At 64.7% G+C, this 47,536-nt stretch carries 32 protein-coding genes and 1 pseudogene; 26 read left to right on the top strand and 7 right to left on the bottom strand.

The window, feature by feature from the left end:
• Positions 1-228: pseudogene (locus tag BUB04_RS04585) on the bottom strand (IS1380 family transposase); the annotation flags it as partial.
• 79 nt (positions 229-307) lie between these two features.
• Between BUB04_RS04585 and BUB04_RS04580 the strand changes: the two are divergent.
• The 25 genes from BUB04_RS04580 (at position 308) to BUB04_RS04465 (ending at position 37,567) form a co-directional block, all read left to right on the top strand.
• Positions 308-574: a DUF4145 domain-containing protein gene (locus tag BUB04_RS04580; RefSeq protein WP_084076178.1), complete on the top strand. Its 267-nt coding sequence runs from the start codon at positions 308-310 to the stop codon at positions 572-574.
• 491 nt (positions 575-1,065) lie between these two features.
• Complete coding sequence (locus BUB04_RS04575; RefSeq protein ID WP_073037381.1) at positions 1,066-1,674, top strand: Pvc16 family protein; 609 nt, start codon at positions 1,066-1,068, stop codon at positions 1,672-1,674.
• Positions 1,661-2,470, top strand: coding sequence for a hypothetical protein (locus BUB04_RS04570; protein ID WP_143156350.1), 810 nt, complete (start codon positions 1,661-1,663; stop codon positions 2,468-2,470). The genes BUB04_RS04575 and BUB04_RS04570 overlap by 14 nt, the downstream gene beginning before the upstream one ends.
• 27 nt (positions 2,471-2,497) lie before the next feature.
• A complete protein-coding gene (locus BUB04_RS04565; RefSeq protein WP_073037372.1) occupies positions 2,498-4,894 on the top strand; it encodes a phage tail sheath subtilisin-like domain-containing protein in 2,397 nt (798 codons plus the stop codon).
• 60 nt (positions 4,895-4,954) lie between these two features.
• Positions 4,955-5,395: a phage tail protein gene (locus BUB04_RS04560; RefSeq protein WP_073037370.1), complete on the top strand. Its 441-nt coding sequence runs from the start codon at positions 4,955-4,957 to the stop codon at positions 5,393-5,395.
• A 10-nt stretch (positions 5,396-5,405) separates the two neighbouring features.
• Positions 5,406-6,932, top strand: a complete 1,527-nt coding sequence (locus BUB04_RS04555) for a hypothetical protein (RefSeq protein WP_073037368.1) — start codon at positions 5,406-5,408, stop codon at positions 6,930-6,932.
• A gap of 13 nt (positions 6,933-6,945) precedes the next feature.
• Positions 6,946-7,440 carry a phage tail protein gene (locus tag BUB04_RS04550; RefSeq protein WP_073037367.1) on the top strand — a complete coding sequence of 165 codons (495 nt, stop codon included), beginning with the start codon at positions 6,946-6,948 and terminating at the stop codon, positions 7,438-7,440.
• Positions 7,441-7,442: 2 nt separating this feature from the next.
• Entirely contained in the window at positions 7,443-8,282 is an 840-nt protein-coding gene (locus BUB04_RS04545; protein WP_073037365.1) for a CIS tube protein, read from the top strand.
• Positions 8,283-8,285: 3 nt separating this feature from the next.
• Complete coding sequence (locus BUB04_RS19250) at positions 8,286-8,456, top strand: hypothetical protein (protein ID WP_178371902.1); 171 nt, start codon at positions 8,286-8,288, stop codon at positions 8,454-8,456.
• Positions 8,457-8,609: 153 nt separating this feature from the next.
• Positions 8,610-9,710 carry a phage late control D family protein gene (locus BUB04_RS04540; protein ID WP_073037426.1) on the top strand — a complete coding sequence of 367 codons (1,101 nt, stop codon included), beginning with the start codon at positions 8,610-8,612 and terminating at the stop codon, positions 9,708-9,710.
• Positions 9,711-9,712: 2 nt separating this feature from the next.
• Complete coding sequence (locus BUB04_RS04535) at positions 9,713-10,402, top strand: phage baseplate assembly protein V (RefSeq protein ID WP_073037363.1); 690 nt, start codon at positions 9,713-9,715, stop codon at positions 10,400-10,402.
• Complete coding sequence (locus tag BUB04_RS04530) at positions 10,396-11,886, top strand: hypothetical protein (protein ID WP_073037361.1); 1,491 nt, start codon at positions 10,396-10,398, stop codon at positions 11,884-11,886. Before BUB04_RS04535 ends, BUB04_RS04530 begins: the two co-directional genes overlap by 7 nt.
• A 21-nt stretch (positions 11,887-11,907) precedes the next feature.
• Positions 11,908-12,312, top strand: coding sequence for a GPW/gp25 family protein (locus BUB04_RS04525; protein WP_073037359.1), 405 nt, complete (start codon positions 11,908-11,910; stop codon positions 12,310-12,312).
• A gap of 3 nt (positions 12,313-12,315) precedes the next feature.
• Positions 12,316-14,526, top strand: coding sequence for a putative baseplate assembly protein (locus BUB04_RS04520; RefSeq protein WP_073037357.1), 2,211 nt, complete (start codon positions 12,316-12,318; stop codon positions 14,524-14,526).
• Positions 14,526-16,889 (top strand): phage tail protein, encoded by a 2,364-nt coding sequence (locus BUB04_RS04515; RefSeq protein WP_073037355.1) that lies wholly within the window; start codon positions 14,526-14,528, stop codon positions 16,887-16,889. The genes BUB04_RS04520 and BUB04_RS04515 overlap by 1 nt, the downstream gene beginning before the upstream one ends.
• An 11-nt stretch (positions 16,890-16,900) precedes the next feature.
• The gene (locus BUB04_RS04510) at positions 16,901-17,788 is read left to right on the top strand and encodes a hypothetical protein (RefSeq protein WP_073037353.1); all 888 of its coding nucleotides are present in this window, start codon (positions 16,901-16,903) and stop codon (positions 17,786-17,788) included.
• Positions 17,789-17,794: 6 nt separating this feature from the next.
• The gene (locus tag BUB04_RS04505) at positions 17,795-19,687 is read left to right on the top strand and encodes a hypothetical protein (protein ID WP_073037351.1); all 1,893 of its coding nucleotides are present in this window, start codon (positions 17,795-17,797) and stop codon (positions 19,685-19,687) included.
• The gene (locus BUB04_RS04500; protein ID WP_073037349.1) at positions 19,684-21,846 is read left to right on the top strand and encodes a hypothetical protein; all 2,163 of its coding nucleotides are present in this window, start codon (positions 19,684-19,686) and stop codon (positions 21,844-21,846) included. The genes BUB04_RS04505 and BUB04_RS04500 overlap by 4 nt, the downstream gene beginning before the upstream one ends.
• Positions 21,847-21,879: 33 nt before the next feature.
• Entirely contained in the window at positions 21,880-23,409 is a 1,530-nt protein-coding gene (locus BUB04_RS04495; protein ID WP_073037347.1) for a hypothetical protein, read from the top strand.
• 385 nt (positions 23,410-23,794) lie between these two features.
• On the top strand, positions 23,795-26,179 hold the full coding sequence (locus BUB04_RS04490) for a hypothetical protein (RefSeq protein WP_073037345.1): 2,385 nt from the start codon (positions 23,795-23,797) through the stop codon (positions 26,177-26,179).
• Positions 26,180-26,254: 75 nt separating this feature from the next.
• Positions 26,255-28,303 carry an ATP-binding protein gene (locus BUB04_RS04485; RefSeq protein WP_073037344.1) on the top strand — a complete coding sequence of 683 codons (2,049 nt, stop codon included), beginning with the start codon at positions 26,255-26,257 and terminating at the stop codon, positions 28,301-28,303.
• Between the two features lie 59 nt (positions 28,304-28,362).
• Positions 28,363-28,980 carry a hypothetical protein gene (locus tag BUB04_RS04480; RefSeq protein ID WP_143156349.1) on the top strand — a complete coding sequence of 206 codons (618 nt, stop codon included), beginning with the start codon at positions 28,363-28,365 and terminating at the stop codon, positions 28,978-28,980.
• A 14-nt stretch (positions 28,981-28,994) separates the two neighbouring features.
• On the top strand, positions 28,995-30,362 hold the full coding sequence (locus tag BUB04_RS04475) for a phage exclusion protein Lit family protein (protein ID WP_073037340.1): 1,368 nt from the start codon (positions 28,995-28,997) through the stop codon (positions 30,360-30,362).
• 52 nt (positions 30,363-30,414) lie between these two features.
• The gene (locus BUB04_RS04470; RefSeq protein ID WP_073037338.1) at positions 30,415-33,354 is read left to right on the top strand and encodes a patatin-like protein; all 2,940 of its coding nucleotides are present in this window, start codon (positions 30,415-30,417) and stop codon (positions 33,352-33,354) included.
• A gap of 97 nt (positions 33,355-33,451) precedes the next feature.
• A complete protein-coding gene (locus BUB04_RS04465) occupies positions 33,452-37,567 on the top strand; it encodes an eCIS core domain-containing protein (RefSeq protein ID WP_178371901.1) in 4,116 nt (1,371 codons plus the stop codon).
• A gap of 50 nt (positions 37,568-37,617) precedes the next feature.
• On the opposite strand, the gene BUB04_RS04460 is transcribed toward BUB04_RS04465, so the two are convergent.
• The 5 genes from BUB04_RS04460 to lepA form a co-directional block, all read right to left on the bottom strand.
• Positions 37,618-39,153: a hybrid sensor histidine kinase/response regulator gene (locus BUB04_RS04460; protein ID WP_073037335.1), complete on the bottom strand. Its 1,536-nt coding sequence runs from the start codon at positions 39,151-39,153 to the stop codon at positions 37,618-37,620.
• The gene (locus BUB04_RS18950; protein WP_073037333.1) at positions 39,128-41,101 is read right to left on the bottom strand and encodes a sensor histidine kinase; all 1,974 of its coding nucleotides are present in this window, start codon (positions 41,099-41,101) and stop codon (positions 39,128-39,130) included. Before BUB04_RS18950 ends, BUB04_RS04460 begins: the two co-directional genes overlap by 26 nt.
• 206 nt (positions 41,102-41,307) lie before the next feature.
• The gene (locus BUB04_RS04450; RefSeq protein WP_073037330.1) at positions 41,308-41,712 is read right to left on the bottom strand and encodes a response regulator transcription factor; all 405 of its coding nucleotides are present in this window, start codon (positions 41,710-41,712) and stop codon (positions 41,308-41,310) included.
• Between the two features lie 138 nt (positions 41,713-41,850).
• Positions 41,851-42,963, bottom strand: coding sequence for a radical SAM family heme chaperone HemW (hemW, locus tag BUB04_RS04445; RefSeq protein WP_245795124.1), 1,113 nt, complete (start codon positions 42,961-42,963; stop codon positions 41,851-41,853).
• A gap of 5 nt (positions 42,964-42,968) precedes the next feature.
• Positions 42,969-44,765 carry a translation elongation factor 4 gene (gene lepA, locus BUB04_RS04440; protein ID WP_073037329.1) on the bottom strand — a complete coding sequence of 599 codons (1,797 nt, stop codon included), beginning with the start codon at positions 44,763-44,765 and terminating at the stop codon, positions 42,969-42,971.
• Positions 44,766-44,928: 163 nt separating this feature from the next.
• Here lepA and BUB04_RS04435 point away from each other — a divergent pair, with 163 nt between their 5' ends.
• Positions 44,929-45,558, top strand: a complete 630-nt coding sequence (locus BUB04_RS04435) for a class I SAM-dependent DNA methyltransferase (RefSeq protein WP_073037423.1) — start codon at positions 44,929-44,931, stop codon at positions 45,556-45,558.
• Positions 45,559-45,619: 61 nt separating this feature from the next.
• On the opposite strand, the gene typA is transcribed toward BUB04_RS04435, so the two are convergent.
• Positions 45,620-47,440 carry a translational GTPase TypA gene (gene typA / locus BUB04_RS04430; RefSeq protein WP_073037422.1) on the bottom strand — a complete coding sequence of 607 codons (1,821 nt, stop codon included), beginning with the start codon at positions 47,438-47,440 and terminating at the stop codon, positions 45,620-45,622.
• Positions 47,441-47,536: the final 96 nt, after the last annotated feature.

The following is a 47,536-nucleotide window of genomic DNA, read 5'->3' as shown; positions in this document are numbered from 1 at the left end:
ATCGTCCGCGACTCCCTGCGCGGCTTCAAAATCACTTTTGCCCAGGCACAGGAGACCGAGATAGGTCTTCACCACATCCCCGTGCGAAACCCTCGGCTGCCCGGGAACTTCCTTTTCCAACCGTTCGCACAGGCTTGTATAGCCGTTGATCAGGTTCCCTACCAGAGCCAAACCCGAGTGGCTGCTGTAGAAGGCTTTCGAAGACTGTTCGATCACAATTTTCTTCATGCGAGCACCTGCCAGGTGAAAGGTTGACAGGAGACCCTATAGCACAAAACACGTGTAAATTCAAAATCCTAGATAAGATCTGATATTTGTTTGGTTAAAAACATACTCACGGATTAAGGTTGATGACCTAGCGGCAAAAGGATTGTTACCGCCTATTATGAAGGACTGGTCTGATCATGTTCGTGAATTAGGGAATGAATCTGCTCATCCAGTACCAACGCAAGCTCCTACAAATCCGCAAGATGCCCAAGATATTGTCAGATTTCTAGACTTTTTACTGGAATATCTTTATTCTCTTCCACACCGTATCCGGCAATATAGGGAAAGAGAAAATAAAGAAGAATGAATATAACCGACTCATAACAAGGCGCTGCACCGGACCGCCATTTCGCTGGCGCTTCGTGGCGGCCGGTGAGCTTTGTCGTTCATGGGACGCTACGCGTCCCACGAACGGGCGCCGCGGAATGGCGTCCACTATGCGATCTCTCGCGTCAGATACTGCCGAACCAGATCCCTCCGGCCTTCCCAACCCCGCGTGACCAAACGACCTCCCAACAAATGGTGCTCAGGAAGAAGGGAAAAGCTTAAAGACGCTTAAGTCAACAGCATTGTCCCCGGCGCCCATCCTCACGTTGGATGCCTCCCCGGTGGGCACCCCGGCTCTCGGCTGCTGGCAGGCATTGGGAAAATTCCCGGTTTGTGATGCCGCCGTGAGCGGACGGTGATCCGGCTCGTGCATCATTTTTTTGGTTCCAGACTCGCGCGCATGGCCGTTGGGGCTTCTTTTCCCGGAAAATCGATACGACTCAGTCGCCCAAGTGTCTGCTGGAGGCTTTCGTGGCCAACATCAGCGGCATCCATTCGGTGGGATCTTCCATCGCCACCTTTCTGGATCGGGCCTTTCGGGCCCTTCCCCCCGAAGTTCGCGAACCCCACGCGTGCCGCTTCCACGTCTTTTCCAGCAACGAACTGGCGAGACTTCAGGAAGGGGACGTGGAAACCACCGTGGGCCTCTACCTCTACCGGGTCACCTGGAACGAGCACCGCCGAAACCGCCCCCCCTCCAAAAGATCGGCCGGCGGAAGGCCGCCGATCCTCCTGGACTTGCACTACCTGGTGACCTTCTGGGCGGACAGCCCGCTCACCGAGCACGTCCTGGCCGCCTGGGTCGTCCACACCCTGGAGACCCATCCCGTGCTGGACACCTCCATCCTGTCCCCGGAGGCGGGATGGAACACCGGTGATCTTCTCCAGGTGGCCCCCGAGGATCTTTCCGCGGAGGACATGATGCGCATCTGGGACGCCCTGGCTCCTTCCTATCGGCTTTCCCTGGCCTACGTGGTCCGACCGGTTCCCCTCGACGTGGACATGGAGGCGGCGGGGCGCCCCGTGGCCGCCGTCGCCTTCGGCCTTGGAGACAAGGAGGCATCCCGTGCCGACGGCTAGCGTGGAACCCCGTCTTCTTGCGACCCTGAGGTCCGTGGAATGGCGAACCCGGCGGGTTCTCGGGGCCGTCCGGTTCGAGGACCGGGCGACCCGCGATCCCGTGTCCGCGAGGCTGCAGGTGCGGATCCCCGGGGTGGAGGTTTCCTGGAACCTTTCCGGACTGGCCGTGCTGGTCCGAGCCCGGGGCTTGGAGCCGCACACGGAAGCCTTCCGAGTCGCTCCCGGGGATCCTCCGCCGGAATCCCTTGCCTTTACGGGAACGGTGGAGGATCCAGCGGGAGGTTATCTCCCCCGTTCCTTTTCCGTCCGGCTGCCGCGGGATCCCGACCCGAACCGCCATGAAGATCCCCGTTCGCTCTTCCAGCCCGTTTCCGTCGCCCTTTTTCCCGCTCCGTCCGCCGGAACCGCCCATCCCTTGTGGAGCCGGATCCGCGTCTCCCTTGCCCGATCCGTCGATGGAGAAGAAGAGCCCCTTTCGGGGGCGCTGGTCCGGATCACCGACGCCGCGGGAGACGTGCTGCTGGGAAGCGGCCTCACGGACGCACGCGGAGAAGGCATCGTCTTCCTTCCCGGTATCCCTCCGGCCCGGTCCTCGGAAGGGGGGAACGGGGACGAGGAGGAACCCGTGGTGGTTTACGAACTTCCCGCCCGGATCCAGGTGGTGTGGGAGCCGCCGGGAGAGGCGCCGCCGGACCCGGATCACCTGGAAGCGGCGCGCGAAGACCTGGTCCGCAGCGACGATCCCCTAAGCCTCAAGGCCGGACGGACGGAAAGGTTTCGAAAGACCCTGACCTAACCCATCACCAAAGCAGGAGGCGGAGCCATGCCGGAATACCTTGCCCCCGGAGTGTATGTGGAAGAAGTGAGCTTTCGTCCCAAATCCATCGAAGGGGTCGGGACGAGCACTACGGCCTTCGTCGGTCCCACCCGAAAGGGCCCGCTTGCCGAAACCCCCGTGTTGGTGACCAGTTTTGGGGAATTCGAGCGGATCTACGGAGGTCTGGAAAACCTCTCCTTTTCCGCCTCCACGGACACGGATCCCGCCACCACCAACCACATGGCCCATGCCGTGCGCGCCTTTTTCGACAACGGCGGATCCCGACTCTACATCGCGCGCACCTTCGTGCCGCGAACGGACGGGGGCGGTGCGGTGTCGTCCGACGGCAAGGCCCGGTCCGACCTGGTGGTGGACTCGGGCGGGGTGCAGGTCCGCTTCACGGCCCGCATGCCCGGTTCCGGCCTGAACGGGCGCATCACGGTGACGGAAAAGACGGTTCCCGTGACCCTGGCCACCCTGCCCAAGGCGCCCCTGGGATCTTTGCTGCGCATCCGAAGCACTCAGCCCCAGGCGGCCGTTCTCATGGGAGGCGCGCCGCCCTTTCGGCTGGAGGACGGGGATCAGCTCTCGCTCACCACCTCCGCCGGACCGGGAGACATCACCTTCGACGGCAACGCCGCCGAGGTCCAAAGCGACTCCCTCGCCGATCCCGTCGCGATCCCTGCAGACACCGTGCTCCGGGTCACCATCGGCGGGACGGCCCAAAGCATCCCCATTCCGGAGGGCAACATCACCCTTTCGGATCTCGCCGCTCACATCAACACGCGCATCCGAAGGGGATACGCCCGCATCGAGGGAGGCGACCGGCTGGTCCTCGGAACGGACGCCCGGGGAACGGCCGCATCCCTCAACGTGGCCGCCTCGCCAGCCCTGGGCTTTCCGGACGAACGGTCCGCTTCCGGCACGGGAAACGTGCCCAGCCTGGATGCTGTCACCCCCGAGGAGATCGACGGGCTGCTCCAGGCGGCGGGAATCCCGGTGCGCGCCACCACGGATCCCGCCACGGGCCGACTGGTGCTGAGCACCACCGAGACGGGGGAAAGCGCCCGACTCCAGGCGGCGGACACTTCCGTCCGAACCGCCCTGGGGCTCCCCGCCGAAGAGGCCCGGGGCCGCGCCGCCCAGGGAACCCTCTACTACGTCAAGCGGAGCCGCCAGTCGGACGGCTGGGTGGGCGGCGCCGACCGGGCGACCCCGCTCAACACGGCCACGCCCCTCCCGGCGGGCTCGGTGCTGGTGCTTCTGAACCTGGAAGCGCGGGATGCGGACAACAATGTGCGCCTCTACGAGGACGTGGGCTTGTCGCCGCTGCACCCCCGATGGCTGGGAGCGGTCCTCGCCCCCGCGCCCACGCGGCGATCCGAGGCGCTTCAGAACCCCTACGCCGTGGACATCCAGGGAGACGTCCATCCCTTCGACCTGCGCCAAGGGCTGCTGGGATCCGCCTCCACCCGCACAATCGCCCTCACGGGGGGAAACGACGGCGCGGAGCCTCCCGAAAGTACCACGGTGGAAGGCGCCGTGGCCTACGCGGACGCCCTGAGACTCCTGGAAGACGTGGAGGACGTGGCCATCGTGGCCGCTCCCGGTTACTCGGCCTTGTCCCGCTACGCCGGCATCCAGCAGGCCCTCATCACCCACGCGGAAAACATGAAGTACCGGATCGCCGTCCTGGACAGCCCGCCGGGCGTGGACCCCCAGGAGGTCCGGGAGATCCGGGGCGCCATCGACTCCAGTTACGCCGCCTACTACTACCCGTGGGTGATGGTCTCCAATCCTTTGGCCCGCCCCGGAAACGACCGCATCCCCCAGGAGATCGCCCTGCCGCCCAGCGGCTTCGTTACCGGCATCTACGCCCGAAGCGACGTGCAGCGCGGCGTCTGGAAGGCTCCCGCCAACGAGGTGGTCCGGGGCGCCGTCCGGCTGGAGCGGGATATCAACCAGGCCCAGCAGCAGGTCCTGAACCCTTTGGGCATCAATTGCCTGCGATTCTTCCCCGGGCGGGGATACCGGGTCTGGGGCGCGCGAACGGCCTCGTCCGATCCCGAGTGGAAGTACGTGAACGTGCGCCGCTACTTCATCTTCCTGGAACATTCCATCGACCGGTCCACCCAGTGGGTGGTCTTCGAACCCAACGGCGAACGGCTGTGGAGCAACGTGCGGGCCACCGTGTCCGCCTTTCTTTACAACCAGTGGGTCAGCGGGGCCCTGCTGGGATCCAGCCCCGAGGAAGCCTACTTCGTCCGCTGCGACCGGTCCACCATGACCCAGGACGACCTGGACAACGGGCGCCTCATCTGCCTGGTGGGGGTGGCCGTTTTGAAACCGGCGGAGTTCGTCATCTTCCGCATCGGCCAGAAGACGGCCGACGCCCGGGAATAAGATGTGAAGCGCGCCTCCGGGTCGCGCCGGACAAACCATGCCAGACAGGGGAGGCGAAAGATGGCTGCAGACAGGACGGTGCCTTACGGCGCTTTCAACTTCATCGTGGAAATAGACGGCATTTCCGTGGCCGGCTTTTCCGACGTGTCGGGGCTCAACACCGAAATCACCGTGGCGGAATACCGGGAAGGGACCTACCCCATGAACCATGTGCAGAAGGTTCCCGGCATCTTCAAGGTGGGCGATGTGACCCTGAAACGGGGCATCATCGATTCCAAGGAGTTCTGGGATTGGATCCAGCAGGTCCGTCGGGAGGGGGTGGGAGCCCAGCGCAACATGTCGGTCGTTCTGCTGGACGAAAGCCACAACGAGGTGCAGCGGTGGAACCTTCGGGGAGTCATTCCCCTCAAGTGGACCGGCCCCACCTTGGCCGCCAAGGGAGGCGGCGACGTGGCCATGGAGGAGCTGGTGCTTTCGGCGGAATACCTGGAACTGGGTTGAGGCGCTCGCCATGCCGGCCATCTGGTTTGAAGAGAAGACCCCGGAGCCTTCCGCGGATCCGTACCGCATGGACGTGGCCCTTTTTGTGGGCCTGGCCCCCCTGAGGCCCCTGGATCGCCCGCCCGAGGCCCTGGAGCGGTGGCTCCAGGAAGGGGGCTGGCTGGACCGGGTGGTGTCTGCCGCGTGCCTCCGCGACGTGCCCGTTCCGGTGGATTCCTGGGAGGCCTTTCAAGGTTTCTTCGGCCGGCCGGAAGAGTCGGCCGGCGAGGCCGCCGGCCTTTGTCCCCTGGCAAGGGCGGTCCGATCTTTTTTCGCCCAAGGGGGCCGGAAGGCCTACGTGGTCTCCATGGGAAATCCCCTGCCCGAAGGGGCGGAAGCGGCCCGGCGGGTAAAAGCCCTGGAGCGGCTGCTCTACGGCGAGGAAGGCCCCCTGGACGGCCAGGAGACCCTGGAGCGCCTGGCCTCCTTTTCCTTTCCGCCCCTGGGGTCCCCCGAGGCGGATACGGGCACATGGCACGGCATCCATCACGGAATCGCCCTTCGGGACGTGGCTTTCGCCGCCTGCCCGGACCTGCCGTACCTGGTGGCCTCGCCTTCCGATCCCGTGTCGGTGGAAATCCCTCCCCGAAGGGATCCGGAGATCTTCGTGGAATGCTCCGAAACGGAACCTCCCGTCGCCGCCCGCCGCGTGTGGATCCCCACGGCACCCCGGTGTGACCCAACCGGCCTTCAGGTGTGGAGGAAGGCGGTTCAGGCCATCCTTCTGTGGATCCGCCGGCACGCCCGGGAATGGATCCTGGCGGCCGCCCTGCCCGAGCCCGAACGGGAGGCTTCCTGGTGGACCGAGGACGTGCAGAAGATCCTGGCGGCGGAACCGGAAGAGGGTGGCTGCGGAAGCGCCTTTTTCCAGTGCGCCTTCCCGTGGCTCACGGACCCGCTGGAACCCGGCCGCCTCCTCGCCCCCGACGGCCCGCTCCTGGGAATCCTGGCCGCCAACGCCCTGGAACGGGGAACCTTCCGGAGCGCCGCCGGGCGTCCCGCCCAGGGGGTTTCGGGAACCGTTCCCGTCCTTTCATCGGCGGAGCGGGAACGGACCCCGGACGCTTCCCGCGCCATGATCCGGCGTCTGTGTCTCTTTAACGGTGGCCCTACCGGCGTCGTTCTGGCGTCGGACCGAACCACGAGTCTCGATCCTTCCCACGGGCCCGGCCCGGTGAGCCGCCTCATGGGATTCATCCTCAAGGCCGCCCGCCGCCTCGGGGACACCCTGGTGTTCGAAGACTCGTCCCCGCGCACCTGGAGCCGTCTCCAGCGCGCCCTCAGCGGCCTGCTGGAGTCCGTCTATCTGGCCGGAGGCCTGGAGGGTTCAAGCAGCCGGGAGGCGTTCCATGTGATGTGCGGGCCCCAGACCATGACCCTCCAGGACATGGATTCCGGGCGCCTGGTGGCCCGCATCCTGGTGCAGCCGGCGGTCCCGGTGGAAGCCCTCCAGGTGGTGCTGGCCATGGAACCCGACGGAAACATCCGCATGGCATGAAGGAAAAAGGTCCATGAGTCCGAGCTCCGATCATCCGCTTCCCGTTTTCCGGTTTCGCGTGGATTTCTTTGCCAGCCCGTCGGCTTCCGACGGCGGCGGCGATCCGGTACCCCTTTGCAGCGGCCGCTTTGCTGAATGCTCCGGTCTGGAGGCGTCCATGGAACCCAAGGCCATCAAGGAGGGCGGGCGCAATTACGGGCCGGTTCAGCGGGCAGGCCGGGTTTCCTTCGGCACGGTGGTTCTTCGCCGCGGCGTGACCACCACCCGCGATCTGTGGCGATGGTTCGAACTGGTGGCCAAGGGCGGATACGCCTACCGGCTGGACGTGGTGGTGAGCGTGCTGGACATGGGCGCCGATCCCCGCTCCGACGACGTGGCCCTGCGGTGGCGGATGCGCCGGGCTCTGCCGGTCAAGTTCAAGACCGCGGACCTCAACGCCAGGACCTCCGACGTGGGCATCGAGGAGGTCCACTTCGTCCACGAAGGCCTGGAACTGGAAGGGAGTTGACGGTGCCCGAGCCGACCAAAGCGTTTCTCACGCCGCTCACGGACGAGGACGGCCGAAACCTGTCCGAACAGGACCGGGAATCCAGGCGCGTGGAAGTGCATTTCAACCCCGAATCCCTCCAGATCACCCTGACCAACCGGGTGCAACAGGGACGGGGGGCCCAGGCGGCCCAACACGTGACGGACGCCACGGCCCAGCTGACCGTGGATCTGGTCTTCGACACCACCCTGGTGGGAACGGACGTGCGGGAAGACACCCAGAGGATCGGCCGGATGATGGATCCGGTATTGAACCGGGGCGCCCGCAGGGCCCGGGACCGGAACCGCAAGATCCCCGCCGTGGTGGTCTTTGAGTGGGGCACGGTGAAGTTCACGGGTTACATCTCCAGCTACAAGGAAACCCTGGATTTCTTCTCTCCGGAAGGCATCCCGCTCCGGTCCGCCGTGAACCTCACGATCCACCAGCAGGAGCGGGTCTTCGAGGAAGGCGAGGTGAGCGCAGAGGAGCGGGACGCCCTCCGGGAACGCACCCAGGCAACGCTCATGGACTTGGGACCGGAAGAGAGCCTGACCCAGAGCGCCGCCCGGGCCGGGGACCCCCGGGCGGCCAAAGAGCTGGCCCAGGCCAACAACCTGGACAGCCTGCGGCGCCCCGGCGTGGGAACCGTGGCCGTCTCGGCCGGAATGCGCCTTCAGGTCGGGTTTTCCGCGGGCACCCGGGCGGGCGCCGAAGCGGGTTTCGGCATGGGAGGCAAGGTGCGGGCCACGGCCGGGGCGGGCTTTCGAGCCGACGTGGGAGCCGGTGCCAGCCTGAAGGACCGTATCCGATTCGAGGAGGAATGAGCCGTGCCCATCGTCTTTGAGGAAGTGATCGCGGAAACGGGCGAGGAGCCCCGAACCGTTGACCGTCCGGAAGCTCCGCGGGTTGCAGAGGGAAGCCCCGAAGAGGATCTGCGGATCTTCAGGCGCCTGCAGGCACGAGCCGATTACAGGGCCTCGCGGCTCTCGGCGGACTGACGATCACGGAGGGAGCATGCCAACCGCCCCCGGAGGTCCGTGGGGGCGAATCCTCATGCGCCCCTGCGGTACCGGGCCGGATGGGCGCGAATGGACGCAAACGGGGTCGGCCTCTGGGAAGCCATGAGCGCCGACCGGCAACGAGGAGAACCCATGAGCACGGAACGGGCCCTGAGCCGGGCCGCCCTGTACGCCGCCCGCCCCACCCTCCTGCTGGACGGGCGGCGCTCGCCCTTGGCCGACGAGCTGCTTCTTTCCGCGCAGGCCAACGAGCAGCGGGAGGGTCCGGCCTGGGCGGAACTCCGGTTCGCCAACGTTTCGCGTTCCTCGGAGCGGGGCATCGGCTGGGCGTTCGAGACCGAAGAGGAAAGCCCCATCGGCCTGGGGATGGCCCTTGTCCTTTCCATGGGGGACGAATCCGACCCCCGGGAGATCTTTCGGGGCACGGTGAGCGGCCTGGAGGCGGTCTTCGGACCGGAACACCCGCCGGAGCTCATCGTCCTGGCGGAAGATCCCCTGCAGAAGGCCCGCATGAAGAGAAGAACCCGCACCCATTCCGAAACCACCCTGGGCGATTTGGTGGAAAGCCTGGCCGCCGAGATGGGCCTGAGGGCGCGGGTGAGCCATCTGGACCATCCGGTGGGAACCCAGGTGCAGATCAACGAGACGGACCTGGGCTTCCTGCGGCGTCTCTTGGAACGCCACGACGCCTGGATGCGGGTGTCCGGCGGGGAGCTGCACGCGGCGCCCTGGGGAGAGGGGGAGGGTTCCGGGGAAGAGATCACCCTGGAGCTCCACAGCCAGCTCAAAAGGGTGCGACTTCTGGCGGATCTGGCCCACCAGGTGTCCACCATCTCCTACAGCGGGTGGGACGCCGCCCAGGGGGAAGCCATCCGGGTGGAGAGCGACGGATCCCTGCCTCTGGGCCCGGGCTCGGGCCGAACGGGCAGGCAAATACTGGAAGAGGCGTTCGGACCCAGGACGGAACACGCGGGCGCTTTCCTTGCCCGCGACGAGCGGGAAGCCCGGGCCTTGGTGCAGGCGGTCCATCTGGATCGGGCCCGGCGGTTCGTTCTGGTGGAGGGGTGCACCCAGGGTCATCCCGACCTGCGGGTGGGAAGCCGGGTGCGCATCGTGGGCGTGGGGCCGCGCTTCGAAAACACCTACACGGTGACGCGCACCTGCCACCGGTTCGATCCCCAAAACGGCTACGAGACGGATTTTGAGGCGGAAGGGGCCTATTTCGGAGGTTGACCATGGAAGGATCCTTGGGCTGGCGGCCTTCCGTCTGGCTCCAGTCGCACCTGGCTCAGGTGGTTTCGGTGAATGATCCCGACGGACGCCATCGGGTCCAGGTGCGGCTGCTGTCCTTCGACGGATTCGACCAGCAGAACGGACCGGTCTGGGCCCGGGTGGCCGTGCCTTTCGCCGGTCCGCAGCGCGGAGCCTTCTTCCTCCCCGACGTGGGTGACGAGGTGGTGGTGACCTTTGTGGGCGGCGATCCCCGCTTCCCGGTGGTGGTGGGGTCCCTGTGGAACGGTTCGGCGCCCGCTCCGGAAACCCTGGGAGGAAGCGGCGAGGAGGTGGACCGCTGGACCCTGGTGGGCAAAGCGGGAACGCGCATCGCCATCGAGGAACCCACGTCCGGAAGCCCCACCGTGCGGATCACCACACCGTCGGGGGTGGAGGCGGAACTGACCGACGACGGCGGGGGAAAGATCGTGTGTCGAGCCGCCGGAAGCACCATCACCCTGGACAGTGCGGGCGTCTCCGTCCAGACCCCCGCCACCGTGAGCGTGGAGGCTTCCCAGGTCCAGGTCACTTCCGGCATGGTGCAGGTGGACTCCGCCATGGCCACCTTCAGCGGGGTCGTCCAATGCAACACCCTCATCACCACCACCGTGGTGGCTTCCACCTACACCCCGGGAGCGGGCAACGTATGGTAGGCATCCAACACACCATCCGAATTGCGGGGCCGCCGGTTGCGGCACGAGCCCCGGTGGATCCGAGGCCGCTCATCCTCCAGTACGGGGAGGCCGACTGCATTCCCAGGCTTCTGGAGACCCTCCGGCGGGAAGATCCCGGGGAAGATCTTGCCCGGGCGACCGCCGACAGTCGCACCGAGGAAAAGGTCCTGCGCCTTTTCCAGCCCGTGCACCGGGTCTTTCACGTGGTGCTGGTCCACGCCGCATGCACGCAGCCGGGGGAGCCCCGTCTGGACCCGGATCGGGTGGAGAAGGCGGGTGTGGTGGTAAGACGCGTAACGAACGGCAGGGTTCAGGGGTGGATGCGCCGGAAGGAAAGCCCGGTGGGCTGGGTGGATCTTCCCCAGGATGCGGCCCGGGGCGAGTCGAGCTACGATCCGGACCCCCTCGTTCGCAAGGAACGCCTTCTCGGGGCCAATCTCCGGCTGCTTTCCAAGGCGCCTCCCGCAGACCTTCTGGAAGAACGCGAAGAGGTCTTCCTGCCTCTCTTCGCGGCGCCCCCCGATGTCTGCCGGATTCAAAAGAAGACCTTCTTTTACGGCATTCTCACCCTGACGAGCGACGAAGCCGCTCCCGGCCCGGGCGCCGCCCCCTTCAACGACGCCCTGCTGGCGGAACGCATCCCCCGCCTGCTCAAGGCTGGGGACGGCAAGGAAGCCGCCACCCGGACCACCGCGGAGGAATTCCTGAACCTTCTCCGATTTCTGGAAAGGGACGCGGGCGCCTTCACGGGATCGCAGGAGGGGCGTCATCTTCTCAAGGTCCTCCAAGCCATCCCCATGCCCGCCGGGTCTTCGGAGCCCACGGTCGGTGCGGTGGTGGAAAAGGCCCACCGGGAAGTGGAACGGGGCGGAGAAAAGGACCTCCGATCCGTTCCCGCGTTCTGGCCCGTTCCGAACTCCAAAGACGCCCGGGCGATCGAAAGGGCCGTAAAGGCGGCCCTGACGGCCCGCTGGCGGGACGTGGCTCCCCGTCGCGGCCGCTTCGACGAGGAAGGAGCCCGGTACCAGATCCGGGTTTTCCTGCGCATCAAGGGAGAGAACGGCTGGCCCTGCCGCACGGTGTGGAGCCCCCCGTCGGAGTCCTTCCGGATCGTTCCCTGGTACGAGAGCAGCGGGCAACCCCCCGTGCAGGTTTCGCTCCCCGCCCTGGACAAGAAGGCCCTTTCCCGGCTGAAGCCGAACGTGGCCTTCCGGGTGCCGTCGTCCCTTCGAAAGAGCCTGGAAAAGCTGGACATGGGAGAGCTCCTGGACGGATCCCACGAAGAGGGATCGGGGAATTTCGGCATGATCTGCGGATTCAACATTCCCATCCTCACCCTGTGCGCCTTCATCGTTTTGCAGATCTTTCTTGTGCTTCTCCACATCGTCTTCTTCTGGCTGCCCTTTGTGCGCATCTGCATTCCCTTTCCCGATTTCGGCTCCGGATCGGATTCGGAAACCTAGAAAAAACGGGGAATCCCGGCCATGGAAACCAAGACAAAGCACCTTCCGCCCCCACCCGTCACCTGGCCTCTGCTCCCCGTTCCGGACGGGAGCGGGCGGCTCCGTTATCCGTCCCTGGAGGAGAGCATCCGCCAGTGCATCCGCATCATCCTGACGACCGCCCCGGGAGAGCAGCTCATGAGACCCGGTTTCGGAGCGGGCCTGGGCCGCTTCCTCCACGAACCCAACACGCTCGGCACGCGCCGCCGCATCCACGATGCGGTCCTGGACGCCTTGGACAGGTGGGAACCCAGGATCCAGGTGGAGCAGGTGTCGGTGGAGACCGTAACGGACCGGCGGGATCAGATCCGGGTGGAGATCCGCTACAGGGTGCTGCGGACCCGTCGCCCGGCCCGGGCCGCACTGACCATGACCTTGGAGAGTTGAGCCATGCCGCTGACCGTTCCAACGCTGGACGACAGGAACTTCGACGATCTGGTTCGGGAGCTGCTTGCGCGGATTCCCGGGCACACGCCGGAATGGACCCATCCGGCGCCGGGCGACCCGGGCCGAACGATCCTGGAGCTGTTCGCCTGGCTCGTGGATACGCTCCTGTATCGGGTGAACCGCATTCCGGAGCGCCAGCGTCTGGCGTTCTTGAAACTGCTGCACATCCCGGTGAGGCCCGCAACGCCCGCCCGGGGCCTGCTGGTTCTGGAACCGGCCCATCCCAAGAAGCCGGAAGTGGTCTCCGTTCCCGTGGGCACAGCGGTCACCGGCCCCGTTCCTTTCGAAACGACCGGGGAGATCATGGTGTGCCCCTTGGAAGGAGAGGCCTACGTGAAGCGCGCCCCGACCCCGGACGAAGCGGCCCGACTTCAAAGGGTCCTGGAAGGCTTACAGTCCATTTACGGCCTGAGCGGCTCCCGGGACGCCCCGGCCGCCATGGCCTACATCACCACCCCCGTCTTTGAGGAAAGAAAAGCCCAGGCTTCCGGGGTGAACATCGCCGACGCCGTGGACGGGTGCCTGTGGATGGCGCTCCTTTCCCCGTCCGGGGCCGATCCGGAGGCCGTGCGGCGGTCCCTTTCCCGGGGGAACGCGGGCCCGCGGGTGCTCAACATGGGATGGTCTCCCGCACTCCAGGTTCCCGGCATCCTGGAGATCTTGGGACCTCGGGGCGCCGTGGCCCATGAGTGGGAAATCACGTCGAGCCGGGCCATGCCCACGGGAGATCCCGAATACCTCACCCTGGAAGTGGTGGACGATGGCACCCACGGTCTTCTGGAGGAAGGGGTCGTTCGACTCCTTCTTCCCGACATAGACGATGTGGGGGCGCCGGAAAACGACCTGGAAAAGGACCTTTTCGCAGGCGTGGGAAACAGGCCTCCGCGGCTGGACGACGACGACAAGGCCTCACGCCTCATCGCCTGGATCCGCCTTCGCCCCACGCAGCCCGTGCAGGATCTTTCGGTGACCTGGGCCGGAATCAACGCGGTCTGCATCGATCAGAGACGGACGCTTCGAAACCTGATCGTCGGCGTCTCCGACGGCACGGCGGATCAGGAATTCGACCTCCCGGGCGCCTCCGTGGATCCGAAATCCCTGACGCTCCAGGTGGAAGAGGCCCGGCAGGGCTTCGTTTCCTGGCGCCGCACGCCGGACCTCGCCACCGCCGGGCGGGATGACCGGGTCTATGAACTGGACTCGGAAGCCGGATCGGTTCGGTTCGGGGACGGCGTTCGCGGGCGCATCCCTTCGGCGGGAATGCGGATCCGGGTGGAAGTCATGCGATTCGGCGGCGGCCGCAGCGGCAATCTTCCGGCCGGATCCCTCACGGCCGTATCCCACCCCAAGTGCAAGGCCTTCCAGCCCCTGGCCACCAGCGGGGGCGAGGATCCCGAAAGCCCGGAAGAGGCGGAAAAGCGCATCCCGGCCGTTCTCCGCCACGCCAACCGGGCCGTGACCGAGGAAGACTACCGTCAGCTCGCCGCCGAAACCCCGGCGGTTCGCCTGGGTCGCGTGGAAGTGCTGGCCCGTTTCAAGCCCCAACAGCGTCGGTTCGACGTTCCCGGGGTGGTGAGTGTCCTGGTGCTTCCCTGGAAGGAGGACCGGCAACCCCCGTGCCCCCGCCCGGACCGTCTCTGTCTGGAGCGGGTTCACGCCTACCTGGATGCACGCCGTCCGCTGGGCACGGAGCTCTATGTGATCGGCTGCGAATACAAGCCTGTGGCGGTCGGCGTGGCCGTGCGCATCCGGGAGGGCCATCGCAGGGACCTGGTGCTGCAGAACGTGCGGCGGGCCTTGCGGGAGGTGCTCTGGCCGCTGACTCCCGGAGGGTTCGACGGTGCGGGATGGCCTCTGGGAGGGGCCGTGGTGGACAGGGACCTGGAGGTGGCCGTGGCCAGGGTGACCGGCGTGCGGCAAGTAACGGACTTGCGCCTCTTTTCCCTGGATGCGGACGGTTGGAGGCCGCTCCACCCCACGTCGCAGGGAGCGCCGGTGGTCCTTGCCCTGGAACCCTGGCAGCTCCCCGAACTCCTCCAGGTGGTGTGTCTGGAGGGCGATCGGGCCCCCGAAAGCATGGAGCGGTCCCCTCTGGACCACCTGGATCCGGGCACGCCGGTGCTTCCCATTCCCGTGGTTCCGGAGGTCTGCTGATGGACAGCAACGGCCTGAAGTTCTGGATGCTGAGCGGCTCCGAGGACTGGGCGTTGGACGACAACGCCTCCTGGGACGAGGATCGGCGTGTGCTGAGGCTGGCATCCCGCCGGTCCGTCCAAAGGCCCGCCCAGGACAAGGCCTCGGCGCGGGCCGCCGCCGAGCGGGTTCGGACCGCCGTGGACGCCTTCGGCGCCTGGGCCATGGTTTCCCCGGACGGGAGGACCGTGACGGCGGCAGGCGCCTTCCCGCATCCCGTGAAGATTCACAAGGTCGGTTCCTCCGAGCGGATCCTGGATCTGGCGGCCGGGCCCGAAGGGGTCTTGTGGCTGGTGGTGCGCAAAGCTTCCGGCGAGAGCCATGCGCTCATGGTGGACCTTCTGAAGCGCTGGGAGCCCGTGAGGCTCTCCCGCACCGATCTTCAAGCCGACCGCATCCTTGCCCGCCCGTCGGGGGGAGCCTGGCTCGTGGACAGAAAACACAAGAAGGCGGCGCGCATAACGGGAATCCCCTTCCCCGAACACATCCACCGGGATTTTTCCCCGCAGGTGGGACGCCCCTGCGTCGAAAACCCGGGCCCGCCCCAAGTCCTGGATCCCGTGGACCTTCCCGTTCCCGCGGAATGGGAACTGGTGTCTGCGGCGATTTCGGCCGAGGGCCGCCTGGCCTTCCTCTTCTGGGTGAAGGACGCCGAAGCACAGGTGCTCATCTGGGATGAAGACACCTTCTTTCCTCCGGACGCCCTGCGGGGCCTGACGGCCCCCTTTTCCATCGGTTGGGTCGAACGGGATCGTTGGGCGTCCCTGCTGGAAGGCGCACGCGACGCGCCCGTCTTTCGCCTTCCCACGAACGCGGGCAAGGGCGCGGATCCCGTGGGTTCCCTCTATCCGCTCCCCGGCTGGGACGGAGGGCCTTTTTGCAACGGCTGGGCGAGCCCGGTTCATTATCTTGAAGAGCAGGCCGCGTCCGGGGCGATGGAGGCCCGCGTCCAGATACGTCCCAAGCCCCTTCACCGCCTGTCCCACCCCTTTCTGACGACCCACGCCGTGGTCCGGTCCGCGCGGGTGCTGGACAGCGGAGATTCCAAAACGGTCTGGCATCGTCTCTACCTGGAAGGAGTCCTCCCGCCGGGAACGGGCCTTCAGGTGCGGCTTGCCGCCGGAAACGGACCGGAACCGCCGCCACCGGAGCGCTTCGTCCCGGTTCTGTTCGGGGCTGTTCCCGCCGACCCGGCGGAATCGGAGGCTCGCGCCGTGGCCCGCGGGGCCTGGGTTCCGGTCCCTTCGGAAATCCCCTTCCATGAAGGGTTCCTGGACTGTCCCCCTCAAAAGGACCGGGCGGGCCTTTTCACCGCCCTGATCCAGAAGCCGTCCGGGAGGGTGCGGCGCCTCCAGGGCCGCTTCCTCTGGGTGGAGATGGAGCTTTGGGGGACCGGACAGGCGAGCCCGGAAGTGGCGGCTCTTCGGGTGTACGCGCCCCGCTTTTCCTATCGGGACCGGTACCTTCCGGAAATCTACCAGGAACCCCTGGTGGGTTCGGAAGCCGAAGCCGAAGGGGACGCCACCGGAGCCGACTTTCTGGAACGCTTCCTCTGCCTTTTCGAAGGGATTCTCACCCCCCTGGAAGATCGGGTGGCCGCCGCCCATGTGCTCACGGACCCGGACGCCGCGCCTTCAGAAGCCCTGGAATGGCTGGCCTCCTGGATCGGCGTCAGCCTGGAACCCGCCTTTTCCCTGCCCGCCCGAAGACGGCTTCTCAGAGAAGCGGGACTCCTCTTCCGGGAGCACGGAACACTAGTCGGCATGATCCGCGCCCTGGATGTTGCCACGGAAGGAGCCGTCCGTCGGGGCCGCATCGTGGTGGTGGAGGATTTCAGGCTGCGCCGGACCTTTTCCACTCTCCTGGGTGCGGACCTGGACGATACCCGGGACCCGCTCACCCTGGGTGTTTCCACGGGAGGAAACAGCCGGGTGGGGCGCAGCCTTTTCCTGGGCGCCGAGGAACAAAGGGAGTTCCTGGCCCTCTTCCGCCCCGGCGTTCCGGATGGAGAGGACGAGGAGGAGGTGACGGCCGCCTTCCACGACGCCTTCGCCCACCGCGTGACGATTCTGGTCCACACGGAGACGGCCCCGGAAACGGTGGACCTGGTGCGGCGCGTGGCGGCCCTGGAGGCGCCCGCGCACGTGGACGTGCGCATCGCGGCCGCTTCCGAGAACTTGGTGGCGGGCATCGCATCACTCCTGGGAGTGGACACTGCGCCCGGAAAGAGAGCACCGTTGAGTCCCGTCTGCGAGGACGCCTCCCGCCTCGGCAGGGACTCTTCCCTTTTGGACACCCCAAGCCTGGATCCGAGGTTTGATTAAGGAGGTCCGCCATGCCGCGAACCACTGATCCCCTGACCCGTCCCGTACCCCCCGAGCGTCTGCATTACGAAACGGGCATGCTGCTGGACGCCGAAGACTTTCAGGACGAACAGACCTACCACCGGGGCCGGCTTGCCCGCATGGCGGCCTATCTTCACGGATACGGAACCGTGGCGGGGCTGGAGGTGCAATGGCTTCCCGCTCTGGAAGCCCTCACATCTCCGCCCCGGCCCGCCCGGGAGGAGCAGCTGGTGGTGACGCCCGGGCTGGCCCTGGACCGGCTGGGAAGATTCATCGAAGTCCGCCGGCCCTTGTGCCTCCGCCTGGCGGTGTGGTTCGAGCAGCAGGCTGAGGACCCCGCAGGGCGTGACCGATTGTCCAACGCCTACCACGCCGCCGCTTCCGGCTTTCCCGACGGGGTCTGGGCGGACGTATTCATCGCCTATGCGCCCTGCCTTCACGGCACGCGACCGGCCTTCGTCTCCGGAAACCTGGACAAGCTGGACGGAGTGGCGCCCAGCCGGGTTCGGGACGGCAGCCTGCTGAGCCTGGTCCTCCGGGAGGAGGAAGATCCTCGCATCCCCCGCCGGCCGTTCCCGGACCTGAGCGGGCTGAGCGATCCCGAGGAACGGCGGCGCCGCTTCGTGGAATTCAAGCTGCGGGAGGCCTGGCTGGAGGACGCCCTGTGGGAGAGCGGCGGCGACCGTCTCTCCCATCTTCCCGAGCACACACAGGATCAGGACGGAACGGAGCTCTTTCTCGCCCGGATCGTCATTCCGGCCCGTCCCGGACCGCCCGTGGTGCGGGACATGACGCGGGACGTGGAGGTTTTCAACGAACTCCGGCTCTTTTCCTTCTCCACGGCCGAGCTGGCCTGGCTGGCCGGCCACACGAGGTGACAAGTCATGGCGGAATGGATCACGAAACGAGGACGCGTTCCCCTGGACGGGGAAACCGTGAGGCGGCTTTCCCAGGCGGGACTGCTGGTGACCGATGCGAGGCGGAGCCGCCCCTTGTGGTTCGACGGTCGGTTCCTGACGGCCCGGGACCTGCAGCGGGAGCAGACCTATTTTCTCGCCCGGCAGGCGGACCTGGCCCAGGCCGCAGGCTATGGGGTCGTACGCGGCCTCCGGGTGACACCGGGCTCCAAGGCCACCCGCCTTCGGGTGGGGCAGGGGTTGGGAATCGCATCCGGCGGCGAACGCATCGTGCTCTCCAGGGACGTGGAAGTGGACCTGGGCGACCTGCCCTACCTGGATCAGATCAACCGGATGCTGGGCCTTTCCAAGGAACCCGTTCCTCCCTTCCGGACCCTGACGGGACTCTTCGTCCTGGCGGCCCGGGCGGTGGAGTTCACGGCCAACCCGGTGGGAGCCTACCCGTCCCGGCTGGGCGATGAGCGGCAGGTGGAAGACGGCGATATCGTGGAAGCCGTGGTGTTGACCCTCATCCCGTTCACCGCCTCGGACGCGGCCGTCCCGGCCGGTCTGAGGCGGGCGGCGGCCGCCCATGAACTTTTCGTCAAGGGCGCCGGGTATTCCCCCCCGCCTTCCACCTTGCCCTTGGCCATGGTGGAACTGGACCGAGGGTTCGTCCAGTGGGTGGATCCGCCCATGGTGCGACGGGAGATGGGAAGCAACGACGTGGACGTCCTGGGGTTGGGCATGGCCCCGCGTTCCGTCCGCGTCTCCCATTTTCTCCAGGCAAGCGGAATGTTCGATGAAATCATGGAAAGCCGCCGCCTGGCGGGGCAGCCGCCCGCCTTCGCCGCCTCCGATTATTTCCTCTCCCTTCCCGCCGCGGGAAGGCTGCCCACCGCCTGCATCGACCCCGGGGCCCTGACCCAGACCTTCTTTCCTCCGGCGGTCCAGGTGGATCTGTCCATCCTTCCCGAAGATGAGCTCCCCTGCCTGGTGGAGGAAAGCTTCCTGCTGCCGCCCCTGGATCTGGCCGCCTCGGAAGAGGCCCTGGCCGCCACATCGGTCCTGGTGCTCATTCCCCTGCCCAGGAACGTCTATCGCCAGACCGCCGCCGAACTGGGGGCCGTGGAAACGGCGCTGCCTTCCGCCAACTCCTTGCGCACCGCGGATGCAAAACAACCGGCCTTGTCACGAAAGTGGCCGACCCTTTCCACCAAGGCGGACATCCAGATCTCCAAGGTGTCTCGATGGCAGGCCCTCCTGGCCCGAAATCCCGTGCTCTGGTACGTGCGCCGAAGGAACCTCCCCTACCGGGAAGACGTCACGGGGGCCAAGATCCCCGTTCTGGCCGATGAGTTCCGGGACGAAAGGGACATGCGGGCCTACCTCAAGGAGAAAGGCCTGGCCAACAAGTACACGCGCCTCAAGGTGCGCGCCAGTGCGGAAGCGGACCTCATCATGGCCTCCATGCTCACCTCCAAGAAGTTCCAGGAATCGGACACCCTGCTCCAGGCGGCCGTGCGGGAACTGGAGAAGGCCAAACGGCTGGACGCCGCCACCGCCCGGGAGATCATGAAACGCTACGACGATGAAGCCCTGGGGGAAGGCATCCGGGTGGTGGAGGAGAAGATCCTGGAACCGGAAACCCGCCCGGACGGTACGCCGGACAAGGAGGCCGCCAAGAGAAACGAGCAGGTGCGCAAGAAACTGGCCGAAGCCCAGGTGGTTCCCGAGATCGACCGGCTCATGCGGCGTCTGAAACCCGAGGCCAAAGAAAAGTTCCTGGAGGATCTGAACAAGATGCTGAAGGAGCCGGGCGTGGAGCCGACGGCACTGGCCGAATACGTTCAGGAGGCCTTGAGGAGTCTCAAGTCATGAAGATCTTTCCGCCCCGACGTTGGGAAAAGGACGAACGCGTCGTCCTCATGGAGCCCGCCCCTGCGATCCGGATCACGGAAGGCTTCCGGCGGCTTCACCACTACGCCGGAAGAACTCTCACCAAAACGGCCCTGGACAGGGAATCGGACCACCGCGAGCGGCACCTGGCCCTGGCCGGCATGGAGCGGTCGGCGGGCGTGGTCTTCGGACTGGAAGTGGGTGTGGAAGCGCCGCTGGCCCTGGACTTGGAGCCGGTCCGGGAAGACAGGGCGGTGGTGGAGATTGGCGACGAGGTGGAAAGGCGTCTCCCCCCGGTGCATAGAAGCTGGATCGTGACCATCTCGCCGGGACGGGGGCTTTGCACCAGCGGGGAGGACGCGACGGTGGCCCGCCCCATGAGGGCCACCGTGGATCAAATCCCCACCTGGGGAAACGACAACGAGGAATCCCCGCCACCCCGGGGGGTGGGCGTGCTCGTCCTGCAGCCCATTGTGGTGCACCTGCCGGCCGAAGCCGACGACATGGACCCTTGCGAATTGGACCCCCGGGAGGAAGCCCACGTGGACTACCAGCGTGTGGACGGCTGCCGCCTGGTGTGGATGCCCTGGCCCTCGGCGCACATCTCCATGCCGGCATCCGGAGCCCGTTTCAGGAACCGGCTGGCCTACCAGATCTTTTTCCAGGAGGCCGCGTCTTCCGATGCCGACCCCGTTTTCCCCTGGGAAGAGGTGGGACTTCCCGTGGCGCTTCTCCAGATCGCCTCAAACGGCGCCGTGGTGTTTGCCGACCGGTTCGCCGTGGTACGCAGCGGCGGAGCGCCCAGACCCCGGCGCCCGATCTTTCCGGCCCGGGGCACCCCCTTTCTCTGGCAGGCGCGCATGGACCAGTTCCACCAGCATCTTCGAGAGATCCTGGCCGAGGGCCGGCCCCTCGATGACGCAGCGGCGGAGTTCCGATACCTCCCCCCGGTGGGCGTGCTGCCCCTGGAGGTGCTGGATCTGGAACACCGGCGCGTCGGCTTCTTTCCGGGAAACTATCGGCTGGAGGCGGCTCCGGTCCCATTGGAGCAGGTGGAGTGGATCGTAGAGGCCGCCGTATCCCTCAAACCTGTGGACCTTTTCAGTGCAGACGCTCTCATGGTCTATGTCCCCGTTGCTCAGGAGCTGTACGATCCCCGGTTGCTGCTCACCGAAGAAGCCGATCCCTCGCTCCAGGAGACCGTGGACGCCCTCCTGCAGGACATCGGCCTGTGGCTGAGCCGGCGCACGGATCTGCGTTCCCAGGCCCCTGTGGTGTTGGGAAGTGTCGACCTGACAACGATCCCTTCCTATCCGGATCCAGACCCGGACGCCCAACCTGGAGAAAAGGTCCTGTGGAGCAAGGTTCTCCGGGACATCTACAAGAAAAAGACCCTGGAGGCCTTGGTCCGGCTCGTGGACCAGACCCTTTCGCCCTACTCCCTGACCACGGAGGAAAAACAAACGCTCCATCTGCTCAAGACGGGGGCTCAGGACAACCCCGAATACAAGGACCTGAGCACCTTCGTCGCGGAATTGGACGACAAGATCCGGCGAAGCGACGATGCCGTGGATCTGGGATTTCTCAAGGTCCAAACGGACATCTACCGCGTGCGCCAGATTCTCCTGGGCGACGAAAAGGCCACCCGGCTGGCCACGAGCCCCGTGCTGGCCGACATCGCCAAAGGCGAAACAAGCCGCGCCACGGAGCTCCAGCTGAAAGGCTTCTTCGAAAAGGCCAAGGCGCGGGAGAAGGAGGCGGTCCTGGCCCGGGCGGAAAATCCCGAAGCCACCGCCGGCACCAGTTGGACCGTCTCCAAGAGAGTTCAACCCCTCGCAGTGGAACCCTCGAGCATGGTGGAGGCAACGGCTGCTGACATTCAATTCAAAAACCCGATCGTGGGAAGGGTCCTCGATTTTCGAAGCACCACGGTGGCCGAACGCATCGCCGATCCGCTGGCCCCGGAAGCCAAGAACTACGCCGTGGCCACCAAAGCGGGCATCCTGCAAAGCATCCTGGACATTCCCATCGAAACGGGAGATCTGAAGGTTCCCTTGTCCGACGGAAGTACGGCGGTCTTTACACGAGCGGATTACAGTCAGTTTACCAAGAACCACCCCGAAGCCGCGAGCCGACTTTAGGAGTGGAAGCGCATCCGGGAGCAGGGCCACTACGTGCTGGTGCGCCTCAAGGGACTCTCTTCGGAAGAGCAGCAGGCCCTGGGGCCCGCGTTCCAGGTTTTGCTGGACCATCGTGAGTGTCCGTTGGACGATCCGGGGCTTCCCCTCCTGGTGACGGCCGGGATTTTCGATCCCGATCCGTCCGTCTTCGACGAAGCCGCCTACCTTTCTTCGGGAGTCACGGCGCTGGAGAGCGCGGTGGGGATCCTTCGCCGGATCGAAGCGCGCATACTGGACTACCGCACCGTAAGGGACAAGTGCCTGAAGTGCCTCGAAGAACTCAAAGGCATCGCCGACCAGTGGGCCCAGGCTCTCAAGGTGGTGGACGACGAGCTGGCGGAGCGGCGCCATGACCTGGTGGTGGCCCGCTCCCTGCTGGAAGAGGAAACGGCCCGGGTGGAGGCCGTCAACAGGCGACGCCGGGAGATCCTGGAAAACCACGTGCCTTTCGTTGTCTACGCCCGCCCGAGAAGGAGTTCCGTCACGCAAAATTCCGTGCCTCGGCTTTCCCTGCACGGCCTGTGGAAGCCCCCTGTTCCCGCCTGTCTGGAAGAAGACCATCCGGCACCCGAAGAGCTGGAGGCCATGTTCGCCCACCTGCGCGCCCTGCCCTTGGCGTGGTTCCCGTCTCTGCAGAAACTCCTGAATCACCTGGACCGCCCCCAGAGGATCCTGGACGTTTTCAAGGTGGTCCGGAACCGGGCCCAGGCCATGGTTTCCGATACCCAGGAGGCCGATACGAACGGAAAAGAGATGACACCCTTCGGCGTCGTTTCTTTCCAGAAGACCGTCAAAGCCATTTCGGAATCCCATTCAAAAGCGGTTCGAACCCGGTGGGAAAAGAAGGCCCTGCTGGACTTGGGAGCCCTGCAGCGCCTCTCCTGGAAGGGCTTGAAGGAAGAGGCGCAGAACATCCTGTCCGTGGAGGATCTCCTGAGCGGCGGGCTCGGCCGATTCCAGGCCGCACGACAGGCTTCCCAGGAGGTGCAGGATATGGAGGACGTGGCCGCCTGCCTCTATGCCAGGGCGGATCGGGTACCGGCCGCGGTGCGCCTGGAATGGGCGCAGCGGATCAGCCGGTACGACGAGCCGGCGGACCTGAGACGGTTGAGCGTTCTTCCCCGCTGGAGCGAGCTGTCGATGGAACTCCGAAAAGATCTGCAAGGCCTGGCCGACTGGCTCTTCGCCAAGGTGGACCCCGGCATTCCGGAAGCGGTGGACTTCATGAACGATCTGGTTCGCGTGGCCCTGCTCCTGGCCAGCCACGCCCCGGTGGGACGGATCGTCTCCGGTCACGCCCCCGCACCGGCCACGGGCAGGACCGGCGACTGGCTGGACTTGGTGATTGAAAAGGGCTTAGCGCGCATCGGCATGCAGGTCTCCATTGAAGAGGCGGCCGGAAGCACCGTGCAGGCCGTGGTGGAGGATATGAGCGGGACCGAGGTTCGCGTGAGGGTCACCCGAACGGAAAAGGCCACCTTCCACATCCTCGCGGGAGCCAAAGCGACCTTTCTGGGAAGGTGAAAGAGACTTCTTCCGTCCGCCACGCCATGGCAAGGGGAGGGATCCCATAACGTGTTGCAATCCTTCGGCTCCATCTCCGCGGTCCAGATGGAACAATTCCCCACGCTTTGGGCCGCGGGGAGGCAGTCGCGACGGGCGGGCATAAAGACCGCCCCTACAAAAGCGCATGGGCCTCTTGGGTAGAGGCGGGGTTTATCCCCGCCCGCCAAGCGCGACATTCCTCCTGGTCGCACGACTGATCGCCACACCCAGACGGAGGAGTTTTTTCATCATCCCAATGAAGAGAAAGCTGGGCATTGAGTGTGCGTAACGATCAAGACGGCCTCAAGAAGCGCGGCGCTCGGGAGACCGGAAGGCGGAAAAGGCATCCGGCGCAAGGACGATCATGGATTGTCGGATTGGAAAACTGAGGGTCCGCGCGGCTCGGGACACGCCCGTGGCCCGCGTGGTCCACTGCCTGGAAAACGCGCTCCGCACCGCGTCCTTTCCCGGCATGGGATCCGGTGCCTTGGTGGTGGTGCGATCCCTCGCCTTGCGCATCGGCACCGACCCCATGGGTTTTGTGTCCGCCTCCAGGGTGCTGGATCAAACCATCCAACGGCTCACCCGGGAGGCGGTGCCGGCCTGGTCTCCGGCCGCAGGGTCCGCCCCCGCCGTCTGGTTTCGCGACGCCTTGGATCCGCCCGCCTTGCTGGCCTTGAGGCTGGTCCAGGGCCGCCGGGCCGCAGAGTGGTTCTGGAAGAGCGCCGTCCCCGGCTGGCGGGACGGATTCAGCCGCCCGGCCGGCCTTCGGTACCTTGTCAAGAAGGCGGGCCGTCTGCACCCCGCCCGCCCCGCCGTGGCCCGCCTGATCGCTACCCTCCAGGGCGCTGGCCGGTTGGATCCGCTCCTGGAGGCCCTGGATCGGGAAGACGGAGAGGAGCTGCTCCGCCTCTTTGGAACGGGAAACGAAATTTCCCCCTACCTCGGTTTTGGAGCCGGGCCGTTTCAGAGCCTTCTCAACCGGCTGAACGCCGAGTGGCGGAGCGTGCTCGACCGCTGGAGCGCCCGGTGGGGGGAAGATGATCCCCGCACTTTGTGGCTCACGGCGGTGGCTCTCTGGATCCTTCGTCCCGGGGAAATGGAGCTCCGCTGGAGCACTCCGGCTTTTCCGCCCCCTGCCCCGGCATCCCAACCCGAGCGCTCCCAGCACACCGTCCAGGAACCGAAGGATCCGACCGGGCACTCCCTCCTCGAACAAGCGACCCGGCCGAGCATCCCGGATCCCCACAGCCGGGAAGGGGAAATCCGCCCCCTTTCCATAGAAGGCGGGCCATCCCGGGAAGAAAAGGTCCGCCGGGAAGAATCCTCGCCTTGGAAAGACCGTGGAAGGCGGACGGATCCCACCCGGAAAGAAGGCGGAAAGGCGCAGGGCGTGGAAAGAACCCCTCCGGACGGCGGTCTGAGGTCTCTTCCTCTTCCTGAATCCACCGCCCGGGCAACCCTCTTCCCCCCTGCGGGAGATTCCCAGGTTGAAGGGAAATCCCTGGAAGGTGGACCTGCAGCGCCCCCCGTCGCGGCGCACCATGAGGCATTCGATGGGGACGCAAGGCGGTACGCAACGCCCACCGAATCCGCACGCCGGAACCCGCCTCCATCGATTCCTTCGGAGACATCCGGGGAAACGGACCCGAAAGGCGCCGGGCCGGTCGAGAAAAGGCGTCCGTCCGGCGAGTGCCGCTTGGTCCGTGAGACCGAACCGGAGAAGGCATCGTACCCGAAGGAATCCGGCAAGAAATTTCCAAGGAACGTGCCGCAGCCGGAAGAAGAAGATGGCCTTTCCCTTGCCGGCGTCCCGCCGAGCTTCGAGCCTGGGAAGGCGCCCGAGGCACCCCTTGAGGACTTCAAGGGCCGGGAGGGGCCGAGAGCACCGGGGCGAGGCCCGATCGGCAAGGATGCCCGAACCGATCCCGCCGCAGGCCGGGATTTCTCCTTCTTCCAGCAAACCCGGTGGAGTTCCTTCGCCGGCTTCCTCTTTATTTTGGGCATATTTCGAGCCCTGTCCCTGGAGGATCTTTTCTGCCGACATCCCTTTTTTGCCGGACAGGCCGCGGGAATCCGGTTCCTGAAATACATGGCCCGCCTGCTGTCGCTCCCGGAAGACGACCCCCACTTCATCTTGCTGGAACAGCTCGATCTTTCGCCAGAAAAAAGCTTCGGCCGTCCCGGGGGCGTGCTTCCAAGGACAATCCCGAACTGCGGCGAGCCCCAGGACAAGGGGCCCCTCGACGAGGCTCTCCGCCAGGAGACCGGGTTCTTCCCGATCTTCGAACCACCGGCAGCCTGGATGCGCCTTCTGGAGGAACGGCCCCGCGCGCTGAGGCGGCTCGGACTTCACACGAGGCCGGCGGGGGAAGGCTTCCGGATGCTGACGGACCGTACGGGCCGTCTCCTTTTCGGCATCTCGGCGGTTCCCGGAAGGGACGTCCGTCCACCCGGCACCCAAGCCCGGATGCCCGACTTGAATCACGAAGAATCCCGGGATTGGGTCCTGGAAGGGGTCTTCAGGGCGGCGCGTTTCGCGGCTTCGCTTTTCCTTTGGCGGCGGGAAGGGTTAACGTTCCGAAAGATGGCGCAACGCCCCGGCAGGATCGTCGCGGGCCCCACCCACGTGGATGTCTTTCTTCCGCTGTATCGGATCGACGTGCGGATCCGGCGGCTGGGACTCGACGTGAATCCCGGCTGGGTCCCTTGGCTCGCCCGCGTGATCACTTTCCATTACGGCGACTGAAGCAAGGCTTTGGAATTGTGGAAGTTTCGCGTTTCATCCCGAACGGACCCAAGAAGGAATAAAGGGAGAAAAGCGGTGGGGACGAAGGAAGCCACGTCTCTGGAACAGGCACCGCACGGGGTCCGAGGGGCCGGGATGCCGTCCCTGGCCGTGGCGGCCATCTGGCCGGCGGCGTTTTTCTATTTCCAGGACGAGGAACGCCGGCCACAAAGGCCCGAAGAGGCTTCCCTGTACGCGGTACGGCAAAGGATCGGATCGGTCCGGCACTGGCACGAGCTGCTCCGGGAGCTGTTCCTGCAGCCCGCGTCCCGGGACGTCCGCCTCGTGGCACTGGCTGGCATCCTTTCCCTCTCTTCCCTGGAAATCCTGACGACCGCTCTGTGTCTTGCGGTGGAAGAAGATTCCCACATGGCGGCCATGGTCGCCCTGCTCCAGCCGCACATAGGATCGGCCCGCCCCTCGGTGGGTCTCGTGGCAGACACGCTGGGATCTCTCCTCACGGGCTCCGTGGAGGAATCGCCGTCGTATTTACTGGCCACGGGAACCGCCGCCCGAACGGGCCTTCTCCGCCGGATCAACGAATCCGCACCGTTGTGCGACCAACAACTGGGTATTCCCGCTCCGCTCACCTATTCTCTCCGAGGGATCTTTCAGCCCTGGCCCGGAACCCGGTTCGCTTCCCGGGCTGAACCCGAAACGGTGCCGGAGACCCTGACACGGGAGGCCCGGGCACACGCTTCGGCCTTGAGCGAAACCTCCCGTTGCCATCTCGTCATCCGCTCGCCTTCGCCCAGGGAGGCGGAGATGGCGGCCGTTCAAGTCTGCCGGGCTCTGGGCAGACGTCCGGTCTTCGCCCGGGCGGCTTCAATCCCGCTCGAAGGATTCGGCCTTTATTGCACACTGGAAAGATTGGTGCCCGTCTTCGTCCTGGAAACGGCCCCCGGCGTTGTCGTCCCCCTGCCCTCCGCGCCGGGCTACTCGGGGCCCGTCCTGGCCCTGGCGGGCCCCGACGGCGCCGTGCAATCGGACGAAAACGAGGTGTACCAGTGGCGGACTCCCCTTCCCGGCCCCGAGGAAAGGCGCCGGTTGTGGCTGAAGATGGTGGAAGATCCCGTCCTCGCCCAATCCCTGGCCGCTTCCCACCTCCAAGGGACGGACCGCATCCGCAGCCTGGGAACCCTGGCACGCATGAAGGCACGGGTGAACGGGCGCTTCCAGGTGCAATCCCAGGACGTGCGGCGGGCCGCCTTTCAGGTGGGAGGGTTGGAAACGCTGGCTCAGCCCGTACCGGAAGAAATCCCGGAAAAGGCCCTCATCCTCACCGAATCCACCCGAAAAACGCTGGAGATGCTGGAAGCCCGATGCCGTCACCGGGAGGACCTGCCGCACCATCTGGGAGTCACCCTGGAGGCTTCCTATCGGACCGGGGTAAGGGCCCTCTTCGTGGGCCCTTCGGGAACGGGCAAGACCCTGGCGGCGTCCTGGCTCGCCACCCGGCTCGGCTTCGCCCTCTATCGCGTGGACCTGGCCGCCGTCATGAGCAAATACGTGGGGGAGACGGAAAAGAACCTGTCCGCCCTGCTGGCCGCCGCCGAAGAAGCCGACGTGATTCTTCTCTTCGACGAGGCCGACTCCCTCTTCGGCAAACGAACGGAAGTGAGGGACGCCAACGACCGCTTCGCCAATGCGCAAACCAACTACCTGCTCCAGCGGCTGGAACACTACCGGGGGATCGTGCTGCTGACGAGCAACAGCCGGGCCCGTATGGACGCCTCCTTCAGCCGCCGCATCGACCTGGTGGTGGAATTTCCCGCCCCCGGCCCCGAGGAGAGGCGCGCCTTGTGGAAATCCCATCTGGGAGACGCCCACGACCTTCAGCCGGGGGACGTGAATCTTCTGGCCGCCCATGCGGATCTTTGCGGCGGGCACATCCGAAACGCGGTCTTGGCGGCGGCCGTCCGGGCCCTGGAGCAGGGACGGCGGGTGCAGTGGCGGGACGTGCTGGAGGGGCTCAGGCTGGAGTACGCCAAGCTGGGCCGGCAGATCCCGGCCGAACTCCTGGGCGCGCCCCGCGGCGGTTCGTTTGAAAGAGAACCGCAAATCAACACGAATGAACGCGAATGAGCCCCAATGGATGCCACACCGGGACCAAGGCCAACGAAAAAGGGCAGACAGGAGAACTCATGGATCCCATCATCTTCAGGCCCTTGGAGCGGATTCTGGCCGTTTTGATCGGAGGCGTCTCCATCTATCTCGGATACCGGCTTTTTCTGCATCTTCCCGAAAAGACGGACAGCCAGGGTCGGATCGTCCTACCCGGAAACATCTCCGTGTATCTGAGCCGGGTGGGACCCGGTGTCTTCTTCGCCCTTTTCGGCGCAGCCGTTGTGGCCCTGTCCCTCTATCGGGCCGTGCAGTACGAGGCGTCGGGCCCAGCAGGGGAACAGGCCGCCCGCGCATCCAGGGCGCAAGTGCTCTACCACGGCGCCGTGGATACGGCCGCCACCGAATCCGGCGGGGATAATCTGGAGATCCGCAGAGCCCACCTGGCAACCCGGTTGGCCCGGCTCAACCGCATCCCCTCCCTGCTCCGCCCGGACGTGGATCCCGGTCTTCGGGTGGACACGGTGGACCTGCTTCTGCCCGAGATCAAGCTGAGCCTGCTTCAATCCGTCTGGGGACCGGATTGGGGGAATTTCCAGGAATTTGAGCAATGGGTTCGAAACGGCGCCGTGGGAGAACCGCCTCCGGGATGCAGGGCACCCGCTGATCTTTTCCGGCGCGGCGCGGCTGAGCCGTGAAAGGAGGCGAACCCATGAAGTTTGGAAAGATCGTGTCCACGGTTCTGGTCTTTTTCCTGGGCGCAGCCGCCCCAGGGCCCCTCCGGGCCATGAACCTGGACGAACTCTATCCCCGCCAGGTGCTCCAGTACTGGCAGGGCCGGTACCGAGACAACCTGGAGTGGAACTTCCGGAACGTGGTGCTGGCGAACCTCACCGCCGCGGAAAGACGCCGGGTGGAGGGAACGTCCCTGGATATTCCTCTCATCGCTCCGGAGCAGAACGTTCCCGTCAATTTCTACGCCTACCGTTGGGGAAACAGCGGGCGGATCGTCATGCCCGTGGTCTCCGTCAAGTTTCTGGACGATTTCGCCATCGCCTCCGCCTGGCTGGAATTCAACGGCTTCAGTCAGGAGACGGCCTACAACTACATGTCCATGCTCAAGTACAAGTGCCTGGGGTCCTCACAGCCCCGGTGTCCGCCCCCCCTGGAAGCCCTTCGGATCCCGCCGGACGCCTTGGCCGATCCCAACGTGGACTCGCTTTCGCAGAAGATTCTCAAGAGCGCCGTCGTCTTCATCATGGCCCACGAACTGGGTCACCTCTACCACCGCCACCCGGGATACGACATCCCGGTGAGCCAGGCCCAGGAAAACGAGGCCCAGGCGGACGCGTTCGCCTTGGAAGTCATGAGGCGGATCGGGACGGCGCCCATGGGCATGGTGCACTTCTTCATGGCAGCCCTCTACCTCATGCCCCATCGCGGCGATTTTGGTTCGGAAAAGGACTGGGAATCGTACCTTCGGGAAAGATCCACCCATCCTTTCACGGGGGAGCGACTTCGGCGCTTTGCAGAAGAACTTCGGAACAAGTCCCGCGATTTTGCGGCATCAGAACCGGACCTGCAGGCGGCCACGGCCAGGGTGGGCGCCATGGCCGGCGAGGTGGAAAAGATCGCCGCCATCCTGGAAGACTCCAACATCCAGAAGACCTTGGCCCGAATCGGGCGGAGCACGGACCTGGACTCCCTTCGACCACGGCCCAAGGGCGGCATCGGTCGGGTCCTGGAAGAGGACGACCGTAACCCGGGAGAGGCCCGGCTGGCCTTCGACGGCCTTTACCGGGGAAGTTTTTCCGCCCACGGCGGAGGAGAGGCCGTCCCCATCGATGTCAAGTTCGAGCGGACCGGAGACCGCGTGACGGGAATCTACTCCTACGGGCTCGGCCAAGGACGCATCCGGGGAAGGATTCGCGACGGCCGCCTGTACTTCCGGTGGGAGGAGGGAGCGGAAACGGGAGGCGGCGTGTTCATACCCCAAAACGACGGAAAGACTTTCCAGGGGACCTGGGGATACGAAACGTCCCGGGACAACGGAGGGTCCTGGATCGGAAAACGCCCATGACGGCATCCAACGGCGCAGTGAATCGCGAAGTCGGCCGGAGAGAGGATCAACCATGACGACGGACATCCTTGGAAAGGATGGAAAGGACCGCAGCCGGGAAATCCGCATCGCCCTGGTGCTCTACGGCGGCGTCTCCCTGGCCGTTTATGAAAACGGCGTCACCCGGGCCTTCTTCGACCTGGTGAGGGAGAACGGTCCCTTCGGACTCCTTCTGGAGATACTGGACGCCAACGCGGTGGTGGACGTGGTGGCGGGAACATCCGCCGGCGGCATCAACGGCCTTTTTCTCGCTGCGGCGCTGGAATCCGGAGGCGACTTTGCCAAGACCGCGGACCTGTGGAGAAAGCACGGAGACCTGGGGGCTCTGCTTCGCCCGGTCACCGCAGCCGATGAGGCCGTCTCACTCCTGGACGGCGAAGGCTACTACCAGCAACGGCTGGAAGAAGCCTTCCGCAGCATTCTCACTCCCACCCACGTTCGGGCCCCCAGCCCGGGTGAGATGGATGTCTTCATTACGGGTACCAATCTGGAAGGGGTCTTGTCCACCTACTGGGACTCCCTGGGCGCCCGGATCGACGACAAGACCCACCGAACCGTCTTCCGATTGCAGCACCGGCCCGGACGAAAGGTTCTGGGGCTGGGGCCTGAGGACCCCGCGCCGAGAGACACGGCACCGCTCAGGGCCTGCATCCTGGCCTCCATCGCACGAATCACCTCCACCTTTCCCGTGGCCTTCCCTCCCTTTTCGTTGGAGCAGCTTCCCCCGGACCGTCGTGAAGCGGTGAAGGAGGCCCTGGAGCGATCCAGCCGCACCCGGCCCACCCATCATGTGTACGTGGATGGAGGCGTTCTGGACAACAAGCCCTTCGGACCGGTTCTGAAAGCCATCTTCTACCGCATGCCCCACAAGCTGGTGGACAGAAGGCTCTTTTACGTGGAACCGGATCCCGCCCATCTCACGCCCTTGACCGACGAGGAGTCCCACCGCCTTCAGAATCCCTTCCGGGTGGCCGTGGCCTCCTTGAGCACCATTCCTTCGCACGAAAGCATCGGGGAAGACCTGGAAAAGCTGAAGGCACACAACGCCAGGATCCGTTGGCTCAACCGCATCAAGGAAAACTACCTGGAACTGGCGAGGCCCGGTGCTCCCGGGCCCGACCCCGCCTCGTGCCACACCCCCGGCGAAGTGTACCGAAGAGTGCGCATCGACAGCCTGTGCACCCTGATGGTGTCGGATTCGGACGACGTGCCGTCGGCCAAGACGGAAATCAGCCATCCAGAGAGAAAGCGCCTCTTCCAATCCCTCCGCGGGACGCTCCTGGAACTGACGGCAGCCGAAGACACGGCGCCCCCGGGAAAGGGGCCCGCCGGATGGCTCCATTCCTACGACGTGGAATGGCACCTTCGGTGCGCCTTCCACGTGCTTTACCACCTCTACCAATCCATGGGCGCATCGCCGGAAGACGAACAGCAGGAATTGCTCCAAGCCGTGAAGGCGGCCGGAAGAATCATCAAGGCGCTCCACATGATCCGTAACCGCCTTTATCTGCTCCGGGATACACTCTTCGAAAAGACGGAAGCCGGGCTTCGCCTGGCTCCCTCCTTCTTGCTCAAGTCCTTCGCCGCCTTCCTGGACCGGGAAAGCCCCTTGTGGCACCCGCTCTTGAGCGAATTCCCTTCGGAAGCGACGGAAATGCCCCTGCGAGACCACCTCCGGCTGCTCGCCGACCGGGAAGCGGGACCTCTTCGGTCCAGGCAGCTCACCCGGGCGGCCTCCCAGGCGTGGCAATGGATCCGTGAGACGGACCCGGAGAAACTGGAGCGTCTGCATCTGCCCGAAACACCGCCTGAAACCGTTTTCACGGCGCTCCATGAAGTCCTGCACCTGCTGATCCGTTCCGTTCCGGAAGCCGGGAACCCCATCGAAGACTTCGTCATCCTGGACAGAGCTTTTTATCCCGTGGAATTCGCCGCCGGAATCCATGAATTGGACGAGATCGAATACGTGCGCATCAGCCCCCGGGACGCCCAGACGGGCCTGAGCGCCGTGGCGCCGTCCCTCAAAGTGACCGGAGACGACATGGCCCACTTCGCCGCCTTCTTCCGACGGGACTGGAGGGCCAACGACATCCTGTGGGGGCGGATCGACGGCATCTGCCAGATCGTCCGGAGCCTCCTGGACGAAGGAGCCCAACAAAGGCTTTGGCGAAACCGTTGGCACCTGCCCGATGCCATCACCACGGAATCGCTGGACGAGCATTTCCAGGGCTGCCCGCTTTCCCAAAGGAAGGCCCTGCTCCGGTCGTGGCGGGAACTCCTGGACACCCGACCGCCCGAGGACTGCTCCGAAGCGGAAAAGGCCGACTGGCTCCTGAAGCTTTCGGCCTTCCGGGACCGATTCATCACGGCGGCGCAATACCACGCCGTGTGCCAGGACCTGGGAACCCTCTACGAAGACCTCTACTTCCAGGAAATCGTTTGGGGCACGATCTCGGATGACACGGGCGTGGGGCCGCAAACCGGCGAGACGGTCGTGGAAGCCCGCGCCAGGGAAAGAGGGACCCAGGCCCGGGATGCCGTCCGGGACTGCGGATCCGATTTGCAGGAAAAGGCCTTGGGATCCCAGACGGTGGTGGGGCCCAAAGGGGCGGTGCCCGCCCATATCCTCACGGAATACGCCTGCCACGCCTACCTGCTGGTGTGGGGCCTGCTGCGGACGGCTCTCCAGGGCCACCAGAAACTTTCCGGTTTCTTTTCGAGGCGAACTCCCCGCTGGATCCTGAGAACCCCCATCGCCTTTTTCTACCACCTGGTTCGAGCGCAAAGGCGCCAGCCCCGCTCCTTCCCCGTTCTGGTCGTGGGGAGCGTGGCGGCCCTGCTGGCATGCGGTTTTACCGGACTTTTCTTCGGAAACCCTTGGTTCGTCCTGCCCATCGTCGCCGCCCTGGCCGCCATGGGCATCACGGTTTGGCTGAAGCCGGAAAAGAAATGAGCGCCCAGCGGCGCGGCATAGAGGGGCTGCCATGTTCGCCTTGAGTAAAAAGAAAAAACACGCCGGAGAAATCAGGGGAAAAGGGAGCTCCTCTCGCGTGCTGGATCGAAAGGCCGCTCGCGGGGCACCGAGCCCGATCCTCCAACGATCGCCCGACAACGGGGCGGAGACCGTTCCCGCCTTCCCCCGGCTCACCCTGGGCACATCGCCCTTCTTTCATGCACCGGGACTTGCGCCCCGACTGAGTCTCGGCCTGCCTCCCCTGGAACTGCGCCTGGATCCCGAAATCGAACGGCAGATCCAGCAGATCCTCGAGACCCGGCTGGATCCCCTGGTTTTACAGAATCAGCTCCAGGAAGCGGCCGCCCGGGTGGAAACAGCTCCGTGGCTTCCTTCCCCGACGAGGGAACGGCCGGCCGAAGCGACCCGTGAGCGCCCCCCTGCGCCGGGACCCTCTCCCCTCCGCGAGGGATCCTTGGGGGACGTGGCCAGGGCCCTGGCGGCCACCGAGCCCGTGGCAGGCATGCTCCGGAATCTTCAAGACCAGGCCCGGGATTTCGCATTGGGTGTCTGGGGCCGGGCCACCCCCGGAGAACGCGGCCTCATTGTCACTTCCTCCGTCGTGGTCGGAGGAGGCGCCCTGGCCGGCGTTTTGGCAAGCCCTTCCGCCAGGGATCGCGTTCTCCCGCTCCTCAACGGACGCCCCCTTCCCATACCGGGGGTGGACTGGCTTCATGTGGAGATCTATACCGACGAAAACAGCGTGATGTTCGGAGCCCATCTGGACGTGGGCGCTCTGCTTCCGCCGGAATGGGGATTCGGCCCGGGATCTCCCAGGGCCATCGGAGGGCCCCCATCTCCCGAACCCTTCCCGCCTCTGCAACGAAAGGAGGAATCCCCGGGCGCCTCCGGGCAGCCGGTGCCATGGGTTGCGCCGCATCTGGAAAGGGCCAGGGGATCCGGGAGGCTCCTGGACCCGGACGTTCGGACACGGATGGAACACGAGCTGGGAGCCGATCTTTCGGCCGTGAGGGTCCATGAGAACGCCGCATCGGACGGGCTGTCCCGGTCTTTGCGGGCCAAGGCCTTCACCTGGGGAACGGACATCTTCTTCCGGCAAGGGGCCTACAATCCCCGCAGCATAGAAGGCCGGCGCCTGATCGCACACGAGCTGGTTCACACCCTCCAGCAGGAACAAGGCCTCACTCCCGCTCTCCCCCAAGGGAAAGGGCCGGTGTTTTCGGCCCGCGAGGATCCTTTGGAAGCTCAGGCCGATCGGATCGCCCATTCCCTGGATTTGGACGGGATGGCGCCGCTTTCTTTTCGAAAATTCCCTGTTCCGAAAGACCGCCACGGACCCCTCCATGCGTCAAGAACAAATGGGATACGGCGGGATACCGGGTCCCGGCGCGCCCGGGATCCCAGGACCGACATCCCCCGGGTGGACGCCGAGGAGATCCTAAGCCGCGACTTTTCCCACCTTGTTTCGGTGCTTTCTCCGGAACAGGTACGACAGATCCAGGCGGTGCTCGACGCCAAGAGGGAACTGGAGCGCCTGGATCGCCTCATGGAACCCCTTCGTGGATCCATCCTTTCCGTGGACGTGAGGCGCCGAGAGCGACTTATGGAGCGCGCCCAGAGGCACTCGGATATCGTCCGTGAAAACAGGTTTCTGCAGGTTCCCACCGACCGGGTCCTGGCCGATGACGTGGTCACGGCCGAACGTGAGGATCCCCCGGAGATTCACCTCTTCAAGCAGCGCCTTTACCGGCAACTCATCGTTCATCCCATGATCTTAGCCATACCCGACGGATATCCGCCCCGGCCCCTGCTCCTCTACCAGTGGGGACCCGGCGGCTGGCGCATCCCTCACCGGAACGGCCAGGTCCGATTCGAAGACCTGATGACCATCCAGCGATTCAACCTGGACTATCAAAGGGTGCTCCTGCACGGCATGGCCGAAACCCTTGAGGAGATGCTGGAGCTGAGGCGCCGGATGGGAGGAATGATCTACGATGCGCGGGGCCGCGTGGTGGGCGAGATCGACGGATGGATGTGGAACACCACGGTCCGGGTGGGATGGGAGATCGGACGCCTCACAGGCTACTACAACGACGGACGGGGCCGCCACGAGATGCTGGGAGATCTGTTCCGGCTGCGGGGCGCCCGAATCGTTTTGCGGGCACCGGACAATTGGCTCCATATCTACTCCTTGGATCCCCCAATACATCTGAGGGATCTCACCAGCCCCGGGGACGACGGCTACGGATACATCCTGAGACGGGGCACTCAGGTGAACGTGCACCAGATCATCACGTCCGACGGTGCCTGGCTGGAAGAAACCCCGGCCGGATGGCGCCACGAAGAGTACTCCACCGGCCTCAACGTGGTGGAAGAATTCGCGGTGGGGGCCATCTTCGGCGACTGGTACAGGGAACCGTCCACGGCCGCCACCATCGGGCAGATCCTCATCGGATGCATCCCCATCGTGGGACAGATCGCCGACGCCCGTGACGTGGCAGCCGGCATCTACCGGATGTGGGAAACCGGGGGAAGCGACGGCAAGCTCCAAACCGTTCTGGCGCTGGTGGGATTCGTTCCCCTGCTGGGAGACGCCATTCGAAGCGCGGGGAGGGCCGGAGGCCGCAGGGCCGCAGCCGAGGCCTTCGAACGGGCCGCCCCGGACATCCAGAACCGTCTTTCTCGTGAGCTGCTGAGGGATGCCGATGACGTGGCCCGGCGTTTCCCCGGCCTCTCGCGCGCTCAAGTCGCAGAGCAGGTAGCTGAAAATGCGGCGCTTCTGAGACGTGTTACGGAGGAAGGCGGCGAGGCGGTTCAGGAATACGCCGCCCGGGTGGCCCGCCAGTTGGATGAGATGGGAGGCAACGCCGGTGCGGTGATTCACTTGCACGGAGGCGCATGGCAGGATGTGGCCCGAGCCTTGGCCCGGGCCGGAGATCAGGGAACGGAAATCATGAATCGAATGCAGGCCTGGAGGATTCGCCAGTTTGATCGTTTGGGTCAAGAAGTCGACAGCGCATACCGGGAAATGGGCATGGGCTTCACGGGAAGAACTTTGGGCCCGCCCCAAATGCAGCGCACCGGAACCAATGCCATGACCAGCGACGTGGACATAAGCTTTTTGGGGCGTGACGCCACCTTCTACCGCAACTACGCCGTCTCGGTGATGGAAAGGCGCTACGGGCCGGGATGGAAAAGACTGCTCGATGCAGACATCTTTGCCGACCCCAGGCGCCTGCACCTCTTCACCGAACTTCCCGGCCGAGCCGCCCGGGAAGTGGAACAGCGCATGGTGAGAGAAACGGAAGTGAACACCTTGGCCCGAATGCTCCGGGAGGGTACGCCGCGCGAGACCGTGGAGCGCTACGCAAGGGATGCGGAGGTGCCCATGGAGAGGGTGACGGAACGGCTGGCGGAACTGGAGCGCCTCGCATCGGACCCGACCCTCCGACGCCGGCTGGAACTTCAGATGGACGATTTGCACCGCCAATTCGAATTGGAAACGAATCCGGCCCGGAAGGCCGCCTTGGCCGAAGAGATGGCGCGGCTCCAATCCCGCATCAACGCCGCCATCGAGGGCCCGTATGTGAGCCCGGGAGGTGCGGCTCGCCATGTGACGCGGCGGGAAAATATCGGCCGCATCCGGTCCGGGGCCTTCACCCCCCTATCTCCCGCCATGAACTACATGTCCGTTCTTGACGATCTGGCCATGATCTCTCATGTGGCCACGGAAGCCGCCAGGGAAGGCTTCCGTGCCTCCACAGCCAAGGGACTCATGAAGTACTGCGACCGGCTCCTGGTGGCGGCAGGAGCCAACGGGGTCGATCTGACCCGCATTCATTCGGCCCGAACCCTCTACGAAGACACCTGGCAAATCCTTGATGCAGCCCGCCGAGATCCTCTGGGAGCGGCGGACCGGGTCGGTCCTCTGGTTCGAAGGGCCCAAGGACAACTGGACGAAGCCATAGACGACTTGATCCGCGCCACCCGGACCAACGCCCAACGCTACTTGGCCACTCCGGTGCCCGGCGTCACCCGACAGGCCGTCCTGGACACCGTGGAGCGGTCCGTGCGGACTCTCCATTCCCACAAGGCGAATCTGGCCCGAGCCACCTCCATCGCGTTCAGACGACACATGGTCATGGAACAGGAAGAAACGGCGGAACCGGAAAGAAGGGGATTGTCAGAGTAGCGGCCGGCGGGAAATTTCCTCCACCCGTCGCTCCCGAGCAAGCAGGATCGTCAGCCGTGGTGGCGGGTGGCGCTCTCCGCCTCGCTATCCAGTGGAAACTGGAGGACAAAGGTGGTGCCTTGTCCCGGTTCGCTGTGGAATTCGATGACGCCGCCCAGCTCCATGACGATCTTCTGGGTGATGGCCAGTCCCAGGCCCGTCCCCCGGGCGCCCTTGGTGGTAAAAAGCGGGCGGAAGATCCTGTCCCGGATTTCGGGAGGGATGCCCCGGCCCATATCGGCCACTTCCACACAGATCCACCGGCCGTTTCGAACGTAGCTTCGGATGTCCACCCGGCGCGGGCCGCTGTCCTCGGAAAAGGATTCCATGGCGTTGGTCACCAGGTTGAGCACACAGGAGTGGAACGCTTCCGGGTCCCCGAAGATATAGGGAAGGCCGCAGGAAAGATCCCGCACCAGCTCCACCTTCTGCTCGGATGCCCGCCGTTCCAGCTCCTGGCACACGTCCTCGATCACCTCGTTGATGGGAACCGCCTCCCGCTTCCGGCTCTTGGTCCGCGCATAATCCAGCATGTCCAGGCTGAGGCGCGCGATGCGGTCCATGTTTTTCTGCACCATGCGCCAGCCCTTTTCCAGACGCTCCCGATCGGATCGGGCCAGGCCCTGCTCCACCATGTAGGCCCCCAGTTTCATGCCGTAGAGGATGTTCTTCACCCCGTGGGCCACTTCCGCCATGGCCTCCCCGATGGCCGCCAGCCGGGTCTTTTCCAGGAGGCGCTGCTGCAGCTCCTTGATCTGCGTCAGGTCCTTGAAATAGCCCACCGTGGCCACCTCTTCCCCCTCTTCGTAGAGGACGGTGGCGGAAAGGAGGATGGGCACCAGGCGGCCGTCCTTGGTCCTGGCGGTGGTCTCGAAGTTGATGAGTCTTCCCGGGCCCCCGTATTCCTCGGAGAAGATCATCTTCTTGACCCGGCGGGCTTCGCCTTCCGGATACAGCTGGGAGACATGGAGTCCGCAGACCGCCTCCTCCCGCGTGTAGCCGTAGATGCGCGAGGCCCCCTCGTTGAAGATGAGGATGTTTCCCTCCCGGTCGTTGACGATGATCCCGTCCATGGAGGTGTGCACGAGACGCCGCTCGAAGTCGTAGCGCTTCTGGATCTCTTCGGTGGCCTGCTTGAGCATGCACTCCAGGTTGGTGGTGTAGTCCCGGAGCTTTTCGCGCATCCAGATCCGCTGCTCCGCCCGGCGCAGCGCCACGCTCAGGGCCTGGTCGCTGATGGGCTTGTTGATGAAATCGGACGCCTCCAGCTGAAGGGCCTGGATGGCCAGGTCCATCTGGCCGTGGCCGGTGATGACGATCACCTCCACCTCCGGGTTCAGGCTCTTCAGGCGCCGGAGCAGCTCGATGCCGTCCATGCCCGGCATCTTGATATCGGTGAGCACGATCTCGGGCTCCTCCTTCCGGTAGAGCTCCAACGCCTTGTAGCCGTCTTCGGCGCACACCACCGGATAGCCGTCGCTTTGCAGACTGAGGGACAGCAGCTCCCGGGTGCTTTCTTCGTCATCCACGATGAGTATCTTCCTCATGACCTTCATCCCGCTGCGGCCCATTCAGAAAGGCGCTCCAAGGCCATTCCCCCGTATCCTTGTAGACGGGAAAGGAAAGGCGAAAGGTGGTCCCGCGGCCTTCCTCGCTTTCGATCTCCACGGTTCCTCCGCATTCCTTGATGATCCCGTAGCTGATGGAAAGGCCCAGGCCCGTTCCCCGCCCCACCTCTTTCGTGGTGAAGAAGGGCTCAAAGACGCGCTCCCGGATCCCTTCCGGGATTCCCACTCCCGTGTCGCTCACCGTCACCACCACGCGTTGGCTTTCCAGGGAAGACCGTATTCGCAGAACCGCTTCCCAGCCCTCTTCGGCTCCCTTCTCCCTCCTTTCTTCCATGGCGTCCCGGGCGTTCATCACCAGGTTCAGAAAGACCTGCTCCAGCCGGTTGGACACTCCCAGGATGGGCGGAAGATCCGGCTGCAGGTCCAGTTCCACCCGGATCTCCCTCAGCCGAAGCTGTTGGCCCAGCACGGTGAAGACGTCCCGAATAGGCTGGTTCACATCGATGGGCTCCATCTCGAAGGCGTCGGACTTTCTTCCGAACTCCCTGAGATGATTGATGATACCCGATGCCCTTTCCACCTGCTCCACCATCTGGGACGCCACGCGCTCCAAAACGCCCGCGCCCACGGCCCGGCCCCGTCGGATCTGCTTCATCAGGAATTCGCAGCCGATCCGAATGGCGTTCAAAGGCTGATTCAGCTCATGGGCCACACCGGCCGACATTTCGCCCAGGGTGGCCATCTTGCCCGCCTGAATGAGTTGGGCCTCCGCCTGGACCCGGTCCGTGATGTCCGCAATGTTGGCGATGATCACATCCCGGCCCAGATGCAGGCGCGGACACGAATGGATGTTCACGTAAAGGGGCTCGCCGTTTTTCTTGTGGTGACGGACCCTCGGCAGAAAGATGCACGCCTTCACCGCCAACTCCTGGATCTTAGTTGCTTCGCGTTCCCCGCCCAGGTCGAGAAAGGACATGTTCAGGAACTCCTCCCGGCTGTAGCCGTAGGTTTCCACCGCCCGGATGTTCACGTCCAGGATGCGGAAGGTTTCCAGGTCCAGGACGAAGATGGGGTTGGGATCGTTTTCGAAAAGGGAACGGTACTTTTCTTCCGACTCGCGAAGTTCCCTTTCCGACGCCCTGAGCCGGGCCGTCATGAGATTGAAGCTTTCGGCCAGGGTACCGATCTCGTCCCGGGACCGCACCTGAATGGGGGTGGAGAGATCCCCCGCCCCGACCCGTTCGATCCCTTGGAGCAGCTGGTGCAGGGGGCGGTTCAGAAACCGTTGGATCAGGAAGGCGACGATTCCCGAAATGGAAACCACGGCCGTCACGGCCAGGAGGAGCATCTGCGTTCGAATGCGCACCAGCGCCCGGTCTACGGCCTCCAGACTCACGTCGATGTCCAGCACGCCCAGAACCTTCTGATCCCGGGGGTGGACATGGCAGGCGGCGTTGTAGCAGTCCGGCTCGTTGTAGATGGGATTGATCATGCCCAGGACGCGGTAGCCCGCCTCTGAACGGAAGATCCGCGTTCGTTCCGAGGTGTCCAGGCGCTCGAAGGTCTTTTCCCGAGTGTGGCACGCGTAGCACTGCTCGGCGGACTTATCCAGATAGGCCCCCATTTCGGCCTTGTCCGACGAATAGATGATCCGCCCCAGAGCGTTGAAGATGCGCACCTTTTCGATGCGCTCATGTCCCCCGATGGTGTCGATGGCCCGGTGGAGCCGCTCGGGCTGGTACTGGAGCATGTCGTAATGGAGGGAGCGGCGAACGATCTCGCTGGCAAGATGCACGCTTCGAATCATCTCCTGCAGGGTCTCGCGGCTCTGAGCCTGCAGGGTGACATAGAAGAAGACGCCCACCACGAGGGCCACCACCGCCCCCACGGACGCCACCAGTTTGAAACCAAGGCTTCGGAACCACATCACATTTTCTCGTTTTTACGGCGTTACACCGAGCCCGCGCACTTCCAGCCGCCGAACGCAGGACCGGAATGGGAGCGGATCGCTCCCGCACGGATCCGAAGGAGTTCTCGGCGGTCCACAACCAGGGCAGGACGAATGACAGCAAGGCGAGCGTCGGGAACCGGTTCAACGGGAAGGAGCGATGGAGGCGCGAGCGTTGCGGAGGATCAGTCGTGATCTTCCCTCAGGAGCACTCGTACATTGGTGAGGAGATCCTCCGGGTCCACCGGCTTTTCCATGAAGATGTCCGCGGCGATCCAGTCCAAATCCTCATCCAGGGACCGTCCGTAGCCCTTTTCCGCCGGCGGCCGGCCCGAAACGATCATGATGGGCAGCCCGTAGGCCCCTTCTTTCTTTTTGATCCTGGTGGCAAAATCCAGGCCTTCCTGCATGGTGGCCATCATGATGTCCAATATCAGCAGATCCGGACGCTGCCGGTTCAGAATCTCCTCTCCACGAACGGTGTCCGTGGCGGTGAAGACCTGGTAGCCGTTGTCGGACAGGATGGCGTCCATCGCCTGGCAGATCTCGGGATCGTCATCTATGACAAGGATCTTCTTTTTTTCGGCCATGATGCCCCTCCCCCGGAGCGCCCCGCTGCTCCCCGCAATAAAGGAATAACTTACAGGTAAACGTGGATCTCTGAATTGTGTTCATTGTAACCGTCGAAGGAAAAAAGGAAAACCGGCAGCCGTTTCCAAGGTCCCGACTCAATCGAAGAGCAGCGGAAGCCGATCGGCGATGAGCCAGCCCTCGAGGGTGGGACGAAGGCGCCCCCGAGCGAGCGCCAGCAGCCCGTCGGCCACGGCGGCTTCCACGGCCCGTCGCACCCGGTGGGACTCCCCCACCAGGTGGAGGGGGACGCCTTCGCGGGTTCGAAACCCCAGCAGGAGAGCCTCCAGGCGGCGCTCGTCCGGGCCCGGAACCTCCTCTCCGGCCACAGGGGTTGCCCCCCCTTCCAACCTTTCGCAGTAGGCCCTCACCGAGCGCACGTTCCACCAGCGTCTCCGCCCGTCGAAGGAGTGAGCCGAAGGCCCCAGGCCGAGATAGGGGACGTGGTGCCAGTATTTCCGGTTGTGACGGGACTGGAACGGCTCGCCCCGGGCGAAGTTGGAAATTTCGTAGTGCACGTACCCGCGGGTTTCCAGAAAGCGGGACGTGGTAGTGAAAATCCGGCGGGATTCTTCTTCCGACGGCAGGGAGAGCTCGCCCCGAAGCGCCCTTTGATGGAAGGGCGTGCCCCTTTCCAGCGTGAGCTCGTAGCAGGAAAGGTGTTCCGGCGAAAAGGCCAGGGCCCTTTCCAGGGTGCTTTGCCAGTGGGCGAGGGTCTGTTCCGGCAGTCCCCACATGAGATCCACGCCCAGGTTGGAAAAACCGGCCTCCCTGGCGGTTTCCACCGCGGCGACGGCCTGGGAGGCGTTGTGGCGGCGGCCCAGAAGGCGCAGCATCCGGTCGTCGAAGGACTGCACGCCCAGGCTCAGGCGGTTGATGCCCAGCCCCCGCCACAGGGACGCCCGATCCGGGCTCACGTCGTCCGGGTTGGCTTCCAGGGTGATTTCGGCGGAGGCTTCGAAATGGAATCGCTCCCGGAGTCCCGTCAAGAGTCGCCTGAGATCTTCCCCACTCAGGAGGCTGGGGGTTCCGCCGCCCAGATAGAGCGTATCGAAGCGGGAAAAGAGGTCCTTGTAAAGGTCCGCCTCCCGAAGCACCGCGTCCACCCATCGGAATGCGAGGGCTTCGGAAGGCTCCGAATAGAAGTCGCAGTAGGCGCACTTGCCGCGGCAAAAAGGCACATGCACGTAGAGGCCCGGCAGGGCGGACACGGCTCCTATTCCTTGTCCGTTTTCAGGACCGCCACGAAGGCGCTCTGCGGAATGGACACCGACCCCACCATCTTCATGCGCTTTTTTCCCTTCTTTTGCTTTTCAAGGAGCTTGCGCTTTCGGGTGATGTCGCCGCCGTAGCACTTGGCCGTCACGTCCTTTCGGAAGGCGGAAATGGTGGACCGGGCGATGATCTTTCCGCCGATGGCCCCCTGGATGGCGATCTTGAATTGGTGACGGGGGATTTCCTCCTTGAGCCGGTCGCAGACCTGCACGGCCCAGGAGCGGGCCCGGTCCCGGTGGACAATGATGGACAGAGCATCCACCTTCTCGCCGTTTACCAGAAAGTCCACCTTCACCAGGTCGCTTTGGCGGTAGTCGGTGATTTCGTAGTCGAAGGAGCCGTAGCCCTGGGTGACCGTCTTCAGCCGGTCGTAGAAGTCGTAGATCACTTCGGCCAGGGGCATGTCGAAGATGATCTCCACCCGGCCCGGGGTGGGCACGTTGAATCGCGGGTTTTCTCCGCGCCGTTCCGTGCAGAGCTTCATCACGGCGCCCATGTAGCGCTCCGGACACAGGATGCTGGCCCGGATGAAGGGTTCTTCCGTGGACTTGATGTGCACCGGATCGGGGTAATACTGCGGGTTTTCCACCGTCACCGTCTCCCCCGTATCCAGGGTGAACCGGTACTGGACGCTGGGCACCGTCATGATGATGGACTGGTCGAATTCCCGCTCCAGGCGCTCCTGGACGATCTCGAGATGCAGCAGGCCCAGGAAGCCGCAGCGGAATCCCTGCCCCAGGGCCGCCGAAGAGTCCTTCTGGTAAACCAGGGCCGCATCATTCAGCTTGTACTTTTCCAGGGCCGCCGCCAGGGAAGGGTAGTCGTCGGAAGAGACCGGGTAGATGGACGAAAAGACCACCGGCTTCACTTCCCGGAATCCGGGCAGAGGTTTGGAGGCCGGGTTTTCGTCCAGGGTGATGGTATCGCCGATGCTCACATCGCTCACCGTCTTGATCCCGGCGATGATGTAGCCCACCTCCCCGGCCTTCAATTCCTTGCGAGGCTCCCGCCTGAGCTGGAAGACGCCCACCTCCTCCACCTTGTGCACGGCGCCGTTGGACATGAACCGGATACGGTCTCCTGCCTTGATCGCCCCGTCGAAGACACGGCAGGCGATGATGGCCCCCCGGAAGGAATCGTAGTGCGCATCGAAGATGAGCGCCGCCAAGGGGGCGTTCACAGACCCGCGGGGTTCCGGGATCCGCTCCACGATCGCTTCCAGAACGTCCTCGATCCCGATCCCTTCCTTGGCCGAACAGAGCACCGCCTGTTCCGAATCCAGGGCCAGCTCGTTTTCGATCTCCTCCTTCACCCTTTCCACGTCGGCCGAGGGCAGGTCGATCTTGTTGATCACCGGGATGATGGTGAGATCGTGTTCCATGGCCACGTAGAGGTTGGCCAGGGTCTGGGCCTCCACGCCCTGTGAGGCGTCCACCAAGAGGAGCACCCCTTCGCAGGAGGCCAGGGCCCGGGACACCTCGTAGGAAAAATCCACATGGCCCGGGGTGTCGATGAGGTTCAGGGCGTATTCTTCGCCGTTGGGGCGCACGTAAGGCAGGGTCACCGTGTTGCTCTTGATGGTGATGCCCCGCTCCCGCTCCAGATCCATGGTGTCCAGGATCTGGTCGCGGAACTCCCGCTCATCCACGAGCCCCGCCGCCTGGATGAGGCGGTCGGCCAGGGTGGATTTGCCGTGGTCTATATGGGCGATGATGCTAAAGTTTCGAATCTTCGTCATGGAGATGCGTCCTTCCCGTCGTTCGGTCGGAATTCATGAGAGCGGGAGATTATCAGGCGCACGGACCGGAGGCAAGAGCGGAAAAGCGCCCCGGGCACGCCGGTCGCTTGTGGCAGACGCTTGAACCGTGCTACAGGGAACGGACGAAAGGAGGATGATCGCCATGGATCCCAAGGACCGGGTTCGCTGGATCTGCTCCTCCAAGGACATGGAGGAGCTGTGTCGTCGCTACGACGCGTGGGCCGATCGCTACGACGAAGATCTTATTCAAGCGCACGGCTACCGCGGCCCCCAAAAGGCGGTCAGTGCACTCATGGAGTTTGTAGCGGACCGCAACGCCCGCATCCTGGATGCAGGGGCCGGGACCGGCCTGGTGGGCGAACTTCTCCACCAGGAGGGGTACCGCCATCTCGTGGGCATTGACCTTGCCCAAGGGATGCTCCGGGTCGCTTCGGAAAAGGCCGTTTACGGGAGCCTCCTTCGAATGGCCCTGGGAGAGTCCCTCGCCTTTCCGGACTCGCACTTCGATGCCGTGATCAGCGTGGGCGTCTTCACCCAAGGTCACGCTCCGCCAAAGGCTTTCGACGAGTTGGTTCGCATCACGCGGCCCCGGGGGGTGCTCGTCTTCACGCTCCGCTGTGAAACCTATGCCCAGATGGGGTTCAAAGAAAAATTCCAGGAGCTGGAACAAGCCGGACTCTGGAAACTGGAGGGCGCCTCGGAGCCCTTCCCATCCACTCCCCGTTCGGACCCCCACACGTGCGTGCAGGTCTGGGCATTCCGCCGCTGCTGATCCAACCTTCAGCGCCTTTCTTGCCACCAGGCGGAGCATGGAAGGGGCTCGACGGCTCTCCCTATTTCTTTTTCAAAGGGCGCTGCGAAGCGGCCAGGATCGTCTTCCGAAGCCGGATGGACTTGGGGGTCACCTCCACCATCTCGTCTTCCCGGATGAAGTGGAGCGCCCGCTCCAGTGTCATGGGCGCGACGGGCGTGAGCAGCACGTTGTCGTCCTTTCCGGCGGCCCGCATGTTGCTCAGCTTCTTTTCCTTGCAGGGATTCACGTTCAGGTCGCTGTCCCGGTTGTGCTCGCCGATGATCATACCTTCATAGACGGGATCGTTGGGAACGATGAAAAGGCGCCCGCGGGGTTCCAGGTTGAAAAGCGCGTAGGCCACGGCTTTCCCTTGCCGGTCGGAGACGAGAGAACCGGTGAATCGGCTGGGAAAGTCGCCCCGGTACTCGTCGTAGCCCGCGAAATAGGAATTGAGGATCCCGGTTCCCTTGGTGTCGGTGAGGAATTCGTCCCGGTAGCCGATGAGGCCCCTGGAGGGGATCATGAATTCGATGCGCACCCGCCCGGACCCCTTGTTCACCAGGTTGGTGAGGGTGCCCCTGCGGATGGAAAGCTTTTCCGTCACGACACCGATGAAGCTCTCCTCGCAGTCCACATAGAGGTGCTCCATGGGTTCCAGCCGCCGCCCGTTCCGTTCCTGGTAGATCACCTCAGGACGGCCTACGCACAGCTCGAAACCCTCCCGGCGCATGGTCTCGATGAGGATGGCCATCTGGAATTCGCCTCGGCCCTGGACCAGGAAGCTTTCCTTGTCCTCCGCCTCCTCCACCCGGATGGCCACGTTTCGGAGCGTCTCCTTGTAGAGCCTTTCCCGGATCTTGCCCGACTGGACGATGGCGCCTTCCTTGCCGGCGAAGGGAGAGTCGTTGATGGTGAACTTCATGGAGACGGTGGGCTCGTCCACCCGGATCCGTTTGAGGGCCCGGGGCGCTTCCGCCGTGCAGATGGTATCTCCGATGAGCACGTCGTCGATGCCGGCCAGCACCACGATGTCTCCCGGGCCGGCCTGATCGGTCTCCTTGAGACTCATGCCTTCATAGACCTGGAGTTTGGTGATCTTGAGCGGGCGTGTTTCGCCCTCCTGATTGATGCGCACCAGCGGATCCCCGGACCGGATGGTGCCGTGGGCGATCTTGCCGATGGCCAGCCGCCCCAGGTAGTCGCTGTAGCTCAGGTCCGCCACCAGCATCCGGAAGGGCGCACGGGGATCCCCCGCAGGCGGGGGAATTTCGTTCAATATGGCGTCGAAGAGCGGGCTGAGATCCCGCCCCGGCTCATCAAGGCTCGGCGACGCCACCCCGTCCCGGCCCACGGCGTAAAGCACGGGAAATTCCAGCTGGTCGTCCGTGGCGTCCAGATCGATGAAAAGATCATAAATCTCGTCCAAGACCTGGTTCGGGCGGGCGTCCTTGCGGTCGATCTTGTTGATGACCACCAGGACGTTGAGACCGGCCTCCAGGGTCTTTTTGAGAACGAACCGGGTCTGGGGAAGCGGTCCCTCCGAGGCGTCCACCAGCAGGAGCGCTCCGTCCGCCATGGCCAGGGCCCGTTCCACCTCGCCGCCGAAGTCCGCGTGGCCCGGCGTGTCGATGATGTTGATCTTCACCCCTCGCCAAGTCACGGAACAGTTCTTGGCGGCGATGGTGATGCCCCGCTCCCGCTCCAGGTCCAGGCGGTCCATGAGCCGTTCCGGAACGTCCTTTCCGGCCCGCAGCACGCCGCTTTGCCGGAACATGGCATCCACCAGGGTCGTCTTTCCGTGGTCCACGTGGGCGATGATGGCGATATTTCGAAGGGAGCTGCTGTCCTTGATATTTCTCACGGTATGGCTTTCCTCTCGGTCTTGGGATCGGATCAAATGCCGGGGACACATACACCAAGGTCATAACGGCGGCAACCGGTTTTTCCGGCAGGGGGC

The sequence above is a fragment of the Desulfacinum infernum DSM 9756 genome, assembly GCF_900129305.1.
Lineage (GTDB): Bacteria > Desulfobacterota > Syntrophobacteria > Syntrophobacterales > DSM-9756 > Desulfacinum > Desulfacinum infernum.
This window is presented reverse-complemented; position numbering and strand designations above follow the sequence as displayed.

What these genes read in the sequence shown, in the direction of transcription:
- BUB04_RS04565 (WP_073037372.1), top strand. Translation starts at nt 2,498, where the DNA reads ATGCCGGAATACCTTGCCCCCGGAGTGTATGTGGAAGAAGTGAGCTTT.
- BUB04_RS04560 (WP_073037370.1), top strand. Translation starts at nt 4,955, where the DNA reads ATGGCTGCAGACAGGACGGTGCCTTACGGCGCTTTCAACTTCATCGTG.
- BUB04_RS04555 (WP_073037368.1), top strand. Translation starts at nt 5,406, where the DNA reads ATGCCGGCCATCTGGTTTGAAGAGAAGACCCCGGAGCCTTCCGCGGAT.
- BUB04_RS04550 (WP_073037367.1), top strand. Translation starts at nt 6,946, where the DNA reads ATGAGTCCGAGCTCCGATCATCCGCTTCCCGTTTTCCGGTTTCGCGTG.
- BUB04_RS04540 (WP_073037426.1), top strand. Translation starts at nt 8,610, where the DNA reads ATGAGCACGGAACGGGCCCTGAGCCGGGCCGCCCTGTACGCCGCCCGC.
- BUB04_RS04535 (WP_073037363.1), top strand. Translation starts at nt 9,713, where the DNA reads ATGGAAGGATCCTTGGGCTGGCGGCCTTCCGTCTGGCTCCAGTCGCAC.
- BUB04_RS04530 (WP_073037361.1), top strand. Translation starts at nt 10,396, where the DNA reads ATGGTAGGCATCCAACACACCATCCGAATTGCGGGGCCGCCGGTTGCG.
- BUB04_RS04525 (WP_073037359.1), top strand. Translation starts at nt 11,908, where the DNA reads ATGGAAACCAAGACAAAGCACCTTCCGCCCCCACCCGTCACCTGGCCT.
- BUB04_RS04520 (WP_073037357.1), top strand. Translation starts at nt 12,316, where the DNA reads ATGCCGCTGACCGTTCCAACGCTGGACGACAGGAACTTCGACGATCTG.
- BUB04_RS04515 (WP_073037355.1), top strand. Translation starts at nt 14,526, where the DNA reads ATGGACAGCAACGGCCTGAAGTTCTGGATGCTGAGCGGCTCCGAGGAC.
- BUB04_RS04510 (WP_073037353.1), top strand. Translation starts at nt 16,901, where the DNA reads ATGCCGCGAACCACTGATCCCCTGACCCGTCCCGTACCCCCCGAGCGT.
- BUB04_RS04505 (WP_073037351.1), top strand. Translation starts at nt 17,795, where the DNA reads ATGGCGGAATGGATCACGAAACGAGGACGCGTTCCCCTGGACGGGGAA.
- BUB04_RS04500 (WP_073037349.1), top strand. Translation starts at nt 19,684, where the DNA reads ATGAAGATCTTTCCGCCCCGACGTTGGGAAAAGGACGAACGCGTCGTC.
- BUB04_RS04490 (WP_073037345.1), top strand. Translation starts at nt 23,795, where the DNA reads ATGGATTGTCGGATTGGAAAACTGAGGGTCCGCGCGGCTCGGGACACG.
- BUB04_RS04480 (WP_143156349.1), top strand. Translation starts at nt 28,363, where the DNA reads ATGGATCCCATCATCTTCAGGCCCTTGGAGCGGATTCTGGCCGTTTTG.
- BUB04_RS04475 (WP_073037340.1), top strand. Translation starts at nt 28,995, where the DNA reads ATGAAGTTTGGAAAGATCGTGTCCACGGTTCTGGTCTTTTTCCTGGGC.
- BUB04_RS04470 (WP_073037338.1), top strand. Translation starts at nt 30,415, where the DNA reads ATGACGACGGACATCCTTGGAAAGGATGGAAAGGACCGCAGCCGGGAA.
- BUB04_RS04460 (WP_073037335.1), bottom strand. Translation starts at nt 39,153, where the DNA reads ATGAGGAAGATACTCATCGTGGATGACGAAGAAAGCACCCGGGAGCTG.
- BUB04_RS18950 (WP_073037333.1), bottom strand. Translation starts at nt 41,101, where the DNA reads ATGTGGTTCCGAAGCCTTGGTTTCAAACTGGTGGCGTCCGTGGGGGCG.
- BUB04_RS04450 (WP_073037330.1), bottom strand. Translation starts at nt 41,712, where the DNA reads ATGGCCGAAAAAAAGAAGATCCTTGTCATAGATGACGATCCCGAGATC.
- lepA (WP_073037329.1), bottom strand. Translation starts at nt 44,765, where the DNA reads ATGACGAAGATTCGAAACTTTAGCATCATCGCCCATATAGACCACGGC.
- BUB04_RS04435 (WP_073037423.1), top strand. Translation starts at nt 44,929, where the DNA reads ATGGATCCCAAGGACCGGGTTCGCTGGATCTGCTCCTCCAAGGACATG.